This window comes from Dactylosporangium darangshiense, from assembly GCF_039537565.1.
Classification (GTDB): Bacteria; Actinomycetota; Actinomycetes; order Mycobacteriales; family Micromonosporaceae; genus Dactylosporangium; species Dactylosporangium darangshiense.
In genome coordinates, this window is the sequence record NZ_BAABAT010000070.1 from 1 (window position 1) to 42,921 (window position 42,921).

Here is a 42,921-nt window from a genome sequence, read left to right on the forward strand (position 1 = left end):
GAGCCAACCATCGCCACTGGCCCCAGCCCGACCGGCCCCACACCGAAACCATCGCCATCGCCGAGCCGTCCAAACCCGCCCCGGTCAAACTCGACCTCTACGCGATCACTTAAGTCAGCGGTATTGGTGCTAGGCCCTGTCTCGCGGATCTTTGGTGCCTGGTCAGCCTTGATCGGAATGGTTGCTGAAATGTCGCGTCGGCGCAGGTGCGAGCGGATCGCTTTCGACGAGTAAGCCTTGTCCGCCAGCACGTGTCCGGGGCGGGTCCGGGGCCGCGCGGCTCGGCTCCGGATGCGAATGTCGGCCATCACTTGCTCGAAACCGGTGCAGTCGGCACGTTGACCCGATGTGGTGTGCCTGGCGACGTGTCGACGCTCACGGTCCACTCCCGGCCCTCCGCGACGTCGCAGTCGATACGTAACGCGTCGCAGATCCGCGCCCAGGTCCCGTCCATCGCCCAGCGGCGCTTGCGCTGAAGACCGTCTTCCACGGCCCGAACCGTTCCGGCAAGTCTCGCCAGGTCACCCCGGTCCGCTCACGGAACAGAATCGCAGAAATGACGGTTCGGTGGTCCCGCCACCGACCCCCACGCGCCGGATCCGGCGGCAGTAAGGACTCCAACGACTGCCACTCGGCGTCAGTCAACTCATGCCGTCGAGACACGACCGTCCAGGCCGTGTCTCGTGGATCAATGAACCGGAATGAGCCGTAGCGTCCTGTTGTTGGTCCGGGACGCTATGGCTGCCCGATTTGAGCTCACCGATCCCGAGTGGGATCTGCTCGCCCCGCTGCTGCCCACCAAAGCCCCGCGAGGTGGCCGGTGGCAGGGGATCAGCCGCACCCTCACCGCCGGGCAACGCCACGACCGCATCGGCTACCCGGCGGTCATGGCCGGTATCCGCATGCCCGCGCCGCCGCGGCCGACCCAGAGCCAGGCCCGCGCGGATCCTGGGCGACAGGGCCTACTCCATCCGCGCGATCCGCACAGACCTGCGCCGCCGCGGCATCGCCGCCACCATCTACGAACGCGTCGACCAGCAGGCCAACCGCCGCAGACGTGGCGCCGCCGGTGGGCGTCCGCCGACGTTCGACGCTGAGCGGTACAAGGACCGCAACACCGGTCGAACGTGCGGTCGGCAAGCTCAAACAGTTCCGCGCCGTGGCCACCCGCTACGACAAACGCGCCTTCATGTACCGGGCCACGGTCGACGTCGCCACCATCAAAATCTGGCTCCGCGACATCACCCAACATCCATAATCCACCAAGACCTGTCCCGGATCGGACGGGCGTGGATATCGGCCCGGGTAGAAGATGTCATGGCGTATACCGTTCGACTGGACCTCGAAGACCTCCGTGTTCTCAGCGGCACGGACGCTCCACTGTGGGCAAAATGTTGGATCGATTTCGACGGTATCGAGTTCCCCGGTATCGGCTGGTCCGACTTCATCGGATCGGTGGCCGGCTCCACCCTGACGGCCGTTCAGGACCTCACCGGCGGGACCGGTGAAGCCTGCACATACTTCTTCGACGGCCCCTACTACATCGCCTACCGGATGATCCCGAACAGCGACTGGACCCTCCAGGTCGAAGCCAACTGCGATCGCACTGGTGAACCCGTCACCCTGTGGACCGGTCACATCCAGCTACGGGACCTGATCGAGTCGTGGCTGGCCGCGATCGACGCGATACTCGCGCACTGCCGACAGCACAATCTCACGGGCAAGGGCATTGCCATCCTGCAGGAAACCCGATCAGGGCTGGAAGCCGCCACCGCTGGGACGTGATTCACCCCCGTGATCGCCTGCCACGCACCGTCACCGGAGCCTGACCCATAAGGGGCCAACGTCACCCACGAGTCTCCGCCATCTCCATGATCCACAAGACGCGGCCTAGCTACCGCACCGCCTTCCCCACACAGGAGCGACACGCCGAACAACCGCAATGATGAGGACATGGACGAGGTGATGATCCGAGACCGACAACCAAGCGACGTGCAGCCGTGCGTCGACCTGCTCGCCGACGTGCATCGCCTCGATGGCTACCCGCTGAACTGGCCGGCCGACCCGCACCGATGGCTTTGCCCGCCCGACATGTTGCACGCATGGATCGCCACGACCGACAGCGCCGCCGTGGTAGGACACGTCGCGGTACATGCCGCTCCCGGCCCGTCGGGAGACCACGGTCCAGCACGGCCGTCCGCCGAGGTCGGCCGTCTGTTCGTCGCACCCGCGTTCCGCCGGGACCACGTCGCGACGAGGCTTCTGCAGAACGCGCGACGATGGGCCGCCGACTATCGCACCGACCTGACGCTGGAGGTCGTCGCAAGCCAACGGTCAGCGGCCATCGCACTGTACGAGCGCACCGGTTGGCAGCACCTTCACACCACGACGGCGAACTGGACCACCCCGGACGGCGGCCCCGTCATGCTACGCCGCTACACACTCCACCAAGATCCACGAGACGGGGCCTAAGCCCGATCCGACGTTCATGCGGGCCCAGCAACGGACCTGCGAGAGACGCTTGGCGCTGGCGGGCCTTTCACATCCAACGCTACACGACGCCAAAAAACTGGATCATCGAGCATTGCTCACCGTAACCGCCAAATACCCTCAGGAGCCGGGGCGGACGCGGTTCGTTTCGTAGGCCCACATGGCGATCTCGACGCGGTTGCGGACGCCCAGCTTGAGCATCAGGGCGGTTACGTGCGTCTTCACCGTGCTCAGCGTGATGAAGAGCTCGTCGGCGATCTCGTTGTTCGTCCGGCCCCGCGCCACCTTCGCCAGGACCTGCTCCTCGCGCTCCGTCAGGGGGTCCGCGGGGCGGCGGGGCGGGGCCTTCGGGCCGGCGTCGGCGAAGGCGCGCAGCAGGCGCGTCGTGACGCTCGGGGCGATGAGGGCGTCGCCCGCCGCGGCCGCGTGCACGGCCTGGGCGAGCAGGGCGGGGCCGGCGTCCTTCAGGAGGAAGCCGCGGGCGCCGGCGCGCAAAGCCGCGTAGACGTACTCGTCCAGGTCGAACGTCGTGATCACCACGACGGCGATCGGGTCGTCGACCGCCGGGCCGGCCAGTTGACGGGTCGCCTCCAGGCCGTCCATCACCGGCATGCGCACGTCCAGCAGACACACGTCGGGGCGTAGGCGGCGCGCCAGGTCGACGGCGCGGCGGCCGTCGGGGGCCTCGCCGACCACCTCGATGTCGGGCTGGGCGTTGAGGATCATTGTCAGGCCGGTGCGCACGATCTCCTGATCATCCGCGACCAGCACCCGCACGCTCACCGGCCAATGGTATTGGCGGCGCAGAAGGCTCAGATCCGCCGAAAGTACGACCGGCCACCGCGACCGCGGCCACGGCGGGCACGAGGGCGACGGCGAACGCGGCGACGTACGCGACCGGGCCGGCGTCCACGAGGGCGGCGAAGAGAGAGCCGCCGACGGCGAGCGCGGTGGTGGTGAGCAGCGCGTCGGCGACCGACAGGGCGGCGCTGTTCGCGCCCTGGTCGGACGGGGCGGAGTAGCGCAGCACGAGCGCCGCGGCGGCGGGGGAGACGAGGCCCATGCCGAAGCCGCCGAGGCACCAGCCGGCGACGACTACGGCTACGGGTACCGACGAGAAAGCCAGCGCCATCGCGGACAGCACGCCCAGGGCGATGCCGGCCGAGCCGAGCCGCAGGCGGGTCGCGTCGGACAGGCGCTGGGCCTGCCGCGCCTGCACCCACGAGCCGGCCGACCAGAACAGCGCGCCGACGGTCACCGTGAGGCCGGCCAGCGCCGGGCTCAGGCCGCGCTCGCGGGTGAGCAGCAGGGGGATGAAGACGTCCGTCTGCACGAACGCGGCACCGGCCAGGCCGCGCAGCAGCACGATGGCGGGCAGGCCGCGCGCGGCGGCGAAGGCGCCCGGGGGCAGCAGGCGCGCGCCGCAGAACAGCGCCACGACGAGCCCGACCGCGAGCACCGCGACGCCGGCCGGCGACGCATTCTGCCCGCCCACATACAGCAACAGTGCGCCAAAAGCCGCACCTAAAGACCAGTAAATTCGAACGGAATACGAAATGTCCGAAGTGCTCCCGCCGGCCAAGCCGCGCACCCGCGGCCAGACCAAAGCCATCGACGGTACCGCTGCCACAACGACGAGCAGGAAGACCCAACGCCAGCCGATGTACTGCACGATCGCCCCGGCCACGGCGGGCCCGAGGATCGCCGGCAGGACCCAGGCCGCGGACAGGGCCGAAAGGACCCGAGCGTGCTCCGACTCGGGGTAGGCCCGCCCGATGACGACGAACAGCGCCACGTTCACCAGCCCGCCGCCGAAGCCCTGCAGCAGGCGACCCGCCACGAGCACCCACATGTGCGGCGCCAGCCCGGCGACCAGGAGCCCCGCGCAGAACAGGACGACCCCGGCGGCGGTCGGCCGGGCCGGCCCGGCGCGGTCGCACCAGGCGCCCGCCAGCACCATCCCGACCAGGCTGGTCGCGAGCGCCCCGCCGAACGCGAAACCGTACAAGGCCAGCCCGTCGAGAGCCCGGGCAACGGCCGGCATGGCCGCGGTGACCGCCACCGCCTCGAAGGCGACCAGCGTGACCAGGGTCACCATCCCCACGGTGAGCGCGCGTCTGTTCTCCACGCACCGAAATCTCGCACTTCAACAGGGCTTCAGGTCAAGTCGCGGGCGATTTCACCGCGTGTTGACATCGACCTCGCCCGCGGTCAACAATTGTTTGCCAACACTTGTTGACCTAATCGGCCCGAGGAGGAGCCATGAAGATCGTCATCGCCGGAGCCGGGCCTACGGGCCTGCTGCTCGCCGGGGATCTCGCCGCCGCCGGCATCGACGTCACGGTGCTCGAGCGCCGCGCCGGCGAGTCCAACCTCACCCGCGCGTTCGCCGTGCACGCCCGCACCCTGGAGCAGTTCGACGCCCGGGGCATCGCCGAGGACGTGATCGCCACCGGCACCGCGGTGTCGCGGCTGCGGCTGTTCAACCGGATCTCGCTGGACCTCGGCGGGCTCCCTTCGCGGTACCCGTTCGTCCTCATCACCCCGCAGTACAACGTCGAGCGCGTGCTCGAGGAGCGCGCCGTGAAGGCGGGCGTGCGCATCGTCCGCGGTGCGAGCGTCACCGGCGTCGAGCAGGACGCCGACGGGGTCGAGGTGCGCACCGACGGCGGGCCGACCTATCGAGCCGACTACCTCGTGGGCGCCGACGGCGCGCACAGCGGCGTGCGCGGCGCGCTCGGCCTGGAGTTCCCCGGCCAGGCCGTGGTCCGCTCGCTGATGCTCGCCGACGTGCGCCTCGCCGAGCCGCCCGAGGAGGCGATCACGGTCACCGCGGTCGGCTCCGCGTTCGCGTTCGTGGCGCCGTTCGGCGACGGGTGGTACCGCGTGTTCGCCTGGAACCGCGAGCACCAGGTGCCCGACAGCACCCCGCTGGAGCTCCACGAGGTGCGCGACACCGTGCGCCAGGCCTTCGGCACCGACTTCGGCATGGGCGAGTGCCGCTGGCTGTCGCGGTTCCACAGCGACGAGCGCCAGGTCGAGCGGTACCGCACGGGCCGCGTCTTCCTCGCCGGCGACGCGGCGCACGTGCACTCACCCGCCGGCGGCCAGGGCATGAACACCGGCCTGCAGGACGCGGCGAACCTCGGCTGGAAGCTCGCCGCCGTCGCCGCCGGATGGGCGCCGGACGGGCTGCTCGACTCCTATCAGGAGGAACGGCACGCGGTCGGCCGGCTCGTGCTGCGCACCAGCGGCGGCATCATCCGCCTCGCGCTGCTGCAGTCGCGCGCCGCGCGGCTGGGCCGCGACGCGATCGCCGGGCTGGCGCTGCACGTCCCGGCCGTGATGCGCCGCGCGACCGGCACCGTCTCCGGCGTCGGCATCGACTACCCGCACGCGCCCCGGCACGAGGACGTCGACCTGGGCCCCACCCGGCTGTACGAGCTGCTGCGCGCCGGTCGGCACGTGCTGCTCTCGCCGACCGCGCCGAGCGGGTACGACGACCGCCTCACCCACGCCCGCGCCGAGCGGTGCGCATTGGTGCGGCCGGATGGCTACACCGCGTGGACCGGCACCGAGGGAGACCTCCCGGTAGCGCTCCGCGCGCATCTCGGGGCGCCCCGGTGACGAACGACACGTCGATATCTCGATCCCTTGACATGGGAGCGTTGATCGATGTGTCATGCCGGTCACAGAGCGGTCTCGTTGGGATCTCGTCCGCTACGACGACGAGACACACGGGGACGACGGAACGCTTGCGAGACGTGCCGGGCCCCGCGCCGCCACGGGGGGCCCGGCACCCTCAGGACGCCGCCTCCGCTTCGCTCCGGCACCGCCCTGAGTCAGAGCTGTGCCCGTTGTTCGCGGCTCCTCCGCTTCGCTCCGGACCGCTCATCCGTGTGTCAGCCTCGGCTGGTCGCCCTTCTCGACGATCACGAACTGCCCCATCATCCCTTCGTCCTCGTGCTTGAGGACGTGGCAGTGGAACATGTACGCCGTCGTCGGGTCCGCGTAGTCCGCGAACCGGGCGATGATGCGGAACGTCCGCCCCTCGGCCAGGTACAGCGTGTCCTTCCACCCCGACAGCTCCCCGGGCGGCGGTGCCCCGTCGACGGCGAGCACCTGGAACTGCACGTCGTGGATGTGGAAGCTGTGCGGGGTGTCGTGGCCGTTGCGCACGTTCCACACCTCGACGGTGTCCTTGACGATGACGGCGTCGACGCGGTCCATGTCCATCTTCCGGTCGTTGATCTCGCGGCCGCTGAAGGTGAACGAGCGCGTCTGCGCGGCCTGTGCCGGGTCCAGCCGCGGCGTGGCGACCAGGGTCTTGGGCAGGGCCGCCGGCGTCAGCGTCGCCGCGGCGCGCAGCTGCAGGATGTCGAAGGCGTCCTGGCCGCCGTTGAACTTGCTGCCCAGATCCCCGCCGAGGGACTGCACGCTGCGCAGGGCCACCCGCTCGCCCGGGCGCATCTCCACCACGATCTCGGCGCGCTCGCCGACCGAGAGCCGCACGTGGTCGGTCATGAAGGGCTTGTCGAGCAGGCCGCCGTCGGTGCCGACGAGCGCGAACGGCCGGCCGTCGCCGAGGCGGAAGTTGTAGATGCGCGCGGTGGACGCGTTGAGCAGGCGCAGGCGGACGAGCTCGGAGTGCACGTCGAGGTACGGGCTGGGGGTGCCGTTGACGAGGATCTGGTCGCCCAGGACGCCGATGTCGCTGCCGAAGCGGCCGGCCATGGACAGTTGGTCGCCGTCGAAATCCTTGTCCTGCACCATCACCGGCACGTCGTCCACGCCGTAGTCGTGCGGCAGCGCGGCCTGTGCGGGTTCGTCGTCGTCGACGATGAACATGCCGGCCAGGCCGCGGTACACCTGCTTCTCCGTCGTCTCGCTCGGATGCGGGTGGTACCACAGCGTCGCCGCCGGCTGGTCGACCGTCCACGCGGCCTGGAACGAGCCGCCGGCCGGGATCGGGTGGTGCGGCCCGCCGTCGACCTTCGCCGGCAGGTGCATGCCGTGCCAGTGCACGGTCGTCGCCTCCGGCAGGGAGTTGCGGACGTTGACCACGACCTGCTCGCCGCGCTTGGCCCGCAGCGTCGGGCCGAGGTACGCCCCGTTGTAACCCCACGTGCGCGTCGCGCCGTGCCCGAGGTCGCTCTCGCCGGCCTGGGCACGCAGCTCGAACACGCGCCGGCCCTGCCCGTCGACCGTCGAGGCGGCCAGCGGCGGCACCCGCAGCGGCCGGTCGAAGTCGACCCGCTGGTCCAGCGGCGGCCGGGCAAAGAACCAGGTGATCGCGGCGACCCCGCCGCCGCAGCACAGCAGCAGCAGGCCGAGGCCTCCGAGCAGCCACTTCCGCACGGTCATTCCTCCCACATGTAGTTCGGCTACATGTAGGCTCCCTTGTCGTAGCGGCCGCTCGCCAGACCCGAGCCGGGAACCCGGGGAAACCTCAGGGTCTACCCGGACTGCATGGCGCGGCGATTCTCGGCATGCTGAGTTCGTGCTTACCGCCGGACCCATCGACGCCTACGTCGCCTCGCTGAGCGGCGCCCTGCGCGGCCCGCGGGCGGCGAAGGCGGACCTGGTCACCGAGGCGCGCGACGGCCTGGCCGACGCCGCGGCCCGCTACGAGGAGGACGGCCTGGACCGGGCCGCCGCCGAGCGCGCCGCCGTCGAGGAGTTCGGCGCGGTGGCCGACCTCGCCCCGGAGTACCAGCGCGAGCTGGCCCTGGCGCAGGGCCGGCGCACGGCGATCCTCGTCGGCACCGCGGTCGCCGCGCAGTCGATCGTCTCCGAACTGGCCTGGCGCAGCGCCGCGGCCGGCTGGACGTGGCAGCCCAACCGCGCCTACGCGGTGCTGGCCAACGCCGTCGACTACACCGCCTACGCCGTCGTGGCCGGCGCGCTGCTCGCCGCCCTGGCGTGCGGCATCGGCAGCCGCTACGTGGACGTGGGCCGCTCGTTCGTGCGCGCCACCGGCATCGCCGCGATCGCGGTCGTCGCCTTCTTCGCGGCCGGCGGCCTGCTGCTGACGGCCTTCAGCCCGTTCGGGCACCACCACGGCACGACCACGCTGGTGTCCGCGACCGCAACCGTCGTCACGGCGACGCTGCCGATCTGGATGTCGTACTCCGGCCTGCGCTGCGTCCGCGCCGCCGGCTAGCACCTACGGCACCGGGTCGACGCTCCCGCGCGGTGTCGACGGGTTGCAGCGGCGGATCCGCGCCGCGGTCAGCCGCGATCCCTCGACCAGCCCGTAGCGCGCCACCGCCTGCAGCCCGTAGTTGCTGCACGTCGGCACCTGGCGGCAGCGGGTCGGCAGGTGTGGGGAGAGCCAGCGCTGGTACCCCTTGATCGCCGCCATCCCGGCCCGGCCCGGCCCGGAGGCGGCGCGCCGCGGCGGGCGGGTCGGCGCGGCGATCGCCATCAGCGACAGCAGCGAGCCGATCATGAACGGGCTGCAGTCGCAGTCGCAGAAGTCGAGATCGCAGTCGGGTCCGCAGTCGCGGCTGCGCCGCCGGCGCCGCTGCTCCTGCATGCGGCGCTGTTCGCGGCGCGCGCGCCGGATCGCCAGGATCTCGCCGATTCGCATGGCGGCGATTGTCGGCAGCGCCGCCCGCGGTGATCAAGCCTTGGTCGTGGTTCTGACGCCGTCCATGAGCAGCCGGATGAGCCGCTCGGCCCGCTCGTCGCCGTCCGCGCCCGGCTCGACGATGACCATGCCGGCGCCGTGCCCGATGCGCAGCAGGTCGACGCCGTCGATGTCGGTGCGGGCCACGCCCGCCTCCTGCGCGCGGGTCAGCAGCGCGGTCGCCGACCAGCGCATCATGTCGCGGGTTTCGATCATGATGTCGGCCTCGAGGCCGTGCACCTCCTTGAGCGTTTCCGACAGCCCCCGGTAGCGGCGCAGGTGCCCGACGAGCGCGCGCAGCCACGCCTCCAGCGCCTTGTCCGGGTCGGGCTCCTCCTCCAGCAGCCGGGCGGCCTCGTCGCGCAGGCGCTCCACCCGCTCGTGGAACACGGCCTCGAGCAGGTGCTGGCGGGTCGGGAAGTGGCGGTACAGCGTCCCGGGCCCGACGCCCGCGCGCTTGGCGATGTCGTCGAGCGACGCCTCCGCGCCCCGCTCGGCGATGGCCTCGGCCGCGACGGCGAGGAGCCGGTCGAAATTGCGCCGGGCGTCCGCGCGCTGCGGCCTGGCGATGGGCGCCATGGAACCCCCTTGTAAACCGGAGACAGTCTCCGTATTGTCGGGACCGGAACCGGAGACTCTCTCCCATTCGTAGGTTAGCAGGGAGGCCGTTCAACCATGCCCAGGCACCGCCTCGCCCTCGCCGTGATCGTCTCCTGCCAGCTGCTGCTCGGCATCGACGCCACCATCGTCAACGTCGCGCTGCCGGGCGTCTCCGCGGCGCTGCGCTTCGCCCCGGCCGACCTGGCCTGGGTGCTCAACGCCTACACCATCGCCTTCGCCGGCCTGCTGCTGCTCGGCGGCCGCCTCGGCGACGTCCTCGGCCGGCGGCGCATGTTCGTCACCGGCGTCCTCGTCTTCACCGCCGCCTCGCTCGCCGCCGCGCTGGCCGAGAACCCCGGCTGGCTGCTGACCGCCCGCGCCGTGCAGGGCGCCGGCGCCGCGCTCGCCTCGCCGAGCACCCTAGCGCTCATCACGGGCACGTTCCGCGAGGGCCAGGAGCGCAACCGGGCGCTGGGCATCTCCTCGGCGGTCATCAGCGGCGGCGCGTCGCTCGGCCTCGTCCTCGGCGGCCTGGTCACCGCGGCCGTGAGCTGGCGGTGGGTGTTCCTGGTCAACGTGCCGATCGGGGTCCTCATCGCCGCGCTGGCGCTGCGCCTGCTGCCCGAGACGCAGCGCCATGCGGGCCGCTTCGACGTGCCCGGCGCCCTGACCGGCACCGCGGGGATGGCCGGCGTCGTGTACGCGCTGATCCGGGCCGCCGCCGCGGGCTGGTCCGACCCCCTGGTGCTCGCGGGCTTCGCCGCCGCCGCGGTCGCGCTCGCCGCGTTCGTCGCCATCGAGGCGCGCACGGCGGCGCCGATCGTGCCGCTCGGGCTCTTCCGGGATTCGAGGCGCTCGGCCGGGTACGCCGCGCTGCTGCTCGTCGGCCCCAGCCTCATCGGCCCGTTCTTCTTCCTGACGACGTACCTGCAGCAGGTGCGCGGCTGGGGTCCGGTGGCAACGGGTCTCGCGTTCCTGCCGATGACCGGCGGCCTGTTCACCGCGGCCCGCCTCGTGCCCCGGCTGCTGGCCCGCTTCGGGCACCGGCGTGTCATCGGGTGCGCGCTCGCCGCCGACGTCGTCGCGGTGCTGCTGCTGTCGCGGGTCGGCCCGCACAGCTCCTACTTCGGCGTGCTCGGGCCGCTGGCGCTCGTCGGGCTGGGCGGGGGTTGCGCGTTCGTCCCGCTGTACACCCTCATCCTGTCCCGGGTCGGCGGGCGCGAGGCCGGCGCGGCGTCCGGGGTCCTGCAGACCACGCAGTGGCTGGGCAGCTCGTTCGGCCTGGCCGTGATGGTGGCGGCGGCCGGCTCGTCGGGCATGGGCCGCGGCTTCGTCGCGGCCGCGACGCTTGCCGCAGCCGCGTTGGTACTCCTGCTGTCGGTGCTACGCCCTGCGAACCCGGGCACCGCAGACGCGAAAACGCACCCGGATGGCCGACTTCGTGCGGGCGGCCGGGAACGTCCGGACGGTCCCGGACACCCGGACGAAGTCGAACAACCGAGTGCGTCGCTTGGGGGCTGAATGCTGTGGTGGGAGTGGGTTGCCCGGCCGCCGGGGCTGATCCGCCGGCCGGGCGCCTGAGCCACCACACCATGAACACAAAGCGCTGTGTCTTACTTGGCCGCGATCTCCGCCTCGCCGCCGTGGTACTCCGTGCCCTCCACGAAGGCGGTGTCGAAGCGCTCACGCAGGGCGTCCAGCTCCGAGTAGTCGGCCTGGTGGGCGTGCTCGCTGCCCTCGGCGGCGAAGACGTGGTCGTCCTCGGTCGCGTCGTGCGAGTAGTTGGTGTAGTCGTCCGACTCGTAGTGCACGGCCGGGGCCTGGTCGTACTCGACGTGGTGGCCCTGCGAGAAGTCGGTCGACTCCGCCGCGTGGTGGTCGGCCTCGTACACGCCGTACTGCTTGTCGTAGTCCGACTCGGAACCCTGCGCCTGGTGCAGCTGGTCGAGGGCGCCGTGCTCCTGGCCGGCCTCGTAATGGCCGTAGTCGACGTCGTGGCCGCCGTCGTGGCCGTCGTAGCCCGGGTCGTAGTCGCTCATGGTGCGCTCCTTTGGAGTGTGGTTTGGTGTGGCCTTGCGATACGTAGAACGTTAGGCCCGGTCGCTCTCCGTCGAATCCCGGAAACGTGCCACCACAGAGCGTGAGGTTCAGGCCAGGGCCTCCAGGCGCGGGAGCACCTCCTCGGGGGTCGGCATGGCGGCGATCTCGGCGCGCAGGGACGCCGCGGCCGCGCGGAACGACGCGCCGGTCAGGACCGCGTGCAGGGCCTCGGCGGCGTCCGGCGGGGTGGTGTCCACGGCGTCCAGGACCCGCGCAACGCCCAGCTCCGCGCAGCGGTCGGCGTTCGCCGGCTGGTCGGCGCCCATTGGCAGCAGCACCATCGGCAGGCCGTACGACAGGGCGCCGACCACCGTGCCGGAGCCGGCGTGCGAGATGACCGCCGAGCAGCGCGGCAGGAGGGTGGCCTGCGGGATGTACCGCTCGACGCGCACGTTCGGCGGCTGCTCGCCCAGCTCCCGCGGGTCGATGCCGCCGCCGACCGTGACGACCAGGTCGATTGGCAGGTCCCGCACGCCCGCCAGGACGCGGGTGAACAGGTCGCCGGACTCCGTGTTGAAGATCGTGCCCAGCGTGAAGTACACGGTCCGCGGGGTGGTGGGGGAGAGCTCGGCCGGCGGCATCGGGCGCATGGGGACGGTGCCGGTGCGGGCGTGGAAGCTCGGCGGGGCCGGTGAGATCACCAGGTGGCGGTCCAGCATCGCCAGGGTCGGGTCGGCGGGGAGGCCGTGCTCGGCCCGGGCCTCGTCCAGCAGCGCCGCCAGGCCGTCCGGGCGGCCGAACGTGCCGGCGGCCAGGACCACGACCGAGGCGTGCGGGATGCCGAGGGACTCGGCGGCGATCATGCTGCCGAAGTCGGCCTCGTCGCAGACGATCACGTCGGGGCGCCACCGGCGGGCGACCTCGGACGTGGTGGTGGCGCGCTCGCGGGCGATCCAGCCGCCGAAGCCGTCGCGGAACTCGCGCTCCTCGCGGATGCGGTCCAGGCGGGCCAGGGCGGGGCGCCCGGCCTCCGGGTCCGCGGGGTCGGTGCCGGCGGGGAAGCCCTCGAAGTCCTTCGGCAGGACGCCTGGGCGGCCGGTCACCGCCACGGCGTGGCCGCGCCCGGCGGCGGCGCGGGCGAGGGGGAGGAGGGGCTGCAGGTGGCCGTTGCCGCCGGCGAAGGCGAAGAGGACGCGCATGGCGGGATGATCTCCAAACTTTTTTCCGTGGCGTTGTCGAAGACGGCGGGCGCCGCTCGACGCGGTGGTGAAGGCTGGTCCGTCAGGCGAGCCAGCCACCTTACCGAGGAGGACACCGAAATGCGGTACATGCTGATGCACAAGCTCGACGACTCGAACCCGGCGCTGTGGCAGCCGACGCCCGAGTTCATCGCGAAGTTCGGCGAGTACATGGAGGAGGTCAACAAGGCGGGCGTCCTGCTCGCCGCCGAAGGCCTGCTGCCGAGCTCCGCGGGTGCGGCGGTCATCCGCGTCACCGACGGTCAGACCACCGTCACCGACGGGCCGTTCGCGGAGGCCAAGGAGGTCATCGGCGGCTTCGGGATCCTGCAGGTGCGCGACCACGCCGAGGCCGTCGAGTGGGCGAAGCGCTTCGCGGCGCTGTTCGACAACGTCGAGGTCGAGGTGCGAGTGGTCTCCGAGTACGAGTGATCGCGGCTATGTTGGGCCCGTGACAGCGGGTACCGATGCGAAATCAGCGATCGAGGCGGTCTGGCGGATCGAGGCGGCGCGGGTGATCGCCGGCGTCGCCCGGCTCGTCGGCGACGTCGGCCTCGCTGAGGAGCTTGCGCAGGACGCCCTCGTGGCGGCGCTGGAGCAGTGGCCGTCGGAGGGCGTCCCGCGCAACCCGGGCGCGTGGCTCATGACCGCAGCCAAGCGGCGCGGGATCGACACGATCCGCCGCCAGCAGGTGCTGCAGAAGCACCTGCCGGCGCTGGCCGGGCAGGAGTCGACTGATGATTCGGAGTTCGATGCGGTGCTCGAGCAGGACCCCATCGAGGACGACCTCCTGCGCCTGATCTTCACCGCGTGCCACCCCGTGCTCAAGCCCGAGGCGCGGGTGGCGCTGACCCTGCGGATGCTCGGCGGGCTGTCCACCGACGAGATCGCCCGCGCGTTCCTCGTGCCGGACGCGACCGTCGGGCAGCGCATCAGCCGGGCCAAGCGGGCCCTCGCCGACGCGAAGGTCCCCTTCGAGCTGCCCACCGGCGCCGACCGGGCGGCCCGGCTCACCTCCGTGCTGGAGGTCATCTACCTGATCTTCAACGAGGGGTACTCCGCGACGGCCGGCGACGACTGGATGCGCCCGGCCCTGTGCCAGGAGGCGATGCGCGTCGGCCGCGTGCTGGCCGGGCTGATGCCGGCCGAGGCCGAGGTGCACGGGCTGGTCGCGCTGCTGGAGATCCAGGCGTCGCGCTCGGCGGCGCGCACCGGCCCCGACGGCAAGGTCGTCACGCTGCTCGAGCAGGACCGCCGCCGCTGGGACCGGCTGCTCATCACCCGCGGCCTCGCGGCGCTCGCCCGCGCCGAGGAGCTCGGCGGCGGCACCTACACCCTGCAGGCCGCCATCGCCGCCTGCCACGCGCGGGCGCGCACCGCCGAGGAGACCGACTGGCCGGCGATCGCGGGCCTCTACGCGCGCCTGGCCGAGCTGGCCCCGTCGCCGATCGTCGAGCTCAACCGCGCCGTCGCCGTGTCCATGGCCGAAGGACCGGGCGCGGGCCTGGCCGTGCTCGACCCGCTCCTGGAGGAGCCGGCGCTGCGCGGGTACCACCTGCTGCCTTCGGTCCGCGGCGACCTGCTCTTCAAGCTCGGCCGCCGCGCCGAGGCGCGCGCCGAGTTCGAGCGGGCGGCCGGCATGACCCGCAACGAGGCCGAGCGCGCGCTGCTGCTCGGCCGCGCGGAGGAGTGCGTTGCGTGAGGCGGAGCGGGCCTGCGCGTCGGGCCGGTGCCGTCACGCATTGGCCACCGGGCGCTCTGACGGCGGTCACATCGGGGGGCTAGCTTCGCGCGAGTGAACGCGGTGGACGGGTACTGCGAGCGGCTGGGGCCGGGGCTGTGGGCCGAGCCGCTCAACGCGGTCTCCAACGTGGCGTTCCTCATCGCCTCGGCCCTGCTGCTGGCGCGGTACTGGCGCGGCGGGCCGCGGACGCTGCCGATCCTGCTCGGCGTCGTCGGGCTGTGCAGCCTGTCGTTCCACACCTTCGCGACCGGGGCCACGGCGGCGCTGGACTCGCTGTCGATCCTCGTCTTCGTGCTCGTCGCGCTGGTGCTGCTCGTCCGCTACGGGCTGCGGATGCGCGCGTCGCTGGCCTGGCTGGCCGCGCCCGCGTTCGTGTTCTTCGCCGTGATCGTCGACCTGCTGCTGGCGCTGGCCGGCCCGCGGTACACCCTCGGCGGCTACCTCCCGCCCGGCCTCGCCCTGGCCGGCCTCGCGGTGGCGCTGCGGTCGCGGCTCCTGCTCGCGGCGACCGGCGTCTTCGCCGTGTCGCTGACGCTGCGCACCCTCGACGAGCCGCTGTGCGGCCGGATGCCGATCGGCACGCACTGGCTGTGGCACTGCCTCAACGCCGTCGTGCTCTCCCTCGTCGCCGTCGACGTCGCCGGCCGCATGCGGCACGCGTCGGCTCACGTCCCGCGACGGTAACGCCGCAGCGCCAGCCGGGCGGCACCCAGCGCGGGGTCGCGCGCGGTGCCCACCTCCGTCCCACGGGCCTCGAGGGTGGCCAGGACGCCACGGCGGACCGGGGTGTCGGCGACCAGCAGGCCGCCCGCCAGCACGACCGGTGCGGACGGGGCGCCGAGGGAGTCCAGGGTGGACACGAGGCGCCCGGCCGCCTCGGCGACGATCGCCGACGCGTCCGGGTCGCCGGCGTCGGCCAGCTCGCACACGAGCGGGGCCAGGGCGCCGAACGGCGGCAGCGCCTGGGCCCAGTGGACCAGCTCGTCGGCGTTGGCGGCGCCGGCGTGCGCGGCGACCTTGCGCCCGAGCGCCGAGTCGAAGCCGCGCACCGCGCGGCGGGTCGCCTGCAGGCCCAGCCACAGGCCGGAGCCCTCGTCGCCGAGCAGCCAGCCCAGCCCGTCGGCGACCGGGCCGATGTCGAGGTCGTCGACCAGGGCGGCGACCGCGCCGGTACCGCTGATGAGCACCGCGCCCGCACGCCAGTCCCCGCCGGCGGCGAACGCGGTCGCCGCGTCCCCGACCAGGGACATCTCGCACGTCAGGCCCAGCGCCGCCCACTCGCGCGCGAACGCGTCGGCGACGGCCGGGTCGGCCACGGCGCTGCACCCGGCTACGCCGGCCACGCCCGCGGCGACGGTGGCCGGGTCGATGCGAAGGAGCGCCGACCGCAGCGCCGACCCGACGGCGCGTGCGGCCGACACACCGGCGGCCGACGGGTTGCCCGGGCCGGCGGCACCGCGGCCGAGCACGGCACCCGACAGGTCCGTGACCACGGCCTTCGACGCGGTCCCACCCGCGTCGACACCAACCACGACAGCCATGGCGTCGATGGAAGCATAGAAAATGCTTATTGACTAGAAGTTGAAGTGGTCGTAATTTTCATCGCCAAGGCAGGCTGATGAAAAGGATGACCGAAGGTGACCGGTGAAAGTGGCGGGCTGCTCGGGCGGCTGCGCATCGAGGGTCCGACGATGCCGGACGCCCTGGCGAAGATCGCCGAGACGATCCTGGGCGATCCGGAGACGGCCGCGCACGCCAGCATCGTCGACCTCGCCGAGCGCTCGGGCACCTCGACGGCGACCGTCACGCGGTTCAGCCGGACGCTCGGCTTCAAGGGCTACGCGAACCTGAGGGTGGCGATCGCGACCGAGACCGGGCGGGCCGAGCAGGCGCGCTGGGAGACCGACATCAGCGGCGACATCGCGCCCGACGACCCCCTCGGCGACGTGCTGGGCGTGATCACCGCGGCGGACACCCGGGCGATCCAGGCGACCGCGGCCGGGCTGGACGTCGCCGCCGTGGAGCGGGTCGCCGAGGCGATCGCCGGCGCCGGGCGGGTGGAGATCTTCGGGCTCGGCTCCAGCGGCACCGCCGGGCGGGAGATGGCCTTCCGGCTCGAGCGCATCCGCGTTCCGGTCTGGTACCGCTCCGACAGCCACACCGCGCTCACGAACGCCGCACTGCTGGGCCCCGGCGACGTCGCCATCGGCCTGTCGCACTCCGGCCGGACCCGCGAGGTGCTCGAGACCCTCGCCGAGGCGGCCGACCACGGTGCGATGACGGTGGCGGTGACGTCGTTCGGGCGCTCGCCGCTGGCCGAGGTGGCCGACATCGTGTTCACCACCTCGGTACACGAGACCACCTTCCGGGTCGCGGCCCTCTCCGCGCTGCACTCCCAGCTGCTGGTCCTGGACCTCATCTACGTCGCGGTGGCGCAGCGCACCTACGAGCGCACCGCCGAGGCCCTCGAGCTCACCGTGCGCGCCGTCGACGCGCACCGGGTGCCCGACACGACCAACAACCGCAAGCGACCACGGAGGGAAAAGCCGCTGTGACCATCAGAAGTGCCGACTACGTCGAGGTGATCCGCGCCGCCGTCGAACGGGTCGGGACCACCCAGGGCGACAAGGTGGCGCACGCCGCCGACCTCATCACCGCCACGGTGCAGGCGGGCGGGGTGATCCAGGCGTTCGGCTGCGGGCACTCCGAGGCGCTCGCCATGGAGATCGCCGGCCGCGCCGGCGGGCTGGTGCCGAGCAACCGCATCGCGCTGCGCGACATCGTGCTCTACGGCGGCGAACCGCTCAGCGCCCTGGCCGACCCCAACCTGGAGCGCACGCCCACCGTGGCGCACAAGCTCTACGACCTGGCGCCCGTCAAGCCCGACGACACGTTCGTCATCGCCTCCAACTCCGGCGTCAACGGCGCCGTGGTGGAGATGGCCCAGCTGGTCAAGCAGCGCGGCCACGCGCTCATCGCGATCACGTCGGTGGAGCACTCCTCGCGGGTGGACTCGCGCCACGAGAGCGGCATGAAGCTCGCCGACTTCGCCGACGTGGTGCTCGACAACGGGGCGCCGTACGGCGACGCGTCGCTGCCGCTGCCCGGCGGCGGCGCCGTCGGGGCCGTCTCCTCGATCACCGCGGCGCTGCTGGCCCAGCAGATCGTCACCGAGGTGGTGGCGCGCCTGCTGGCGCTCGGCGTCACGCCGCCGGTCTACCTGTCCGACAACGTCCCTGGCGGGCGGGAGCACAACGCAGCACTCGAAGCGCGGTACGCCGGGCGCATCCGGCGTACCGCATAAAGGAGAGAAGGCCTGCTATGAACCCCTCACCTTCAACTGCAACCTACCCCAGCCGCCGTTCGATCCTGAAGGGCGTCGCCGGGATCGCGGCGGCAGCGCCGCTGCTCAGCGCCTGTGTCACCGGCGGGAGCGACGACCCGAAGCCGGCCGCGAATGCCGGCGCGAAGAGCGCTGACAACCCGCTGGGCGTCAAGGACGACGCCCCGCTGGAGGTCGTGATCTTCAAGGGCGGCTACGGCGACGACTACGCCAAGCACGCCGAGGACCTCTACAAGCAGAAGCACGCGAAGGCGACGATCGACCACAAGGGCATCCAGAAGGTCGGCGAGGCGCTGCAGCCCCGCTTCGTGGCCAACACGCCCCCGGACGTGGTCGACAACACCGGCGCCGGCCGGCTCGACCTCGCCACCCTGGTCGGCGCCAAGCAGCTGTCGGACCTCTCGGAGCTGCTCGACGCGCCGTCGTTCGACGACCCGAACACGAAGGTCCGCGACACGCTGCTGCCGGGCGTGGTCGACGACGGCACCTTCGACAAGTCGGTCCTGGTGCTCAACTTCACCTACACCGCCTGGGGCCTGTGGTACTCCAAGCCGCTGTTCGCGAGCAAGGGCTGGACCTACCCGAAGACCTGGGACGAGATGCTCGCCCTGTGCGCCACCATCAAGGGCGCGGGCATCGCGCCGTGGACCTACCAGGGCAAGTACCCGGAGTACATCAACGACCCGCTGCTGTCGATGGCGGCCAAGACCGGCGGCACGGACCTGATCAAGGCCGTCGACAACCTGGAGCCCAACGCCTGGAAGGCCGACGGGCTCAAGGCCGCCGCCGAGGCGTTCGCCGAGCTGGCCGGCAAGGGCTACATCATGGCCGGCTCGGAGGCGCTGTCGCACACCGAGTCGCAGGCCGCCTGGTGCCAGGGCAAGGCCGCGTTCATCCCGTGCGGCTCGTGGCTGGAGAGCGAGCAGAAGGACGTCGCGCCCAAGGGCTTCGACATGGTGATGGGCGCCGTGCCGGCGCGCACGACGAGCGACAAGATGGGCGCCGCCGCGGTCCAGGCCGCGAGCTCCGAGTCGTTCCTGGTGCCGGCGAAGGCCAAGAACGCGGCCGGCGGCATGGAGTACCTGCGGATCCTGTTCTCCAAGCAGTCGGCGAAGGCGTTCGCGCAGAGCGCGGGCACGCTGCCGGCGGTGGCGGGCGCGACCGACGGGCTGACGCTGTCCAGCGGCCTGGGCTCGACCCGCGACGCGGTCACCGCGGCCGGCAAGGAGGCCTTCACCTTCCGCTTCCGGACCTGGTACGCGCCGCTGGCCAAGGCCGTCGACGACGCCACTGGCGAGCTGGTCAACAAGCGCGCCACGGCCGCCGAGTGGGCCGAGCGGGTGCAGAAGGCCGCCGACGCGCTCGCGAAGGACTCCAGCGTCAAGAAGTACACCCGCTGATGAAGCACGGTCGGCTCCGGTTCCTGTTCGGTGCGCTCGTGCCGGCACTGGTGCTGCACGTCGTCTTCGTGCTGTCGCCGTACGCGCAGGCGTTCTACCTCTCGCTCACCGACTGGACCGGCGTGGCCGGCGAGGCGCACTTCGTCGGGGCGGGCAACTACGCCCGCCTCGGCGGCGACGCACTGTTCCTCGACGCGGTGCGCAACAACGCCGTCATGCTCGTCGTGGTACCGCTGGCCACGATCGGCCTGGGCCTGTTCCTGGCGAGCATGCTGCACCTGGGCGGCCGCGACGGCCGCCGGGGCATCGCGGGCTCCCGCGTCTACCAGATCGTGTACTTCTTCCCGCAGCTGCTGTCGCTGGTCGTCATCGCGGTGCTGTGGCAGTTCATCTACAACCCGAACACCGGCCTGCTCAACGGGGTGCTGCGCGGGGTCGGGCTGTCCTCGCTCGCCCGCAGCTGGCTGGCCGAGCCGTCGCTCGCGCTGCCGGCCGTCATGGCCGTGCTCGTGTGGTCGTCGGTCGGGTTCTACATGGTGCTGTTCAGCGCGGCGATCGACTCGATCCCGAAGGAGCTGTTCGAGGCCGCCCTGCTGGACGGCGCGAGCGGCTGGGCCACGTTCCGGCGGGTCACCCTTCCGCTGGTGCGCGACACCGTGCAGGTGGCGTTCGTGTACCTCGGCATCGCCGCACTGGACGGGTTCGCCGTCGTGCAGGTCATGACGGTGGGGCCGGGCGGTCCGGACGGGGCGACCGAGGTGATCGGGCTTTCGCTGTACCGCAACGCCTTCACCTTCGGCAAGTTCGGCTACGCCTCGGCGATGGGGGTCGCGCTGTTCTTCGCGACGCTGACGCTGGCCGTGCTGGCGCTGCGGGCGGGCCGCAAGGAGAGGGTCGAACTCGCGTGAAGCGCGCGCTGCCGCATGTGGCGATGCTCTGCTGGGGCGCGGTCACCGCCCTGCCCCTGCTGTGGGCGGTGCTCAGCTCGTTCAAGACCGACCAGCAGATCCTCAACGACCCCTGGTCGGTGCCGACGACGCCGCACTTCGAGAACTGGTCGCGGGCCTGGAACCAGGCCGACATCGGGCGGTACTTCCTCAACAGCCTCATCGTCGTGGGCGGCGCCCTGCTGCTGACGATGCTGCTGGGCTCGCTGGTGGCCTACGCCCTGGCGCGCTACGAGTTCCGTGGCAACCGGCTGGTCTACTACACGTTCGTCGCGGCCATGTTCTTCCCCGTGTTCCTGGCCCTGGTGCCGCTGTTCTTCGTGGTGCAGCAGCTGGGCCTGCTCGGCACGTACCAGGGCCTGATCCTGGTCTACGCCGCCTACGCGGTGCCCTTCACCGTCTTCTTCCTGCACTCGTTCTTCCGCACGCTGCCGGCCGAGGTGGCCGAGGCGGCGTTCATGGACGGCTGCTCGCACGCGGGCGTGTTCTTCCGCGTGATGCTGCCGATGGCCCGCCCCGGGCTGGTCGCCGTCGGCATCTTCAATTTCCTCGGGCTCTGGAACCAGTACCTGCTGCCGCTGGTTCTCAACCCCGACCCGGACCGGTACGTCCTGGCACAGGGCCTGGCCTCCCTGTCGGTCAGTCAGGGCTACCGCAGCGACTGGAGCGGACTGTTCGCCGGCCTCACCATCGCCATGCTGCCGGTGCTCATCGCCTACGTCGCGTTCCAACGGCACATCCGAGCCGGTATGACCGCCGGCGCGGTCAAGTAAAGCAAGTTCCACGCACTCCTTATCCCCTCAAGGAGGAACCTGCTCATGTCCATCGGTAAACGTCGATCTATGACGATCGCGTCCGTCATCGCGTTGGCCGGCGCGATCGGCGGCGTGGCCATCACCGCGGCCTCGGTCGGCACCGCCAACGCCGCCGCGAACAACTGCGGGTACCTGTTCGACGACTTCAGCTACAGCTCGTCCAGCGACTCGACGCTGACCTCGCACGGATGGGTGCCGCGCACCTACTCCGGCGGCCCGGGCGTGCCCGGCGCCACCTGGTCGGCGGGCAGCATCTCCTTCCCGACCAACGGCGGCCAGAAGGTCATGCAGCTCACCGCGTCGACGGACGGCACCAGCGGGGGAACCAACCAGGCCGAGCTCTACACCAGCCAGAAGCGGTACTTGGAGGGCACCTACGCCAGCCGGATCCGCTTCACCGACGCGCCGGCGAGCGGCAACGACGGCGACCACATCAACGAGACGTTCTTCACCATCAGCCCGCTCAACGGGGATCTCGACCCGACCTACAGCGAGCTGGACTTCTCGGAGTACCTGCCCAACGGCGGGTGGGGCGAGACCGGGCCGATCAACTACCAGACGACCTGGTACACGTACCGCAACGACCCCTGGTACGCCGACAACGTGCACTCGGAGGAGCGTCAGAGCTTCGACGGCTGGCACGACCTGGTCGTCACCGTCTCGGGCGGCCACGTCATCTACTACATCGACGGCCAGCAGGTCGGCGACCACTCCGGCAAGTTCTACCCGCGCCAGACGATGACCATCAACTGGAACCTGTGGTTCATCGACACCGCGGCGCACACCGGCGGCCTGAGCACCTACATCGAGCAGGTCGACTGGGTGCTGTACGCCAAGAACCAGGTCCTTTCCCCGAGCCAGGCGACGGCACAGGCGGCTGCCTACCGCGGCGCGGGCAACGCGTTCACCGACACGGTGGACTCGTCCGGCCCGTGCGTGACCCCGTCCGGCTCGGCGTCGCCGACCGGCTCGGCGTCGCCGTCCAGGTCCCCCTCGCAGTCCCCTTCGGCGTCACCGTCGCCGTCGAAGTCCACGCCCCCGGCGACCAGCTGCACCACGGCGCCGGAGTGGTCGATCAGCGCGGTCTACACGACCGGCCAGACGGTCAAGCACGAGAAGAGCCTCTACGGCGACCCCAACGGCCCGGCTTCGGGTCAGGGCAAGCACCTGTGGCGCGCCAAGTGGTGGACGCAGGGCTCCGAGCCCGGCTGGACCGCCAACTGGGAAGACCTCGGCCACTGCTGACGAAGCTCGCACCACGGGCCGGCGCCCTTGTCCGGGCGCCGGCCCTTCGGCCCGCTACGGCCTGATGGCGTCCCAGACCTCGCGGGGGCACTGGTCGGGCGCGAAGTGCCCGGCGCCCGGGATGACCGCGGTGGTCACGTCGCGCACGCCCGAGGCGCGCAGGCCGGCCGCGTAGGCCGCGATGTCGCCGCCCTCGCGCTCCCCGCGCACGTACAGCAGCGGCGTGGTCACGTCGGCCGGCTCCGCGTTGGCCGCGGCGTCGGCCGGGAAGGCGCGGTACCAGTCGAAGCCGGTCTTCAGCGCCGCGTCGCTCGCGTACGCCGCCGCGTACTGCGCGCGGGCCTCCTCCGGCACCGCCTCCGGCGCGGGGGAGAGGACGTCGTAGAAGTAGTCGAAGTACTCCCGCTCCCGGCCCCGCACGAGCAGCTCGGGCAGGCGCGGCACGGCGTGCAGGCCGAAGTGCCAGATGTAGGGGTTGCGCCGGACCTCCTCCCACGGCGCGACGCCCGGGATCACGGTGTTCATGATGACCGCGCGGCGCAGCTCGTATCGGCGCAGGTAGGCGTAGGCGACCATGCCGCCGCAGTCGTGCCCGACGAGCGTGACGTCGTGCAGGCCCAGGTCCTCGACGACGGCGTGCACCGCCTCGGCGAGCGCCGCCTTCGACCCGTCGGTGTTCGCGCCGATCTCCAGCAGGTCCAGGGCGACCATCCGGGCCTCGTCCGCGACCTCGCGAATGACCCCGCGCCAGCAGGCGGGCGTCTCGGGCCAGCCGTGCAGCAGTGCGTAGACAGGTTGCATGCCCCCACTCTTACCCGCGGATGCGGACGGGTATTGACCGCAACTGGCCGTACCGTCGCGGCGTGAGGATTTCCACGCGGACGCTCAACCGCACGTATCTGCGCCGTCAGCTGCTGCTCGACGACGTGCCGAACACCGTGCCCGACGCCGTCGGGCGGCTCGTGGCGGTGCAGGCGCAGGAGGTCGACGCCCCCTACGTCGGGCTGTGGGCGCGGCTGCCCGGGTTCACGCACGGCGAGCTCACGGCCGCCCTCGAGGACCGCTCGGTGGTGCGCGGCGGGCTGCTGCGCGGCACACAGCACCTGACGACCGCCGAGGACTACCGCTGGCTGCGGCCGCTGATCCGGGCCGGGATGGGCAATGCGGGGCTGTCGGCGTTCCGGCGGCAGATCGAGGGCCTGGAGCTGGCCGAGATCGCCGCCGCCGCGACCGAGGCGCTCGCCGGGCGGACCATGACCCGGCCGCAGCTGGCCCGGGCGCTGGGCGAGCGGTTTCCGGGGCGGGAGGCGATCGCGCTGGCGTGGGCGGCGCAGCACCAGCTCTCGCTCGTCCACCCGCCGCCGTCCGGGACCTGGGGCCGGCGCGGGCACGTCCACGTGACGCTGGCCGAGGAGTGGATCGGCGCACCGCTGCGGGAGTCCACGGCCGAGGAGCTGCTGTGGCGGTACCTCGCGTCGTGCGGCCCCGCCACCGCAGCCGACCTGCAGATATGGTCGGGCGTGCGCCGGCTGCGCGACGCCGTCGAGGCGCTGCGCCCGCGGCTGCGTGTCTACCGCGACGAGGCCGGGCGGGAGCTCTTCGACGCGCCGGACCTCGACCTCGCCGACCCGGACGAGCCCGCGCCGGTGCGCTTCCTGCCGGAGTTCGACAACCTGGTGCTCAGCCACGACGACCGCGGCCGGATCATCGCCTCGGCGGCCGACCGCGCCCTGGTCTGCCCCGGGTACTCGATCGTGCGCCCGACGTTCCTGGTCGACGGCTTCGTCGCCGGCACCTGGTCGGCCGAGCCCGGGCGCCTCGTGGTCGCGCCGTTTCGCCCACTGGCCGACCCGGCGCCCGTGCACGCGGAGGCGTTGCGGCTGCTGGAGTTCCTGCGCCTCACCGATGCCGAGGTGGTGCTAGAAGAGCGTTAGCGGCTCGTCGGGTTCGGGCTCGGGCGCCGGCTCGGGCAGCGGCGGCAGGCCCGGGACCCCGGTGCGCACGGCGGCGTGGAACTCGCGGGCCAGGCGCGGCGCGTCGGCGTTGTCCGGGGTGTGGATGAAGAACGTCGGCGAGCGGCCCTCGCGCAGCCAGGCGGCGGCGACGGCGACCCAGCGCGCCCAGCCCTGGACGGTTCTCGCCGGGTCGTCGCGGCCGAGGTACCGCACGATCGGCCGGTCGGTGAGCGCCTCCGTGCGCAGCGGGGTGCGGGGCTTCTTCGTCCACGCGTCGCGCTCGGCGTCGCTCGTCGGCGGCGTGTCGAAGAACGCGGTCGTGTCGAACGGGACCCACTCGGCGCCGGCCCGTTGCAGGATGCCCGCGAGGCCGCCGCCGTCCCCGGCGAAGAACGCCGGGTGGCGCACCTCGACGGCCGCGCGGTAGCCGGCCGGGAGGCGGCGCAGGAACGCGCCCAGGTGCGGCGCGTCGGACGGCCCGAACGAGGCCGGCAGCTGCACCCACAGCGCGTGCGCGCGCGGGCCGAGCGGCTCGATCGCGTCCAGGAACGCGCGCAGCTCCGCCTCGCCGCCGCTCAGGCGGTGCTCGTGGGTGACGGCTCGGGGCAGCTTGAGCACGAACCGGAACGCGGGCTCGGTCTGCTGCGCCCAGGACGCCACCGTCTCGCGGGCCGGGGTGGCGTAGAACGTCGTGTTGCCCTCGACGGCGTTGCACCAGCCGGCGTACGCCCGCAGCCGGTCCTGCGCCGGCGCCGCCCACGCCTTGTGCGTCCACATCGCGCAGCCGACGTGCAGTGGCGGTGTTGTCACCGGTCGAGGGTATCGGCTGCCGGAACGGGAGCGGCGCCTGTCGCCCGGGGATGAGCCCGGGCGCAGGCGCCGCGTCGTGGAGCTGGGTCGGCTACTCGGCGGTGAAGGTCACCTTGCGGCGGCGGCGCAGGGCCACGACCAGCACGGCGCCACTCGCGACCAGCGCGGCGCCGGTGCCCACCATCGGCAGCGTGGTCGACGAGCCGGTCACCGGCAGGCCCGGCGTGGAGGACGAGGCCTCCGGCGTCGGGGTGTGCGGCGGGGCCGGCGAGGAGTGCGACGGCGACGGGCTGGGGGTCGCGGGCGGCTTGCAGTCGCCGCTCAGGTGCACCTTGGCGCTGGTGAAGTTCGCCGGGTGACCGTCCTCGGGCCAGGTCTTGTGCGGGCCGTCCTGCCAGAGTCCGTCGACGCTGAGGCGCAGGTCGACCGGCTTGGTCGTGGTGTACGTCGTGGTGAAGCTGTCGTGGTCCTCGGCGTTGCCCTTGGCCTTGAGCTCAATGTTGGCGTGGGTGCCGCCGTCGGGCAGGATCTTGATGTTCGACAGGGTGACCGGGGTTCCGTAGTCGTTCTCGACCGTCCAGGTGATCGTGTACGTACCGTCGTCGCCACAACTCGCGGTGCCGGCGGGGCCAGCGCTGTGCGCGCTCGCGGCGGTAGCGAAGAGGGTCGATAGGCCGACGGCGGCAACGGCGGCGAAGGTGCCGGCCGCAGCCCTCCTGAACAGCGTTTTTTTCACGTCGTCTCCTACAGGGCGGAACTTAGCGACGACACAACATAGTGCCGATCGCCGGGTGTGCAACAGCCATGGCCGCATCGAGATATCGCGACTGATCCGCTTATGACCGAATCATCCGAAAAAATAGTGAAGATCAATGCTTCTTCCCGTCACCCGTCGCAGTGGCACCACTACCGACGATGTCGATTGCGCTGGTTGACGCCAGGGTGCCGCCGGCCGCGATAGGGTCGCGCCGGTGGAGACGCCGCAGATCCTTCAGGTCGCGTCGCTACTGACGCTGCCGCAGCTGCAGGTCGTCGAGGTGCTGTCGCTGCGCGCGGCCGGCACCCGGCGCCGGGATCTGGCGCGGGCTCTCGGGGTCGTCGCGGACGACCCGCTGCTCGCCGCGGCGCTCGGCGCGGTCCTCGACTCGGGTCTCGCCCGCATCGACGAGGACGACAGCGACTGGATCCGCACGGTGGCGCTGCACGAGGTGATCGCCAACGGCTACGGGTTCGGCCGGGCGGCCGAGCACGAGCTGCGGTATCTGCCGCTGGAGCAGTTGCAGCGCATCGCGTTCGAGCTCGGTGCGCCCGTCGGCCGGGACCACGGCCGCCTCGTCAAGGCGATCGGCGCGGCCCTTGCCGACCCGGACGTGGTGCGCGAGCAGTTCCGCGCGGCGCCGCGGGTGGCGCAGGACATCATGCTCGACCTGGCTTCAGGTGAGCCGTTCTACTCCGACCCGCACGCGATGATGGCGCTGCGCAACGGCCGCCGCGCCTCGCCGCTGCGCTGGGCGGTCGACCACGGGCTGCTCATCTTCAACGCCTACTACGGCGCCGCGATCTCGATGCCCAGCGAGGTCGGCGCCGCGCTGCGGCCGGACTTCCGCGCCGGCTTCGACCCGTCGCCGCCCGCGCCGCAGTCGGTGCCGGTCAGCGCCGAGATGGTCGACCGCGAGGGCTCGGCCGCCGCCCGGTCCGCGCTCGCGTCGGTGACGGCGCTGCTGGAGGAGTGCGGGCGCACCCCGGTGCCGATCCTGAAGGCGGGCGGCATCGGGCTGCGCGAGGTGCGCAAGCTCGCCCGGGCGCTCGCCACCGACGAGGAGGGCGTGCGCTTCTGGCTCACCGTCGCCGGCATGAACGGCCTGATCGGCATCGCCGGCGACCGGGTAGCGCCCTCCGCCGAGTTCGACAACTGGCTCAAGCTCGAGCCGAACGACCAGTTCGGGTGGCTCGTCGAGGGCTGGTTCCAGATGCCGGCCGCGCCGCTGCTGCTCGACGGCCGCCCCGCCCTCGTCGGCAGCGAGCACGACGGCACCAGCGCGCTGCTGCGGGTGACGATGGCCGCGGTGCTCGCCTCGTTACGCACCGGCCGGGGCGCGGCCGGCATCGAGGGTCTCGCGACGATGCTGGCCTACCTGCGGCCGCTCGTGGCCGGGGACGCCGAGGAGGCGGTGCCCATGGTCGAGGCCCTCTGGCGCGAGTACGAGCTCATGGGCGTCGGCGCGCACCACGCACCGACGGCGTTGTGCCACGCCCTGGCGGAGGGCGACCAGGACCGGCTCGCGGCGGCGCTGCGCGACTTCCTGCCCGCGGCGCAGGAGACGGTGCTGCTGCAGAGCGACCTGACCGCCGTCGCCACCGGCACCCCGTCGGCCGCGCTGAGCGCCCTGCTGGACCTGGCCGCCGACCGCGAGTCCCGCGGCGGCGGCTACACGTGGCGCTTCACCGAGCCCTCGGTGCGCCGCGCCTTCGACGCCGGCTGCACCGCCGAGGAGCTCATCGCTCGCATCCGCGCCGCCGCGGCCGGCGGGCGGGTGCCGCAGCCGCTGGAGTACCTCGTCGCCGACCTCGGGCGCAAGCACGGCAACGTCCGGGTCCGCACGGTCGGCTGCGTCCTGCGCAGCGACGACGTCGCGCTGCTGGGCGAGATCCGCAGCGTGCGCAGCCTGGCGCGGCTGGAGCTGACCGAGCTCGCGCCGACGGTGCTGTCCAGCGCACTCTCGCCGTCCGAGACCCTCGCCGCCCTGCGCCACGCCGGTTACGTGCCGGCCGCGGAGAACCCGGACGGCACGATCGCCTTCGAGCGGCCCACCCGCCACCGCGCCGACATGCCTAGCGCAGGTGTCGATCCAGGAAGTTGACGACGGCTCGGGTCAGGGCGATGCGGTGGTCGGAGAAGGCGTGGTCGCTCGGCAGCGTCGCGTGCTCGAAGCGCTCCAAGGCCCGATACGCCTCGACGACCGGCTCGTGGTGCAGCGCCGGGTCGGCGACCGTGTCGTTGCCGGCCGCGACGAGCAGGACCGGGCGGCCGGCGAGGCGCGGCGCCAGGCCGGCCAGCCGCCAGGCGGCCCCCGCCGAGCGCATCTCCGCGAACAGGGCGTCGGCGCTGGTGCCGCGCAGCGGTAGCAGGTCGGAGCCGAACATGGCGTGGGCTTCCCGTAGTACCACATCCGGGGCCTGAGAAACCGCGCCGAAGTCGTATGCGGCCAGCGCCGCCACCGCGCGCACCGACGGGTCCTGCGCCGCGGTCATGAGGGCCGCGAAGCCGCCGAGGCTGTGGCCGACCAGCGCGACGCGGGCGGGGTCCAGCGCGTGCTCGGCGGCGAGCTCGCGCGCGGCGGCGACCGCGCGGGCGGCGTCGGCCAGGACGTTGCCCCAGGCGTACTCGCCGCCGACGCCCCACGACCCGCGGTAGTGGAACACGAGCGCGGCGTAGCCGGCGCGGCGCAGCGCCTGGGCGAGGTCGAAGTTGCGCTCGTTGCCGGGGAATCCGTGCAGCAGTACCGCGATCGGGTGCGGGCCGGGGCCGGCCGGCACGTGCAGGACGCCGAGCAGCGGCACGCCTTGGCTTTCGAAGCGCACCTCCGGCGTGCGGGCGGCGGGGCGCAGGGTCGGGTCCGGGTCGAGCTGCCAGCGTTCGGTCATGTGCTTTTGTACTTCCCCCATGTGTGCTTTGTACAAGACGGGCGGGGTCCGCCGCGGGCACAATCGGGCTATGACCGCGAAGCCCGTGAACCTCGCCGAAGCGCTCGCATCGTTCACCGAGGTGTACAGCCCGCGCATCGTGGCGCGGATGAACGACTACGACGTGCGCGTGGCGCACACCCGCGGCGAGCACGTCTGGCACACGCACAACGACACCGACGAGTTCTTCCTGGTGCTCGAGGGGCGGTTCGACATCGCCGTCCGCGACGCCGACGGGCACGAGCACACCGTGGTCCTGCACCGCGGGGACACGTATGTCGTGCCCCGCGGTACCGAACACAAGCCTTCGTCCCCGGGCGGTTCGATCCTGATGTTCGAGCCGTCAGGGACGCTGACGACCGGCGACTCACACAACGGCGAGATTCCTCCGCACGTCGACAGCACCACCGGCCACGAACTTCCTTAGCAGCCTTTTCTTAGCAGGCTTGCTTGGCGGGCTCGCTTGGCGAGCCCGCCAAGCAGGCTTTCTTAGTGTGCGACCGGGCAGCCGCCCGTCAGCTTGCCCAGGAACGTGTTCGGGTCGTAGTAGTGCTCGACCTCGAGCAGCTTCAGCTCGTCGCTCACCTTGGCGACGCTGATGCCGAACATCTCCACGGTCTCACCGGTCGGCTCGAAGCCGTGGTATTCGCCGGTGAATGCCCCCCAGTGCCGCCACTTGAATGTCACGACCGGCGGGGGGCTCAGCACCTCGAGGACCTCCCAGTAAAAGCCGGTGGGAAAGGCCTTGTGGAAGATGTGGTGCGACGACTCGAACGATTCCTGACCGCTCTTGTAGAACGCGCTGTCGCCGATCAGGATGTTGTAGCTGCCGATGTCGGCGATGTCCTGCGCGCTCGCCCAGGCCCCGCCGTTGACGTTGGTGCGGAAGTGCTCCGTCACCATGGAAACCCAGGTTGCGGGGTCCTTCTTGTGCGAGACCTCCATCTCGAAGACCTGCACGATGCTCTCGACGATCGCCTCGAGGGAGTCCGGCGCGAAGTGGTGCGTACGCTGCTGCGGCATCTCCGTGTGGGACAGGTGGTAATCGGGAGTTCCGTCGCGCCAGTCCTGCGGGTCCGCGGCTTCTACAACGGCCGAACGGCCCTGCAGCCACAGGGGGGTTTCGGTCACGCTAGACGTCCCTTCGGGGAATTCGGGGAAGTGATCGCCTGCGATCTTGGAGTACCCGAACGATCCCCGTCAAGCCCGTTGAGTAAGTCATGAAAACATTCGAGTAAGATCAATTAACGTCAATGTTACATCCACGTTTCTGATGCCGTCGCAGGCTTGTGGCCGCGATTCCGGACTCGGCCGCCAGCGCGCTCCACGGCGCCCCCTCGGCCCGCCGCGCGGCCACGTAGGCGGCGATCGAGGCGAACCCGAGCGCACGGGCCGCGGCGCTCTCCCGCGCCTGCGCGTGGTGCCGCTTCGTCGCGTGCGCCCGCGCCTCGATGCCGTGATGGCGCAGCGCCGCGAGCACCGTCCACCGCGAAGTACTGGTCTCCAGCGCGATGGCCGCGACGCTGCGGTGCTGCTCGACGTGCGCGGCGCGCAGGTAGGCGGCGGCGTCGGCATACCCGAGCGAGCGCGCATGCGGCCCGAGCCGCGCCTCGCCGGGCGTCGGCCGGCCTGTGGCGGGCGCGTGCCGGCACACCCAGTCCTTGTGCAGCCCCGCCTCCCGGCTGATCGCGGCCATGCTGAGCCCCGCCCGGACGCGCGCGACGAGGTACTCCTCGAACGTCGCAAACCCGAACCGCCGGGCCACGTCGGCCGTGACCCGCTCCCGGTGCCGTTCCCCGCGCCGCCGGTTGCCGGCCGCGCGCGCCGCCGGGTCGACCTCGCCCAGCGCCGCGAGGGTCTTGACCCGCCGCTCGGCGGGATGTGCCCTCCCGCGCGCGGCCCGCGCCGCGGCCTCGGCCAGCTCCCCGCTGGCCGTGCGTTCGCGCGCCGCCAGCCGGGCCTGCCGTATCGCCGGCTCCGCGTCCCGCGCGCTGAGCGCTTCGGACCGCCGTTTGCGGGTCGCGGGCCCGCTGAGCGGGTTGCCGAGCTCGAGCCCGAAGGCGTTCACGTAGGCGGTCTTGGTCCAGCCGTGGTGCCGCAGATGGCTCGCCACCGACAGGAACCACTTGCCGCAGAGGTGGCAGCAGACGCGGTCCCCGTCCACGAGAAGCTCGCCCACAGGCGCGTAGTGCGGCGTGCCGTCGGCCAGCCACCCGAGCACCTGCGTCCCCTCTCGTTCCGTCGGTAGTCACATTGAGACTACCCGATCGGGGCGGCATAGGCTGCACCGCGTGGCGCCTCCTTCACTTGCTTTGCCTTCACTGTCTTTGGCCGAGTGGATCGTGCTGACCCTGGTCGACGAGTCGCCGGCGCACGGCTTCGCGGTGGCGGCATTGACGGCGGAGGACGGCGACGTCGGCCGGGTGTGGCACGTGCCGAGGCCGATCGTGTACCGCGCGGTGGACCGCCTGACCGCCGCCCGCCTCCTGGTGGTCGCGGGGACGCAGGCCGGACATCGGGGCCCGCAACGCTCGATCCTGACGCCGACGCCGGAGGGCGCCGAGGCGGTAGCGGACTGGCTGTCCCGCCCGGTGAGCCACGTGCGCGACCTGCGCTCGGAGTTCCTGGTCAAGCTCGCGCTGCTGACCCGCCGCGGCGCCCCTCTGGCGGCGCTGGTGTCGGCGCAGCGCTCGGTGATCGCCCCGTTGGAGCCGGCGCTGGCCCGCCGCCGCGCAGAGGCAGCGGGCTTCGCCGCGATCCTGGCCGCCTGGCGCCACGAGAACGCAAGGGCGGCACTAAGCTTCCTGGACGACCTGTAGGCTCGCCATTGCGGTCGGTGACGGCATTTGACGCTGGGTAACCACGATTTGCAAACGCGATGTACGGTGCAGGAGACCGGTCAGCGCCGCCGCCGAACTTCGCGTTTGCTCCTCCGATGGCGCCTATCCCGCGAGATGCCGCTCAACGGAGGCCACTTTCGACTCGAGCCGCCCAACGGGCCCGTCGCGCCAATCCACCTTGATCACGGTGCTGGTGCGGGCGGACCGCCCCTGCACCACGGCAACGGCCGCCTGGACGACCCCCATGACCTCCTCCCAGCTCTCCCCTTCGACGGTGGTGAACATGGCGTCGGTGCGGTTGGGCAGCCCCGAGGCCCGCACCACGCGAACGGCCTCGGCCACGAGCTCCCCGACGTCGGCCCCGCCCCCGAGCGGCGTGACACTGAACGCGACAAGTACAGACATGCCCTCGACGCTAGTCTCTTGGCCGTGCGAGTCCTGATCACCAACGACGACGGCATCGAAGCGCCGGGCCTGCACGCTCTGGCCGGGGCCGTACGCGACGCGGGCCACGAGGTCCGGGTGGCCGCCCCGCATCGCGAGGCCAGCGGCTCGGGCACGGCCCTCAACGCGGTCACCGAGAACGGCCGCCTGCTGCTGCAACGCTTCGACGGCGCGAACCTCGGCGTCGAGGCGTACGCGGTCGCGGCGTCCCCGGCGTACATCGCCGTGCTGGCCGCCATCGGCGCCTTCGGCCCCGCGCCCGACGTGCTGCTCTCGGGGATCAACCGCGGCGCCAACGCCGGCCACGCGATCCTGCACTCCGGCACCGTCGGCGCGGCGCTGAGCGCGGCCACCGAGGGGCTGCGCGCGATGGCGGTCTCCCTCGACGTGTTCACCGCCCTGACCGCGACGGGCGCCGGCAGCGACGCGGCCCTCGCGGCGTTTCAGGGCCTGCGCGACGACGAGCTGCACTGGGCGGGTGCGGCCGACCTGGCGGTGCCGCTGCTGCCGTGGCTGGCCGCCGCGCCGGCCGGCACCGTGCTCAACCTCAACGTGCCCGACCGGCCGCTGGGGGAGATCCGCGGGTTGCGGCGGGCCGTGCCGGCGCCGTTCGGGCAGGTCCAGATGGCCGTTGCCGAGGCGGGGCGGGACTTTGCGCGGATCACGGTGGCGGTGCGGGAGGACGACCGGCCGGCGGGGACCGATCTGGCGCTGCTGGCCGAGGGATTCGCGACGCTGACGGCGATTCGGCCGCCCGCCGAGGACCCCACCGTCACGCTGCCGCTCGCATGACCACCGCCGTGACGCCACCGGAGCGCATTTTCTCGCCACGATCATGCAGAAGTGCAGCTAAAATCGGACATCGCGGTGATTATAGGCGAAAATTTACAAGGAAGTGCATTTTGGTTCCACGATAAGGGCTATATCCGATTTATCCTGCCGTTTCTGGCGTGATCGTGGAGAGAAAGAATTGCTGCCGCCAGGGCGCGGCCGAAGCGCGGCAATTGTCCGAAGCGGCGCCGTCCGTCAGAATGACGTATGTCGAACATCGACGGGCCCCAGGAGCTTGCCCGGCGGCTCGAGGACGAAGCCGGCTACCTCGCGGACTTCGGGCTTGCCGCGGCCGCCTTCCTCGCCATGCGCATGCAACGGCCGCTCTTCCTCGAAGGGGACCCCGGCGTCGGGAAGACCTCGTTCGCCGAGGCCATGGCCGTTGTCCTCGGGGGCATCCCGGTCGTCCGCCTGCAGTGCCACGCCGGGCTCGACGCCTCGCAGGCGCTGTACGACTGGAACTTCCCCAGGCAGATCATGCGGCTGCGCGCCGCCGGGGAGGGCGATCACCGCGACCTCGAGCCGCAGCTGTGGACCGAGGAGTTCCTGATCGAGCGGCCCGTGCTCAAGGCGCTGCGGCGGCCCGCGGTGCTGCTCGTCGACGAGATCGACCGGGCCGACGACGAGTTCGAGGCGCTGCTGCTGCAGGTGCTGGACACGTTCGAGATCGATGTGCCCGAGCTCGGAACGCTGCGGGCCGAGCGGAAGCCGTTCGTGGTGCTGACCTCGAACCAGACCCGCGAGGTCCATGACGCGATCAAGCGGCGGTGCCTGTACCACTGGATCGCGCATCCGGACGAGGAGCGCGAGGTGCGCATCCTGCACCGGCACGTGCGGGACCTGCCGGAGGAGCTGGCCCGCGAGGTGGCGGTCGCGATGCGGCGGCTGCGGGAGCCCGAGAAGATGATCAAGCCGCCGGGGGTGGCGGAGGCGATCAACCTGGCCACGGCGGTGCGCGAGCTCGGCGGGCAGCGGCTGACGCCGGACATTGCGCAGGCCACGGTCAGCACCGTCGCCAAGCATCACGAGGACGAGCCGGCGGTACGCGACGCGCTGAACCAACCGTGCTGAAGACAACGCAACGCGCGATCCACCGCGACGACCTGCTCACGCTCGCCGCGGCCGCGGACCGTGCGGTCGGCATCGTGCACCAGCGCGAGAACCTGCCGCGCGCGACGCCGGCGAGCGCGACGTTGTTCGACATGGCGCTGGAGCGGCAGCTGGGCGTGGCGGAGCGCGACCACCGCTGGGCGCTGCGGGCGCAGGCGTGGGACCACGCCGCCGTGCTGGTGCGGTTCTGCGCGATGATCGGCGCCGCCATCAACAGCGAGTACGCGCCGGAGGAGATGCACGCGAAAGCCCTGCGCGAGGTCGCCGACCACGACGAGGAGGCGCTGGACAAGGGGCTCACGCTCGGGGTGTTCATCCGGTACCACGCCGCCCGCGACCTGCGCCTCATCGGGCGCCTCGACGAGGCGCTGGCGCTCGTGGACCGGCCGGTGACCGAGCTCTACGGCACCGGCGCCGAGCCGCACGTCGCGCACTACCTGTACGAGGTCGGCGCCGCCCGCATCGCGCGCGGCGAGGCGCTGGAGGCCGCGCGGGCGCTGGAAGGCTGGGACGAGTACTGGCGCACCGGCCGCGCGGCCGGCTTCTCCACCCGCGGCCGGTTCGAGCTCGTCAAGGCGCTGGCCCGCTGGGCCGCCGGCGCGACGGACGACACGGTGGAGTGGCACCTGCGCGCCGCGGTCGGCTACCTGTGCACCGGTGAACCCGGCGACGAGACCGAGCGGATGCGCGAAGTGTCCGCGCTCCTGACGACCGCCGAGTTCCTGGCTTCAGCAGAGGATTCGGTACTCCTCGGACGCCGAGCCCTGCGCCGGGCCGACGAGGTGCGGGCGCGCTGGCGCGTCCTCGCCAGGTCCCGCGCCCCGCTCGCCGTGGTGTTCCAGCGCCTGTACGGCGACCTGGCGCTGCTCGCCGCGGGCCTCGACGGCCAGGAGGCGGCCGAACTGGGCCTGCGCGCCGCGTTGTCCGCGAAGCAGACCGGCTTCGCCGCGCGGATCCGCGACGGGCACACGCTGGACGGCGACGCCCGCATCGACGCGCTGATCGCGCGCATCGTGGACGTCGAGGCGCAGCCGGCCGACGGCATCGCCCGCGGCGAGGGGAGCCGGGCCAAGAGCCTGGAGGAGCTGCGGTTCGAGCTCGCCGAGACGGTCTCGCCGATGCTCGCCGACACGGTCTTCCCGCCGCCGACCGACCTGTCCGGGCTGATCCGCGCGATCGGGCCGCGCCACGCGCTGGACTTCGTCGAGCTGCCCGACACGCTGAACAACCGGCCCTCGCTGTTCCGCACGCTCATCGAGCCGGGCGGCCGGATGTGGTTCGAGCGCTTCGAGGCCGGTCCCGAGCCGGCCGGATGGTCTCGCGGTGCCGCCGCGCGGGAGCTGAGGCTGGAGGAGGGCGCGCCCGCGCGGCCCGACCACTCGGCGCTGGCCGCGGCCGTGCTGCCGGCGCGCCTCACCGGCGAACTGCTCGACGACCCCGCGATCCCGATCCGGCTGCTCGTCTGCGCACACGGCTGGCTGAGCCGCGTGCCGTGGGCCGCGCTGCCGATCGACGCCGAAGGCACCCGGCTGGTACAGCGGGCCGTCATCACCCAGTGCCCGGTCCTCAGCGGTCTGTCCGGCGAGCGCGCGCCGCGGGTGCGCGGCCGCGCGCTGATCCGGCTGGTCGGCCGGGACGAGACCGGCGTCGACGTCGAGCGGGAGCGCGAGGCGTGGGGCTTCGGGCCGGGCACCGACGGGGTGCCGCCGCACGCGTGCGACCTGGAGCCGGGCGCCGCGCCGCGGCCCTGCGCGGGCCGGCTCGGCGACGCGCTGGCGGACCGTGGCGCGTGGCAGTTCCTGCACGTCGCCGCGCACGGGGGCGGCCGGGGCCTCGACCAGTTCCTGGACATCCCGTCGGAGCCCTTGTCGGCCGCCCGGGCGCTCGGCCTGCGCTGGCCGGCGTCGGTGCTGATGGCCTCGTGCCACGTCGGCCTGGTCCTCAACGACACCGGCGCCGAGCCGCTCAACCTGGTGATGGCCCTGCTGATCGGCGGCGCGCGGTGCGTGGTCGCCGGCATCGACGCGATCGACGACGCCGGCACCGGCCGGTTGGCCGCCGACCTGGTGCGGGCGGTGCGCGACGGCGGCCGCCCGCTCGACGTCGCGCTGCGCAACGCCCAGCTGGCCGCCCTCGAACGCGGCGACCCGGAGGCCGGCTGGGCGCTGCTCAGCGCGCACACTCGCTAGGAGACGGCCGCCAGAGCCGCCTCCATGTGGGCGCGGCGCCCGGGCTCGTCGGCGTACGAGTCCAGGCGGAACCACGCCCGGCGCCATTCGTGGTAGCCGCGGTCGTCCGGCCCGAGGCCGCGGCAGTCGAGCACGGCCCGGATGAACTCCGGCATCGTCGCCGCCCCGATCCCGCGCTCGTTGCCCCGGCCGGTCGGCGCGGCCATCCAGGCCGAGATCTCGCCCAGCGCCTTGCCGTCGATCGGGTCGATGGTGAGGCACTCGGGCTCGACACGGCGCGACGGCAGGGAGTGTCCGGGCTTGAGCAGCGCGATGTTCATCCGCAGGTGGACGAGCTGGCGCAGGAACGTCCGGCTCATCGGGATCACCTCGCCGCGGCCGTCGCGGGCGTCCTTCTCGACGACGCGGTACGCCCTTTCGAACCGCTGCAGCATGTCGCGCTCCCACAGGTCCCAGGAGCCGTACCGGCCGGGCGGGAGACGGCGCAGGCGGCGCATGCCGTGGCCGAGCGCCAGCTGCAGGCACGCGGCCCGCGCGGTCATGATGCCCGGGTTCTGCAGCGCCGAGCGGCGGGTGAGGCGGAACTCATCGACCTCGTCGACGAACCCGTACTCCGCCTCGATCCACTGCCCGATCTCGATGGCCCGCTCGCCGGCCTCGAGCCCGCGCGCCGTGTCGGTGAACATCCGCTGGATCCACTGGTTCGCGGCATCCTCGGTGCCACCGGGAGCGAACTCCTCGGCCCACCGGGCGACGACCCGCTCCGCGGTGCGGCAGGCGGTGCCGGTCTCGGCCAGCATGAGCTGCAGCATCACCTCGTCGAGGCTCAGCCGGTGTGCCCGGGCCGACTCCGCCGTACCGTGGCTGTCTCGAAATGCTTCGTAGTAGCGAAGCGCCTCGCCGTGCAGGATCCAGGCCGCGTCGTATCCGGCGGCCGTGTCGCGCTTCGACTCGGCGAGCGCCTGCGCGCGGATCGCGCCCAGCAGCCGCGGCGCGAACTCCGGCCACGGCAGCTGCCGGCCCGCGTCGGCGAGGACGTCGATGCGCCGCAGGAGCGCCTCGCCCTCGGCCTGCTTGGCGCCCGCTCCCGGCCGGTCGAACGACGTCGCGATTTTCTGCACCATCTCCCAGGTGGTCTCGTAGATGAGCCAGCCCATGAGCGGCAGCCGGCCGGCGAGCGCCGGCGGCGGCAGCGGAGGCCGGGGACGGCGCAGATACGTGCGGTACTGCGCGACGTCGGCCTGCACCGCCGCCACCAACCTGTCGTCGGTCGCCTGCGTGCCCGCCCGCAGCCGCCGGCAGTGCCCGCGCAGCTCGTCCGGGGTCATCACGGCCGCGGCTCCTGCGTCATCCTGAAGTCGATCGCCCGGATGTCGTAGCGGACGCCGTCCTCCTCGTCGGGTTCGATTTCCCGCGACCACCCGGTGTCGAGTTGGTTGATCATGGCCTGCAACGGTGAGACCACGCCCTTGGGCTTTTCCTGTCCCCCGCTGCCCGGCTGCTCCAGCGGCGAGAGGTCCAGCCGGTCGGAGGTGATGACCACGAGCAATGTCTCCTCGCGCGCGTGCTCCTTCGCCAGGCCGCTGGGCCAGGTCAGCCGCTGGCCCCGGAGCGACCCGTTGAGCTCGTTGCGCCCGAACGTGTAGCTCTCGCCGCCGGCCAGCTCGCGGCCGCTCGGCGCGTTGCGGGTAAGGACGGTGATCGAGCCGGACATGCCGAGGTCGATCAGGGAGACGTACACCGGGACGAGGCCCTTGTTCCGCACGGTGACGTAGATCCGCTCGCCGGCCACCACCGTCGCGCCGGCCGGCTCCAGCGGCCGCGCCCGGCCGTCCTCGACCAGGCCCCAGTCGATCGTGACGGGCGCATCGAGCGCGTACGCCGGGCTTTGCACCAGCGCGCGCAGGTGGCCGGCCTGCGCGAGCGCCTTGAGCATGCGTAGCAGGTCGGCGATGCCGTCGTTGTCGGCGGCCAGGGGCGGCCGCAGCGGGCCGAGCCGATCCTGGAGAGTGAGCCGGCCATCCGGTCCGACGACGATCTCGGCGGCCCAGTCTCCGTCGCCGGGCTCGACCGGCTGCACCAGCCCGGCGACGGGCAGCACGGAGACGAGGCGGGCCGTGTGCGGGTCGTCGACCGGGACGCGCAACCGGATCCGCGGCGCGGTCACCTTCGTCCGGAACGCCCGGGCGCCGATCGGCAGCCGCCGTTGGCCCGGGGCGAACGCCACCGACCCTTCCGCCGCGACCGGGCCGACCTCCTCGACGACCAGGGTGCCGACCCGGCGCGGGCGGTCGACGGCGGTGGAGCCGGGCGGCATGATCACGAACTCGTCGCCGGCCTGCACGCCCAGCAGGGGCGCGCAGCCCAGCCGGGCCCGGATGTCGCCGCGGCCGGCCGGCGTCACCGGCAGCGAGGTGAGCGGGTCGTCGGTCTCGGTGGAGAAGAGCTTCCGGTCGTACGGCCCTTCGGCCTCCGGGCGCTGCCGGAAGGCGCGGTCGCCGAGCCGCTTGCGCACCCGGTCCATGACGGTCGACCAGGCGACCTCGTCCTCGCCGACCTCGGTGAGCGTCAGCGTCAGTGCCTCCGTGAGCGCGCCGATCCACTCGCCGCCGATGCCCGGGTACTCCGCGGCCGTCTGCTGCGGCGCGCAGGCGACGACCCGCACCGCGTGCCTGTTGCCCTCGCTGCGCCAGTCCTGGACGTTGAGCCCGCCGGCGGCCAGCCGGTCGATGTGGTCGCGCACGCGCCGGTACGGCTGGGAGGCCACCGTCCGGGGCCGCCGGTCGTAGTACCGCGACATCTGCCCGGAGTGGCAGCAGTCGAGGATCACGGTGACGTTCCGGGTGATCCGCGTCAGCCGCAGCTGCAGCAGGGACAGCTCCACGGAGGTGATGCCGCGGAAGTCGTCCGGCCCGCCCTCGTCGAAGTCGAGCGGGACGATGAACTGCAGGTCCATCGGCCGGTATCCGGCGCCGTCGAGCGCGTCGCCGGCGTCGAAGGAGCGGGCCTCCACCCGCCCGCCGTGGCCGCTGTAGAAGACCACGACGGCGTCGCCGGGCTCGACGTCGGCGATGAGCTTCTCGTATGCGGCCAGGATCTCGTCGCGTGTGCTGCGCGGCGGCTCGCACCGGCGCACGTCGAACCCGCGCCCCTCCAACGCGACCGTCATCACCCTGAGGTCGTTGCGTACGCCCCGCAGATCCCCGTAGTCCGACCCGATGAGCAAAGCCTTGCGCGTCACGCCGCCTCCTCGATCGTGGTGTGCCCGCTGGGATCTGACGGACAGCACCGCGCCTAGGGCACGGCGACGAGGCTCGCGAGTCCCAGGATGGCGGCCCGCAGCTCCTGCAGGATCGCGGTCTGCGTGCTCGGCTTGAGCCACTGCCCGTACTCGAGCACGTCCAGCCCGACCGTCTCGACACCGCAGCGGTACCGCATCCCGAGCAACAGCACGGCGGCCGCGTGCTGGAACGGCACGTACAGGTCGGTGGTCACGACGAGGATCCGGTCGCTCGGCGCCGGCCCGCCCACCATCGCCGCCCACCCGACGAACCCGTCCTGGGTGTTGGCCCGCTTCCCGGGCGTGTTGCCGGCCGCCGCGAGCACGGTGAGCGGCCCGTAGGCCTCGACCCGCCACGGCTCGCCCGCCGGGGTGACCCCCGACCGCTGCCGCGCCGGCGCGTCGACCCCGAACGCCCGCACCAGTGCAGCCGCCATGACGTCCGCCTCGACGCGCGCATCGGCCATCCCTTCGGCGGCGGCGAACTCCAACTCGCCCGGCCCCATCGGCCGCAGGCTGGAGAGCCCGGCCACCGCGCCGCCCTCGACCCCGCCGCGCAGCAGCGAAGCCGCGAACTCGGACCGGGCGCGCGCGGTCCGCGGCCCGCCCCCGAGCACCAGCACGTGGTCGTAGCGGTCCGCCGAGGGCTGGCCGCGCCCCGCCAGCCCGAGCGCCCGCGCGGCGTCGTGCACGAGGTCGTCGATGTGGTCCGGATAGTCGACCGCGACGACCTCACTGCGCTCGAGCCCGCCCCGGCGGTAGTCCCAGACGTCGCAGAACGCCACGAGCTGCGCGAGCGCCTCTTCGGGCGTCCCGTGCGGCGGCGTGCCGTGGAAGGCCCGCACCAGCTCGGCAACGGCCTCCGAGCGCACCCACTGGTCGACGGCGTCGCGCATCCGCGCCGCATCGACGCCACCGACCGGCCAATCGGGCAGAGCGATCTCCTTGAACGTCATCGACCCATCGAACCACCCCTACGGCCCCGGTCAAATCCTGCTGATGCAGAGACGTGCGAAGGACCGGACCAGGGGGCCGGCGGCGGGGTCCCAGGCCACGACGAGGCGGCTCGGAGGCATGTCCGTCAGCGGTACCGTGGCCAGCCCGTCCGGCATCGCGTGGTACAGCGGCGTCAGGCCGATCGTGCCGCTCCACAGCACGGCCTGCAGGCACTCCTGGGCCGTGCGGACGACGGGACCCTCGGCGCCGTCGGCGTGCCAGAAGGCGCTCCACTGCGGGTCGGTGCCGGGCGGGAAGCGGAAGCGGCGGCGGCCGTCGAGGTCGGCCAGGCGCAGGGCGGTGCGCGACGCGAGCGGGTCGTCGGCGCGCAGCACGACGCCGACCGGGTCGGCGCGCAGGACCCGCACGGACAGGCCGGTGTCGTCGAACGGTGCGCGGGTCAGGGCCACGTCGGCGAGGCCGGCGCGCAGGCCCGTGGTCGGGTCGGTCAGGTCGGCCTCGCGGACGTGGACCTCGACGCCCGGGTGCAGCTCGCGAAACGCCGCCGCCAGGTGGGTGCCGGCCTGCTCGGCGCTGTCGGCCAGAGTGCCGATCGTGATGGTGGCGGGGCCGGCCGCCGCGGCGACGCGGGCGCGGGCCAGGTCGGCCTGCTCCAGCAGGGCGCGGGCCTCGGCGTACAGGGCCGTGCCGGCCGGCGTGAGCTCGACGCCCGCGGGGGAGCGGCGCAGAAGGACCGCACCGACGTCGGCCTCCAGCTGCTTGATCGCGCGGCTGAGCGGCGGCTGGGTCATGTGCAGGCGGGCGGCGGCCCGGCCGAAGTGCAGCTCCTCGGCGACGGCGGCGAAGTATCGCAGCGTGCGTAGCTCCATCACCTGCGACGATACCGGCCGGGTATCGGGTGCGACGAAGAGGTGTTGGCCGCGACCGGGCGCGGTGCGGTGGACTGGCGGGCATGGACGAACGAACGCTGCCCGATCCCGCCGTGCGGGTCGAGGGCGCACAGGAGCTCGCCCGGGACCTGCTGGTCATCCCCAACCACGGGGTGCCGCTCGTGCCGAACGTGGGCGTCATCGGCGGCTCCGAGGCGGTGCTGGTCGTCGAGACCGGCATGGGCACCGGCAACGCCGAGGCCGTGCTCGGGCTGGCTGCCGGGTTTGCCAAGGGCCGCAGGTTGTACCTCACGACGACCCACTTCCACCCCGAGCACGCGTTCGGCGCGCGCGGCTTCGCCGGCCACGCCACGTATCTGGTCAACCGCGCGCAGGCCGAGGACCTGAGCACGAAGGGGCCCAGCTACCTCGGGATGTTCCGCGGCCTCGGCGACGCGATCGCGCGGCGCCTCGACGGCGTCGAGATCCCGGAGCCGGACGTGGTGTTCGACGGGGAGTACACCCTGGACCTCGGCGGGCGGACCGTCCACCTGCGCCCCACCGGGCGCGGGCACAGCCGCGGCGACCAGGTCGTCACCGTGCCCGACGCCGGGGTCATGTTCACCGGCGACCTCGCCGAGGCCGGCCAGTTCGCGATCTTCCCGTGGTTCCCGCCGCACGACGTCGACGTCTCCGGCACCCGCTGGCTGGCGGTCATGGAGGGCCTGGCGGCACAGCGCCCGTCGGTCGTCGTGCCCGGCCACGGCGCGATCGGCGGCGTCGGCGTGCTCGAGGAGGTCCGCGACTACCTGCGCATCCTGCGCGACGAGACCTGGACCCGCCGCGACTCGGCGATGGACGAGGAGACGATCGTCGAGGAGGTCCGCGCCGCGATGATCGAGCGCCGCCCCGACTGGGAGGGCCGCGAGTGGATCGAGCGCGGCGTCGCCTGCCTGTGCGCGGAGCACGCCGGCTGAATGCTGGCACCCCTCAACTACCGTCGATGGCGTGGATGATCGAAAGCCCCGCGGCCCGGTCTGGCTGATCGCGGTCGCGGGCATCGTCGCGATCCTGCTGATCGCGCGCTGCGGCATGACGACGCGGCAGAGCGACGTGACGGCGGCGGCCGAGGCGGCCGCGTACGAGCTGGAGCGCACCCCGGTCAAGGGCCTCGGCATCACCATCTTCGACGTCGAGAACGCCCTGGCGCACGGCGCGCGCGACTACCGCGGCCGCAGCACGGCCGGGTCGATCCGCGTCACCGACGCCGGCTCCGACCAGCGCGGCGACAACTACGAGTTCACCAACGACGACGGCGACTATCCCGTCTGCCTGAGCCCTGATCCACCGACGAGGTCTCGGTGCCCGGCCGGTCCAGCCCGATGATCTTGGACGCGGGTCAGGGCGTGTGGGAGTGACCGGCCGGGTTGCCGGTGCGCTCGATGGTCGAGGGAAGTCT

General features: G+C 72.5%; 45 protein-coding genes and 1 pseudogene. 24 read left to right on the plus strand and 22 right to left on the minus strand.

Features of this window, described 5'->3' with window-relative positions:
• The 3 genes and pseudogenes from ABD901_RS53810 to ABD901_RS59370 all read right to left on the minus strand — a co-directional run.
• Positions 1-308 (minus strand): transposase (locus ABD901_RS53810; protein ID WP_345142833.1); only part of this gene is annotated, 308 nt, incomplete at its 3' end.
• On the minus strand, positions 308-490 hold the full coding sequence (locus tag ABD901_RS53815; protein ID WP_345142838.1) for a hypothetical protein: 183 nt from the start codon (positions 488-490) through the stop codon (positions 308-310). The genes ABD901_RS53810 and ABD901_RS53815, both read right to left, overlap by 1 nt.
• A gap of 41 nt (positions 491-531) precedes the next feature.
• Positions 532-663, minus strand: a pseudogene (locus ABD901_RS59370) (transposase); the annotation flags it as partial.
• A 394-nt stretch (positions 664-1,057) separates the two neighbouring features.
• Between ABD901_RS59370 and ABD901_RS53820 the strand changes: the two are divergent.
• The 3 genes from ABD901_RS53820 (at position 1,058) to ABD901_RS53830 (ending at position 2,472) form a co-directional block, all read left to right on the plus strand.
• Entirely contained in the window at positions 1,058-1,258 is a 201-nt protein-coding gene (locus tag ABD901_RS53820; RefSeq protein ID WP_345142841.1) for a hypothetical protein, read from the plus strand.
• A 59-nt stretch (positions 1,259-1,317) separates the two neighbouring features.
• Positions 1,318-1,785 carry a hypothetical protein gene (locus ABD901_RS53825; protein ID WP_345142844.1) on the plus strand — a complete coding sequence of 156 codons (468 nt, stop codon included), beginning with the start codon at positions 1,318-1,320 and terminating at the stop codon, positions 1,783-1,785.
• Between the two features lie 168 nt (positions 1,786-1,953).
• Complete coding sequence (locus ABD901_RS53830) at positions 1,954-2,472, plus strand: GNAT family N-acetyltransferase (RefSeq protein WP_345142847.1); 519 nt, start codon at positions 1,954-1,956, stop codon at positions 2,470-2,472.
• A 138-nt stretch (positions 2,473-2,610) separates the two neighbouring features.
• Here the strand turns inward: ABD901_RS53830 and ABD901_RS53835 are convergent, their stop codons facing one another.
• The gene (locus tag ABD901_RS53835) at positions 2,611-3,273 is read right to left on the minus strand and encodes a response regulator (RefSeq protein ID WP_345142850.1); all 663 of its coding nucleotides are present in this window, start codon (positions 3,271-3,273) and stop codon (positions 2,611-2,613) included.
• Positions 3,245-4,618: an MFS transporter gene (locus tag ABD901_RS53840; RefSeq protein ID WP_345142853.1), complete on the minus strand. Its 1,374-nt coding sequence runs from the start codon at positions 4,616-4,618 to the stop codon at positions 3,245-3,247. Before ABD901_RS53840 ends, ABD901_RS53835 begins: the two co-directional genes overlap by 29 nt.
• A 134-nt stretch (positions 4,619-4,752) precedes the next feature.
• Here ABD901_RS53840 and ABD901_RS53845 point away from each other — a divergent pair, with 134 nt between their 5' ends.
• Positions 4,753-6,117 (plus strand): FAD-dependent monooxygenase, encoded by a 1,365-nt coding sequence (locus ABD901_RS53845; protein WP_345142856.1) that lies wholly within the window; start codon positions 4,753-4,755, stop codon positions 6,115-6,117.
• Between the two features lie 264 nt (positions 6,118-6,381).
• Here the strand turns inward: ABD901_RS53845 and ABD901_RS53850 are convergent, their stop codons facing one another.
• Positions 6,382-7,848: a multicopper oxidase family protein gene (locus ABD901_RS53850; RefSeq protein WP_345142860.1), complete on the minus strand. Its 1,467-nt coding sequence runs from the start codon at positions 7,846-7,848 to the stop codon at positions 6,382-6,384.
• A gap of 142 nt (positions 7,849-7,990) precedes the next feature.
• Here ABD901_RS53850 and ABD901_RS53855 point away from each other — a divergent pair, with 142 nt between their 5' ends.
• Positions 7,991-8,653 (plus strand): permease prefix domain 1-containing protein, encoded by a 663-nt coding sequence (locus ABD901_RS53855; protein ID WP_345142864.1) that lies wholly within the window; start codon positions 7,991-7,993, stop codon positions 8,651-8,653.
• A 3-nt stretch (positions 8,654-8,656) separates the two neighbouring features.
• Here the strand turns inward: ABD901_RS53855 and yidD are convergent, their stop codons facing one another.
• Both yidD and ABD901_RS53865 read right to left on the minus strand, forming a co-directional pair.
• Complete coding sequence (gene yidD, locus ABD901_RS53860) at positions 8,657-9,082, minus strand: membrane protein insertion efficiency factor YidD (protein ID WP_345142867.1); 426 nt, start codon at positions 9,080-9,082, stop codon at positions 8,657-8,659.
• 33 nt (positions 9,083-9,115) lie between these two features.
• Positions 9,116-9,700: a TetR/AcrR family transcriptional regulator gene (locus ABD901_RS53865; protein WP_345142870.1), complete on the minus strand. Its 585-nt coding sequence runs from the start codon at positions 9,698-9,700 to the stop codon at positions 9,116-9,118.
• 96 nt (positions 9,701-9,796) lie between these two features.
• Here ABD901_RS53865 and ABD901_RS53870 point away from each other — a divergent pair, with 96 nt between their 5' ends.
• The gene (locus ABD901_RS53870) at positions 9,797-11,242 is read left to right on the plus strand and encodes an MFS transporter (protein WP_345142874.1); all 1,446 of its coding nucleotides are present in this window, start codon (positions 9,797-9,799) and stop codon (positions 11,240-11,242) included.
• A 92-nt stretch (positions 11,243-11,334) separates the two neighbouring features.
• On the opposite strand, the gene ABD901_RS53875 is transcribed toward ABD901_RS53870, so the two are convergent.
• On the minus strand, positions 11,335-11,760 hold the full coding sequence (locus ABD901_RS53875; RefSeq protein WP_345142877.1) for a hypothetical protein: 426 nt from the start codon (positions 11,758-11,760) through the stop codon (positions 11,335-11,337).
• A 108-nt stretch (positions 11,761-11,868) separates the two neighbouring features.
• Positions 11,869-12,960 carry a glycosyltransferase gene (locus ABD901_RS53880; RefSeq protein ID WP_345142880.1) on the minus strand — a complete coding sequence of 364 codons (1,092 nt, stop codon included), beginning with the start codon at positions 12,958-12,960 and terminating at the stop codon, positions 11,869-11,871.
• 120 nt (positions 12,961-13,080) lie between these two features.
• Between ABD901_RS53880 and ABD901_RS53885 the strand changes: the two genes are divergently transcribed.
• The 3 genes from ABD901_RS53885 (at position 13,081) to ABD901_RS53895 (ending at position 15,427) form a co-directional block, all read left to right on the plus strand.
• Complete coding sequence (locus ABD901_RS53885) at positions 13,081-13,431, plus strand: YciI family protein (RefSeq protein ID WP_345142882.1); 351 nt, start codon at positions 13,081-13,083, stop codon at positions 13,429-13,431.
• Between the two features lie 19 nt (positions 13,432-13,450).
• Positions 13,451-14,701 (plus strand): RNA polymerase sigma factor, encoded by a 1,251-nt coding sequence (locus tag ABD901_RS53890; RefSeq protein WP_345142885.1) that lies wholly within the window; start codon positions 13,451-13,453, stop codon positions 14,699-14,701.
• A gap of 93 nt (positions 14,702-14,794) precedes the next feature.
• Positions 14,795-15,427, plus strand: coding sequence for a hypothetical protein (locus ABD901_RS53895; protein ID WP_345142887.1), 633 nt, complete (start codon positions 14,795-14,797; stop codon positions 15,425-15,427).
• On the opposite strand, the gene ABD901_RS53900 is transcribed toward ABD901_RS53895, so the two are convergent.
• Entirely contained in the window at positions 15,409-16,284 is an 876-nt protein-coding gene (locus ABD901_RS53900) for an N-acetylglucosamine kinase (RefSeq protein WP_345142890.1), read from the minus strand. The two genes, ABD901_RS53895 and ABD901_RS53900, sit on opposite strands and share 19 nt — an antisense overlap.
• Positions 16,285-16,380: 96 nt before the next feature.
• Between ABD901_RS53900 and ABD901_RS53905 the strand changes: the two genes are divergently transcribed.
• From ABD901_RS53905 to ABD901_RS53930, 6 genes are all read left to right on the plus strand, one after another.
• A complete protein-coding gene (locus ABD901_RS53905) occupies positions 16,381-17,298 on the plus strand; it encodes a MurR/RpiR family transcriptional regulator (RefSeq protein ID WP_380136788.1) in 918 nt (305 codons plus the stop codon).
• A gap of 2 nt (positions 17,299-17,300) precedes the next feature.
• Positions 17,301-18,047: a sugar isomerase domain-containing protein gene (locus ABD901_RS53910; RefSeq protein ID WP_380139786.1), complete on the plus strand. Its 747-nt coding sequence runs from the start codon at positions 17,301-17,303 to the stop codon at positions 18,045-18,047.
• A gap of 17 nt (positions 18,048-18,064) precedes the next feature.
• Positions 18,065-19,486: an N-acetylglucosamine/diacetylchitobiose ABC transporter substrate-binding protein gene (ngcE, locus tag ABD901_RS53915; protein WP_345142896.1), complete on the plus strand. Its 1,422-nt coding sequence runs from the start codon at positions 18,065-18,067 to the stop codon at positions 19,484-19,486.
• Positions 19,486-20,394: a carbohydrate ABC transporter permease gene (locus ABD901_RS53920; RefSeq protein ID WP_345142899.1), complete on the plus strand. Its 909-nt coding sequence runs from the start codon at positions 19,486-19,488 to the stop codon at positions 20,392-20,394. The genes ngcE and ABD901_RS53920 overlap by 1 nt, the downstream gene beginning before the upstream one ends.
• A 23-nt stretch (positions 20,395-20,417) precedes the next feature.
• Positions 20,418-21,206: a carbohydrate ABC transporter permease gene (locus tag ABD901_RS53925; RefSeq protein WP_345142961.1), complete on the plus strand. Its 789-nt coding sequence runs from the start codon at positions 20,418-20,420 to the stop codon at positions 21,204-21,206.
• 69 nt (positions 21,207-21,275) lie between these two features.
• Positions 21,276-22,493, plus strand: coding sequence for a glycosyl hydrolase (locus ABD901_RS53930; protein ID WP_345142902.1), 1,218 nt, complete (start codon positions 21,276-21,278; stop codon positions 22,491-22,493).
• Between the two features lie 54 nt (positions 22,494-22,547).
• On the opposite strand, the gene ABD901_RS53935 is transcribed toward ABD901_RS53930, so the two are convergent.
• A complete protein-coding gene (locus ABD901_RS53935; RefSeq protein WP_345142905.1) occupies positions 22,548-23,294 on the minus strand; it encodes an alpha/beta fold hydrolase in 747 nt (248 codons plus the stop codon).
• Positions 23,295-23,356: 62 nt separating this feature from the next.
• On the opposite strand from ABD901_RS53935, the gene ABD901_RS53940 reads away from it, so the two are divergent.
• Positions 23,357-24,427 (plus strand): winged helix DNA-binding domain-containing protein, encoded by a 1,071-nt coding sequence (locus ABD901_RS53940; protein ID WP_345142908.1) that lies wholly within the window; start codon positions 23,357-23,359, stop codon positions 24,425-24,427.
• Here the strand turns inward: ABD901_RS53940 and ABD901_RS53945 are convergent.
• Both ABD901_RS53945 and ABD901_RS53950 read right to left on the minus strand, forming a co-directional pair.
• Positions 24,413-25,225 (minus strand): DUF72 domain-containing protein, encoded by an 813-nt coding sequence (locus tag ABD901_RS53945; protein WP_345142962.1) that lies wholly within the window; start codon positions 25,223-25,225, stop codon positions 24,413-24,415. The genes ABD901_RS53940 and ABD901_RS53945 overlap by 15 nt on opposite strands.
• Before the next feature lie 124 nt (positions 25,226-25,349).
• Positions 25,350-25,994 (minus strand): LPXTG cell wall anchor domain-containing protein, encoded by a 645-nt coding sequence (locus ABD901_RS53950; RefSeq protein ID WP_345142911.1) that lies wholly within the window; start codon positions 25,992-25,994, stop codon positions 25,350-25,352.
• Between the two features lie 235 nt (positions 25,995-26,229).
• On the opposite strand from ABD901_RS53950, the gene ABD901_RS53955 reads away from it, so the two are divergent.
• The gene (locus ABD901_RS53955; RefSeq protein ID WP_345142913.1) at positions 26,230-28,119 is read left to right on the plus strand and encodes a helicase-associated domain-containing protein; all 1,890 of its coding nucleotides are present in this window, start codon (positions 26,230-26,232) and stop codon (positions 28,117-28,119) included.
• On the opposite strand, the gene ABD901_RS53960 is transcribed toward ABD901_RS53955, so the two are convergent.
• Positions 28,091-28,924, minus strand: coding sequence for an alpha/beta hydrolase family protein (locus tag ABD901_RS53960; RefSeq protein WP_345142915.1), 834 nt, complete (start codon positions 28,922-28,924; stop codon positions 28,091-28,093). The two genes, ABD901_RS53955 and ABD901_RS53960, sit on opposite strands and share 29 nt — an antisense overlap.
• Before the next feature lie 49 nt (positions 28,925-28,973).
• Here ABD901_RS53960 and ABD901_RS53965 point away from each other — a divergent pair, with 49 nt between their 5' ends.
• Entirely contained in the window at positions 28,974-29,369 is a 396-nt protein-coding gene (locus tag ABD901_RS53965; protein WP_345142917.1) for a cupin domain-containing protein, read from the plus strand.
• A gap of 62 nt (positions 29,370-29,431) precedes the next feature.
• On the opposite strand, the gene ABD901_RS53970 is transcribed toward ABD901_RS53965, so the two are convergent.
• Positions 29,432-30,073 (minus strand): SnoaL-like polyketide cyclase, encoded by a 642-nt coding sequence (locus ABD901_RS53970; protein WP_345142919.1) that lies wholly within the window; start codon positions 30,071-30,073, stop codon positions 29,432-29,434.
• A gap of 109 nt (positions 30,074-30,182) precedes the next feature.
• The gene (locus tag ABD901_RS53975) at positions 30,183-31,163 is read right to left on the minus strand and encodes a MucR family transcriptional regulator (protein WP_345142924.1); all 981 of its coding nucleotides are present in this window, start codon (positions 31,161-31,163) and stop codon (positions 30,183-30,185) included.
• A 106-nt stretch (positions 31,164-31,269) separates the two neighbouring features.
• On the opposite strand from ABD901_RS53975, the gene ABD901_RS53980 reads away from it, so the two are divergent.
• The gene (locus ABD901_RS53980; RefSeq protein ID WP_345142926.1) at positions 31,270-31,761 is read left to right on the plus strand and encodes a PadR family transcriptional regulator; all 492 of its coding nucleotides are present in this window, start codon (positions 31,270-31,272) and stop codon (positions 31,759-31,761) included.
• Positions 31,762-31,884: 123 nt separating this feature from the next.
• Here the strand turns inward: ABD901_RS53980 and ABD901_RS53985 are convergent, their stop codons facing one another.
• Entirely contained in the window at positions 31,885-32,187 is a 303-nt protein-coding gene (locus ABD901_RS53985) for a thiamine-binding protein (protein WP_345142929.1), read from the minus strand.
• Positions 32,188-32,211: 24 nt separating this feature from the next.
• On the opposite strand from ABD901_RS53985, the gene surE reads away from it, so the two are divergent.
• The 3 genes from surE to ABD901_RS54000 all read left to right on the plus strand — a co-directional run bounded on the left by surE (position 32,212) and on the right by ABD901_RS54000 (position 36,356).
• Positions 32,212-33,018 (plus strand): 5'/3'-nucleotidase SurE, encoded by an 807-nt coding sequence (surE, locus tag ABD901_RS53990; RefSeq protein ID WP_345142932.1) that lies wholly within the window; start codon positions 32,212-32,214, stop codon positions 33,016-33,018.
• Between the two features lie 246 nt (positions 33,019-33,264).
• Positions 33,265-34,128: an AAA family ATPase gene (locus ABD901_RS53995; RefSeq protein WP_345142935.1), complete on the plus strand. Its 864-nt coding sequence runs from the start codon at positions 33,265-33,267 to the stop codon at positions 34,126-34,128.
• Positions 34,122-36,356 carry a CHAT domain-containing protein gene (locus tag ABD901_RS54000; RefSeq protein WP_345142938.1) on the plus strand — a complete coding sequence of 745 codons (2,235 nt, stop codon included), beginning with the start codon at positions 34,122-34,124 and terminating at the stop codon, positions 36,354-36,356. Before ABD901_RS53995 ends, ABD901_RS54000 begins: the two co-directional genes overlap by 7 nt.
• Here ABD901_RS54000 and ABD901_RS54005 read toward each other — a convergent pair.
• From ABD901_RS54005 to ABD901_RS54020, 4 genes are read right to left on the minus strand one after another with little or no spacing between them, the layout of a single operon-like run.
• Entirely contained in the window at positions 36,353-37,687 is a 1,335-nt protein-coding gene (locus tag ABD901_RS54005; protein ID WP_345142941.1) for a hypothetical protein, read from the minus strand. The genes ABD901_RS54000 and ABD901_RS54005 overlap by 4 nt on opposite strands.
• Complete coding sequence (locus ABD901_RS54010) at positions 37,684-39,597, minus strand: caspase family protein (protein ID WP_345142944.1); 1,914 nt, start codon at positions 39,595-39,597, stop codon at positions 37,684-37,686. The genes ABD901_RS54005 and ABD901_RS54010 overlap by 4 nt, the downstream gene beginning before the upstream one ends.
• 53 nt (positions 39,598-39,650) lie before the next feature.
• Positions 39,651-40,592 carry a hypothetical protein gene (locus tag ABD901_RS54015; protein WP_345142947.1) on the minus strand — a complete coding sequence of 314 codons (942 nt, stop codon included), beginning with the start codon at positions 40,590-40,592 and terminating at the stop codon, positions 39,651-39,653.
• Between the two features lie 30 nt (positions 40,593-40,622).
• The gene (locus ABD901_RS54020) at positions 40,623-41,462 is read right to left on the minus strand and encodes a LysR family transcriptional regulator (protein ID WP_345142949.1); all 840 of its coding nucleotides are present in this window, start codon (positions 41,460-41,462) and stop codon (positions 40,623-40,625) included.
• An 83-nt stretch (positions 41,463-41,545) separates the two neighbouring features.
• On the opposite strand from ABD901_RS54020, the gene ABD901_RS54025 reads away from it, so the two are divergent.
• Together ABD901_RS54025 and ABD901_RS54030 are read left to right on the plus strand one after the other, a co-directional pair.
• The gene (locus ABD901_RS54025) at positions 41,546-42,439 is read left to right on the plus strand and encodes an MBL fold metallo-hydrolase (RefSeq protein WP_345142952.1); all 894 of its coding nucleotides are present in this window, start codon (positions 41,546-41,548) and stop codon (positions 42,437-42,439) included.
• Between the two features lie 31 nt (positions 42,440-42,470).
• Complete coding sequence (locus tag ABD901_RS54030; protein WP_345142955.1) at positions 42,471-42,848, plus strand: hypothetical protein; 378 nt, start codon at positions 42,471-42,473, stop codon at positions 42,846-42,848.
• The last annotated feature ends 73 nt before the right edge of the window (positions 42,849-42,921 follow it).

What these genes read in the sequence shown, in the direction of transcription:
- ABD901_RS53845 (WP_345142856.1), top strand. Translation starts at nt 4,753, where the DNA reads ATGAAGATCGTCATCGCCGGAGCCGGGCCTACGGGCCTGCTGCTCGCC.
- ABD901_RS53880 (WP_345142880.1), bottom strand. Translation starts at nt 12,960, where the DNA reads ATGCGCGTCCTCTTCGCCTTCGCCGGCGGCAACGGCCACCTGCAGCCC.
- ABD901_RS53925 (WP_345142961.1), top strand. Translation starts at nt 20,418, where the DNA reads ATGCTCTGCTGGGGCGCGGTCACCGCCCTGCCCCTGCTGTGGGCGGTG.
- yidD (WP_345142867.1), bottom strand. Translation starts at nt 9,082, where the DNA reads ATGCGAATCGGCGAGATCCTGGCGATCCGGCGCGCGCGCCGCGAACAG.
- ABD901_RS53930 (WP_345142902.1), top strand. Translation starts at nt 21,276, where the DNA reads ATGACGATCGCGTCCGTCATCGCGTTGGCCGGCGCGATCGGCGGCGTG.
- ABD901_RS54025 (WP_345142952.1), top strand. Translation starts at nt 41,546, where the DNA reads ATGGACGAACGAACGCTGCCCGATCCCGCCGTGCGGGTCGAGGGCGCA.
- ABD901_RS53935 (WP_345142905.1), bottom strand. Translation starts at nt 23,294, where the DNA reads ATGCAACCTGTCTACGCACTGCTGCACGGCTGGCCCGAGACGCCCGCC.
- ABD901_RS53920 (WP_345142899.1), top strand. Translation starts at nt 19,486, where the DNA reads ATGAAGCACGGTCGGCTCCGGTTCCTGTTCGGTGCGCTCGTGCCGGCA.
- ABD901_RS53965 (WP_345142917.1), top strand. Translation starts at nt 28,974, where the DNA reads ATGACCGCGAAGCCCGTGAACCTCGCCGAAGCGCTCGCATCGTTCACC.
- ngcE (WP_345142896.1), top strand. Translation starts at nt 18,065, where the DNA reads ATGAACCCCTCACCTTCAACTGCAACCTACCCCAGCCGCCGTTCGATC.
- ABD901_RS53870 (WP_345142874.1), top strand. Translation starts at nt 9,797, where the DNA reads ATGCCCAGGCACCGCCTCGCCCTCGCCGTGATCGTCTCCTGCCAGCTG.
- ABD901_RS53900 (WP_345142890.1), bottom strand. Translation starts at nt 16,284, where the DNA reads ATGGCTGTCGTGGTTGGTGTCGACGCGGGTGGGACCGCGTCGAAGGCC.
- ABD901_RS53995 (WP_345142935.1), top strand. Translation starts at nt 33,265, where the DNA reads ATGTCGAACATCGACGGGCCCCAGGAGCTTGCCCGGCGGCTCGAGGAC.
- ABD901_RS53865 (WP_345142870.1), bottom strand. Translation starts at nt 9,700, where the DNA reads ATGGCGCCCATCGCCAGGCCGCAGCGCGCGGACGCCCGGCGCAATTTC.
- ABD901_RS53830 (WP_345142847.1), top strand. Translation starts at nt 1,954, where the DNA reads ATGGACGAGGTGATGATCCGAGACCGACAACCAAGCGACGTGCAGCCG.
- ABD901_RS54015 (WP_345142947.1), bottom strand. Translation starts at nt 40,592, where the DNA reads ATGACGTTCAAGGAGATCGCTCTGCCCGATTGGCCGGTCGGTGGCGTC.
- ABD901_RS53945 (WP_345142962.1), bottom strand. Translation starts at nt 25,225, where the DNA reads ATGTGGACGCACAAGGCGTGGGCGGCGCCGGCGCAGGACCGGCTGCGG.
- ABD901_RS53875 (WP_345142877.1), bottom strand. Translation starts at nt 11,760, where the DNA reads ATGAGCGACTACGACCCGGGCTACGACGGCCACGACGGCGGCCACGAC.
- ABD901_RS53825 (WP_345142844.1), top strand. Translation starts at nt 1,318, where the DNA reads ATGGCGTATACCGTTCGACTGGACCTCGAAGACCTCCGTGTTCTCAGC.
- ABD901_RS53885 (WP_345142882.1), top strand. Translation starts at nt 13,081, where the DNA reads ATGCGGTACATGCTGATGCACAAGCTCGACGACTCGAACCCGGCGCTG.
- ABD901_RS53985 (WP_345142929.1), bottom strand. Translation starts at nt 32,187, where the DNA reads ATGTCTGTACTTGTCGCGTTCAGTGTCACGCCGCTCGGGGGCGGGGCC.
- ABD901_RS54020 (WP_345142949.1), bottom strand. Translation starts at nt 41,462, where the DNA reads ATGGAGCTACGCACGCTGCGATACTTCGCCGCCGTCGCCGAGGAGCTG.
- ABD901_RS53960 (WP_345142915.1), bottom strand. Translation starts at nt 28,924, where the DNA reads ATGGGGGAAGTACAAAAGCACATGACCGAACGCTGGCAGCTCGACCCG.